Origin of the sequence: Sorangium sp. So ce1504 (assembly GCF_051521635.1) — a bacterium.
GTDB classification, from domain to species: Bacteria; Myxococcota_A; Polyangia; order Polyangiales; family Polyangiaceae; genus Sorangium; species Sorangium cellulosum_B.
In genome coordinates this window covers 11,888,944-11,946,093 of the sequence record NZ_CP150365.1, presented here as the reverse complement: position 1 = coordinate 11,946,093, position 57,150 = coordinate 11,888,944, and the positions used below count along the sequence as shown (strand labels likewise).

Sequence of the window (57,150 nt, the reverse complement as noted above, 5' to 3'; positions counted from 1 at the left end):
ACCATCAGGTACAGCTTGAGTCGATTCATCCCGTGCTGCCGCGCGAGCTCCGCGGCCCGCTGGAGGTGCCTGGGCCGGGCGCGCCGCTCGAGCGTCTCGCGGACCCGCTCGCTCGTGCCGTCCATCGCCGTCGTGAGCGTCTTGTAGCCCGCGAGCCGCAGCGCACCGACGAACTCGTCGGTCAGCCGGTCCGGCCGGAGGCTGCTCAGCCCGACCTCGCAGCCCCTCTCGGCGAGCGTCCGGACCACCTCGACGATCTTCGGATGATCGCTGACCGCGGCGCCGACGAGGCCGACGCGCCTCGCGTCCTCGGGGATGAGCTCGAGGAGGCGCTCCTTCGGGACGATGCGCATGCCGCCGTTGGTCGAGCGGCGCATCACGCAGTAGGTGCACCCGCGCGAGCAGCCCCGCTCCGCCTCGATGAGGAACATGTTCGAGAGCTCGGTCTCCTCGGCGCGGATCGGCGACCAGGCGGGAAGGAGCGCGTTGTCGCACTGCGCGACCGGGGGCATCTCCGCGCCGTGGCGCGCGGGGACGAAGACGTGGGGGAGGGCCGCCAGCGCGTCGAGCGCCGCCTCCCGCGACGAGGCGTCCCGCAGCACGCGGAGCGCCTCCACGGCCAGGGTGTCGGCCTCGCCCATGATGATCGCGTCGGCGAACACCGCGAGCGGCAGCGGGTTCGAGAACGTGAGCGGACCGCCCGCGAGGACGAGCGGATCGCGAAAGGAGCGCTCCTCCCGGAGCGCCGGTATCCCTGCCAGCTCGAGCAGGCGGACGACCCCGGCGAGCTCGAGCTCGTAGGCCACCGAGAGCGCGATGACCGGGAAATCGGAGATGGGGCGGAGCCCCTCGTACGTGATCGGGGGGCCGTCCGCGCCCTGGCCCTCGTCGTCCGGCAGGAAGGCCCGCTCACACGCCATCCCGGGCTCGGCCTGGATGGTCTTGTAGATCTGGAGGAAGCCGAGCGAGCTCATTCCGGCCCGGTACGGCGAGGGGTAAGACAGCGCGACGCGGAAGGGCGCCTGCTTGTCGATACGACCGATCTCGCCCGCCAGGCGGCGGCGGATCGTGGTCGTCATCGCGCTTCGAGACATCGACCCAGCGTCGCTCAGGGGACGTCCAGGCGCAAGGATGGGAGGCCAGCTGACAGCCGTCCGGAGCGGGGATTTTTTCCAGCTCACGGCCCACCGTTCTCCAGGGCATGTCCGGCAGCGGCACCCCCGCCGCGGGGACCGGGGGCCGGGCGCGGCGGCTCGCCCGGGCGGGACCAGAGGACGCGCTCGCCGTCGGTCTCCCAGGTCAGGGCGCCGCCGCGGTCCGTGCGCGCGATCGCGACGCCGCCGGCCGAGAGGCGGGAGAGCACCTCCGGGCTCGGGTGCCCGAAGCGGTTGCGGACGCCCGAGGACACGGCGGCGATCGAGGGGTCGACGGCCGCGAGGAGCGCCGCGCCGGTCGACGTCCGGCTGCCGTGGTGCCCCACCTTGAGCAGATCGGCGTGGAGCGCGGCGCCGTAGCGCGCCACGAGCGCGTCCTCGGCCTCGTGCTCCGCGTCGCCCACGAGCAGCGCGGAGCGCGCCCCGTAACGGATGCGCAGGACGAAGGAGTTGTCGTTGGCGCCCCGGTCGGGGTGGAGCTCCGGGCACGGCGCGAGCACCTCGATCGTCGCCCCCGAGAGGACCCGCGGCCTGCCGCAGAGCGAGTCGGGCCGCACGATGGGCACGCCGCGCCGGCGCAGGTCCGACAGGAGCTTCCGGTAGACCGGGCCCGCGCCCTCGGCCTCGCCCTGGCCGGTGTCCCAGAGCTCGCCGACCTCGACGCCCTCCACCGTGGTCGGCAGGCCGCCGAAGTGATCGGGGTGCGGGTGCGAGAGGACGACGGCGTCGAGGCGCGCGCGGCGGCGCGCCCGCAGGAGCGGCCGGAGCACGCGCGCGCCCGTGTCGACGGGGCTGCCCACGAAGCCGCCCGCGTCGACGAGCATCGCGCCGCCCTCGGGGAGGTCGATCAGGATGGCGTCGCCCTGCCCCACGTCGAGGACGTTGACGCGCAGCACGCCGCGCGGCGCGCCCGCGCGCGTGGCGACGCCCTCGAGCAGCAGCCACGCGCCGGCGCCGGCGGCGAGCGCGGCGAGCCGGCGGCCGCGGCGCTCCGCGGCCCACGCGAGCGCGATCGCGGCGGCGAGCGCGGCCAGCTGGGCGGGCGACGGCTCGGGCAGGCGCAGCACCACGCCGGTCTCCGCCGAGGCGCGGGCCACGGCGCGGACCGCGAGCAGCGCGCCCGACCCGACGAGCGCGCAGCCGCGCTCGACCGGCGGCGCCCACGAGAGCACGGCGTGCGCGAGGCAGAACGGGAGCGCCGCGAGCTCGCCGATCGGCGCGGCGACCACGTTCGCCGCCACGCCGAGCAGCGGGAACGTCTCCCCGTTCATGAGCAGCAGCGGCGCGCACCCGAACATGGCGGCGAGCGTCGTCGCCAGCGGCGCGAGGACCTTGCGCGCGAGCTCCCGCGGCGGCGACGCGCCCGGCCCGCCCTCGGCGCCGCCGTCGCCGCGCTTCCCCTCGCCGGGCACGAGCAGGGCGGCGAGCGGCCGCTGCAGCCAGAGCAGCCCGGCGGTGGCGGCCGCGGACAGGCCGAACGAGAGATCCCACGCGACGAGCGGATCCACGGCGGCGGCGCCCGCGAGCGACAGGGCGAAGCAGCGGACGCCCACCGGACGGAGGCCGAGGAGGCGGGCGCCCATCGCGCAGCTGAGCATCGCCGCGGCGCGCATCGCCGAGCCGCCGCCGCCGGCGAAGTCGGCGTACAGCCACGCGGCCGGCACGCACAGCGCCGCGGTGATCCGGCCCGCGTCCCACCGGGCGGCGATCGGCCCGACGCGGACGAGGATCGCGCGGAGCGCCGCGGCGAAGCCCGCCACCGCGAGCACGAGGTGCGTCCCCGAGACCGCGAGCAGGTGCGCGAGGCCGCTCTCGCGGAACGCCTCCTGGTCCTCGGGCGCGAGGTCGGTCTCGCCGAGCACGAGCGCGCGCCCGAGCGCCACCGCGTCGGGGTGGAACGTCGCCTCGATGCGCCCGCGCACGAACGCCCGCGCGCGATCGACGGCCGCGTCGATCGAGCGCCCCTCCGACGTCCGCCGCGCCTCGACGATCGTCCCGCTCGCGACGATCCCGCTCCGCGCGATCGCGGCGGTCGCGTTCCGGAGCCCCTCGTTCCGGAACAGGTGGATCGGCGCGAGGTCCACGGTGACCTCGAGCCGGTCGCCCCGGGCGAGGTCCAGCGGCGCGCCGTAGAGGCGCGCCCGGAGCGGCCCCTGCAGCGCTCGCCCGCCGCACGTCCCGCCGGAGAGCTCCACGTCGATGCGCGAGGCCGGCGGCTCGTCCTCGCCGCGCTCCGCCGCGGAGCGCCGCTGCGCCGCCCCGACCACGACCGGCGAGCCGACGACGGCGCACGCCACCTCGCAGCGCGCCGGCGGCTGCAGCAGCGCGAGGGCGCCATCGTAGGCGGCGCCCGCGCCGTCGAGCAGCGCGCGGGCGCGGAGGCCGCTCACGATGAGCGCCACCCCGGCGGCGGCGAGCGCGGCGCGGCCGGCCCGGCGGCGGAGCGCCGCCGCGGCGAGCGCGGCGCCGAGCGCCGTGGCCAGCGGAGAGAGGGCGAGCGGCGCGCCCGCGGCGAGCGCGAGGCCGAAGAGCAGGACGGGATCGATCACGGCCCCGCCGCCCCGCAACACCTGGGCCGCGCGCGTTCCCGCGGAATTTCACGGGGGAGCGGCCGCCGCGCCCCTGGCGCCGCCATGGCGGCGCCGGGCGCGGCGGCGCGCCGGCCGATCCTGCAAGAGCTCTCTGTTATGTGGGGGGAGCAACGAGCCGAGTCGGTCATCGTGCCCGGTGCGCGTGCACGACCGCGGCTTCGCCTCTAGAATCTTTGCTCCTTGCGGCACCCCGCGGCGCGCAGACATTGCAGTATCTGGAGGCCTTCGATGTCGTTTTGCTTGCCCAGAGTCACCTGGATTCTCGCCCTGGGACTCGCTGCGACAGCGTGCAGCTCGGCCCTGGAGGCGCCTCCTGACGAGATCGGTGAGGCGCGGGATGCCATTCAGGACGGATATCTCGACGACGGCGACAGGGCTGTCGTGGGCATCTACAACGACGTGATCGGCGCGATCTGCACCGGCAGTTTGATCGCCCCGAACGTGGTGCTGACGGCCCGTCATTGCGTGTCGGACATGGCCAATGAGCTCGACGGCCAGATCACCTGTCGATCGACGAAGTTCACGGACACGCACCTCGCGCGCCGGATCCTCGTGACGCCCGACGCGGAGATCGGCAGGTACGCGCGCTTCTACGGCGGCAGCGAGGTCGTGCTGCTCCCCGGCGAGGGGACGGACGCGTTCTGCGGCAACGATCAGGCGATCCTGATCCTGGACGAGCCGATCCCGGAGAGCGAGGCCGTGCCGCTCGTGCCGCGCGTCGACGTGCCGCTCGTGGAGGGCGAGGAGTACTACGCGGTCGGCTTCGGGGCGACGAACGACGAGAGCACGGGCGCGGGCCTGCGGCGGCGCCGCGACAGGCTGTTCATCGACTGCGTGGCTGACGGCTGCCCGTCGTCGCTGGTGAAGGCGACGGAGTGGGTCGGGGACACCGGCATCTGCGAGGGAGACTCGGGCGGACCCAGCCTCGATCTGATGCACCGCGTGATCGGCGTGACCTCGCGCGGGGCCGCGGGCTGCGAGTATCCGATCTACGGCTATGTGTACGGCTGGGCGGAATGGATTAAAGAGACGACCGTGCGCGCCGCCCGTGCCGGAGGATACAAGGAGCCCCCCTGGGCGACCGGCTACCCCACCGATCCCGCGTACTCGGCGGAGGTCGGCGCCACGTGCGAACAGCCGGAGCAGTGCCCTGCGAACGCGTGCCTCGACGGCACCTGCACGCGGCCCTGCAACGAGGCCGCGGCGTGCCCTGACGGCTACAGCTGCAACGGCGAGCCCGGCTTCTGCGCGAAGGTCCCCGAGCCGCCCGCAGACGACGAGTCGAGCGGGTCCTGCAGCGTGAGCCCGCGGCCTGATCCGACGCAGCCGGTCCCCTGGGTGCTCGGGGCCGCGAGCCTGGGCGCTCTCACGAGCCTGCGGCGGCGGCGCAGCCGGGAGCGGCTTGGCTGACGAGCGGCGCTCCTCCACGCGGAGCGCCGCCGGCGCGGCGCTCCTGCCGGGCGCCGCGAGGCCTGCGCTCCTGCCGGGCGCCGTGCGGGCCTCGCTCCTGCCGGGCGCCGTGCGGGCCTCGCTCCTGCCGGGCGCGCCGGGCCGCGCGCTCTCGCGGCGGGCCGCGCTCGCCGGGCTCGCGGCGCTCGGGCTCGCGGCGTGCGGGCGCACCGCCCCGGCGCGCGCGGCGGGTGCGCGCGTCGTCTCCCTGTCGCCCAGCACCACCGAGGCGGTCTGCGCGATCGGCGCCGGCGCGGCGCTCGTCGGCCGGTCCCGCTACTGCGACCACCCGCCCGAGGTGCTCGGACTGCCGAGCGTCGGCGGCTACGCCGATCCGAGCATCGAGGCGATCATCGCGCTCTCGCCGACCCTCGTCGTCGGCGCCCGCGGCCCCGCGGGGCCCGCGCTCGACGAGTCGCTGCGCGCGCACGGGATCGCGACGTGCTTCCCCGGCACCGAGTCGCTCGCGCAGATCGAGGACATGCTCACGGAGCTCGGGCGGCGGCTCGACGCGGCGCCCGGCGCGGAGCAGGCGATCGGCCGGATCCGCGCCCGGCGCCGCGCGGTCGAGCAGGCCGTCGCCGCAAAAGGCGCCCCGCGCGTCCGCGCCGCCCTGCTGTTCGACACCTCGCCCCTCTTCGTCGCGGGCCCCGGCAGCTTCCCCGATGAGCTCATCCGGCTGGCCGGCGGCGAGAACGTGATCGCCCGCGGCGGCGCCTACCCGTCGATCAGCGTCGAGCAGCTGCTCGCGCTGGATCCCGATGTCCTGCTCGACGGCACGTCGAGCGACGCCGACGCACAGGGCGCCTCCAGGCTGGCGGCGCTCCGGGACGCGCCCGGCTGGAGATCCCTGCGCGCCGTGCGCGAGGGGCGCCTGCGCCCGCTGAACACCGATGTCGCGCTGCGCCCGGGCCCGCGCATCGGCGACGGCCTCGCTTCCGTCGCGCGGGCGCTCCACGGCGACGCGCTGGCGCTCTCCGGCGACGCGGCCGTCCCTCCCTCGCCCGGCGGCGCAGGCCTCGCCGCGCCCGTGCCCAGGACGGACGCGCCATGACCCGCGTGCGCGCCGACGCCCTGCTCGTCGCCCGGAAGCTCGCCGGCTCGCGGACCGAAGCGCAGGCGCTGATCATGGCCGGCAAGGTCACCTCGGGGCCGCGCCGCATCGACAAGCCGGGCACGCTGCTCCCCGAGGACGCCGAGGTCCACGTCGCCTCCGGCCCTCGGTTCGTCTCGCGCGGCGGCGAGAAGCTCGAGCACGCGCTCGCGGCCTTCGCCGCGCACGGCCTCGACGTCGCCGGGAAGACGTGCGTCGACGTGGGCGCCTCGACCGGCGGCTTCACCGACTGCCTGCTCCAGCGCGGCGCGGCGCGGGTCTTCGCCGTCGACGTCGGCTACGGCCAGCTCGCCGCCAAGCTCCGCGCCGATGCGCGCGTCGAGGTGCGCGATCGGGTCAACGCCCGCGAGCTCCAGCGAGAGGACTTCGACGTCCCCATCGATCTCGTCGTCGTCGACGCGTCGTTCATCAGCATCTCCCGCCTCATCGACGCGATCGCCCGCCTGCTCCGCCCCTCGGGGGATCTCGTGGCGCTGATCAAGCCGCAGTTCGAGGCGGGCCGCGAGGCCGCCGCCCGCGGCCGCGGCGTCATCCGCGACGAGGCGACCCGCCTCGCGGCGATCGCCGACGGGCGCCAGGCCATCGAGGCCGCGGGCTTCTCGGTCGTCGGCCAGGTCGACAGCGCGGTGCGCGGGCCGAAGGGGAACGTCGAGCACTTCGTCCATGCGCGCCGCACCGGCTAGCCGCCGCGTTGATCAGCCGCCAGGTGCACCCCGTTGACCAGTCGCCGCGTCGGCTAGCCGCCATGCGCACCGCGTTGGCTGGCCGCGGCGCGCGACGCCGCGCGCCACGACGCCGGGCTCGGTCGCCGGAATCCGTGGAAAGTCGAACACTTAAGATGCTCCACGCCGACCGCATCGCGGCCCGACGGTGCTGACGTGCCGCGTAGACAATGGTAGACGCGGTGAGTACACGCGCTCTGAGCCGCTCCGTGGGCGGCCATGGCCACCGCGGGCGACCCCACGCGAGGCAGCCCGGCGACAGGGAGGACGACGACATGCTCGGACGACGGGGTTTGGTGAAGATGATCGCCGGGGCGCTCGCGCTCAGCGCGATGACGCTCGGTTGCGACAAGAAGAGCGAGGGTTCGGCCGACAACGCCGCCCAGCACGCCAAGGACGACGCCGAGTGGAAGGTCGGCGCTTACTTCAGCCTCTCGGGCGAGGAGACGGCGTTCGGCGTCGACTCGAAGGAGGCTATCGATCTCGCGATCGACGAGATCAACAAGGCCGGTGGGGTCAAGGGCAAGCCGATCCACGTCCTCTACGAGGACAACAAGTCGAAGCCCGAGGAGGCGACCAACAAGGTCCTGCAGCTCATCGATCGGGATCACGTGCTGGCCCTCCTCGGCGAGGTCGCCTCGTCGCGGTCGCGCGCCGGCGGCATCGTCGCCAACAAGAAGAAGGTGCCGATGATCACGCCGTCGTCCACGAACCCGGACGTGACGAAGGTCGGCCCGTTCGTGTTCCGCGCCTGCTTCACGGACGACGTGCAGGGCCAGATGGGCGCGCAGTTCATCGTGAACACGCTCGGCAAGAAGAAGGTGGGGCTCTTCTTCGCCTCCGACGACCTCTACTCGTCGGGCCTCGCCAAGGTTTTCCGCGACGAGGTGAAGCGCCTAGGCGGCGAGATCGTCATGGAGAAGAGCTTCCTCAAGAAGGAGACCAACTTCACGACGTACATCAACGAGCTCAAATCGGCGAACCCGGAGATGATCTACGCGCCGATCTATTACACGAGCATGGCCCCTGTCGCGCGGCAGGCCAAGGCCGCGGGCGTACCAGGGAGCATGTTCGTCGGCAGCGACGGGTGGGACGCGAACGAGCTCCTGCGCGACGCCGCGGAGGAGCTCGACGGCGCGTACTTCACGAACCACTACGCGCCGGACGTCCCCTGGCCCAACTCGCAGGCCTTCGTGAAGAAGTACAAGGAGCGGTACAACCGCACGCCGTCGAGCATCGCGGCGCAGGGCTATGACGCGGCCAGGCTGCTGGCCGACGCGATGGGCCGCGCGAAAGCGATGACGCCGGACGACATCCGGGCGGCCATCCAGGACACCAAGGGGTTCCAGGGCGCGACGGGCGTCATCACCATCGATGCCGAGCGCAATGCGGACAAGCCGGTCGTCATCGTCCGGATCAAGGACAAGCAGTTTACCTACTACGCGACGGTCAACGAGAAGGCTGCGAAGCAGTAGCGGCCGTCCCCGCGCGCTGGCTCGGACGTGAGGAGCGCGCGGAACGTGCGGAACGTGCGTTAAAGAGGTCTCCATGGAGAAGATCGTGAATGCCCTGATCACGGGGCTCGCCCAGGGGTCGATGATCGCGCTGGTCGCCCTCGGCTACACGATGGTTTACGGCATCCTCAAGCTCATCAACTTCGCTCATAGCGAGATCTTCATGATGGGCGCCTTCGCCGGGCTCTTCGGGATCGCGGCGTTCGGCGGCGGCAGCGCGCCGCTGTTCGCGGGCGTGGCCGGCACCCTCTGCGCGATGGCCTTCGCGGGCGTCCTCGGGGTCCTCGTCGAGAAGGTGGCTTACGCGCCGCTGCGCTCGCGAGGGCGGGGCCTCGCGAACACCCGGATCACGCCGCTGGTCACGGCGCTCGGGATGAGCGTGCTCCTCCAGAACCTGGCGCAGCTCCTCTTCACCGCCCGCTACCGCGGCTATCCGCAGCTCCTGCCGATCGAGAACACGCGGCAGGTGATCTTCGTCACCTCGATCCTCGTGATGATCGGCCTGGAGCTGCTCGTGCGGCGCACCTGGACGGGCAAGGCGATGCGCGCGCTCAGCGTGAACGTCGAGGCCGCCCGGTTGATGGGCGTCCGCACGAGCCGCATCATCGCGCTCACCTTCCTCACGGGCTCGATGCTCGCGGCGGTGGGCGCGGTGCTGTACTGCCTCGATCAGTCGCAGGTGTACCCCACGATGGGCGTCGTGATCGGCAACCGCGCGTTCGTGGCGGCGGTCATCGGCGGCATCGGCAACATCACGGGCGCCATGCTCGGGGGCATGCTGATCGGGATCATCGGAGAGATGACGAAGCTCACGCCCTACTCCGGCTTGCAGGACGTCCTTGTGTTCGCGGTGCTGATCGGGGTGCTCCTCGTGAAGCCGACGGGGCTGCTCGGCACGACCGGGACCGAGAAGGTGTAAGGCCGCCCTGGCCCGCCGGCCCACGCGCCGCGCTTCCATCCATCCTCCAGAACAAGCAGGCCACCCTGGCCCGCCGGCCCACGCGCCGCGCGTCCTTGCGGTATGCTCGGCGCATGCGACGCCTCGCTCTCGTCGTACCGCTCTCGCTGCTCGCGGCGTGCGCCGCGACGCCCCCCGCCAACTGGGTGCGCGGCGGCGCGCTGCTCGACATCCCCCGCGCGCGCTGGGCGCTCGCCGACCTCACGATCGACGTCATGCCGGACGGCAAGATCCTCGTGAACGGCGAGCACCAGCTCAGCGTCGATCGCGGCGGGCGCGTGTTCGGCCTGGAGGCCGAGCCGGTGGCGCTGCTCGAGCCGGACGGCCGGGTCACCGGCCCGAACGACGATCCGCTGGGCCAGGTCGGCGTGCTGCACGCCTCGCTGCCGCGCCAGGCGAACGCCTGGATCACGGTCGCCGAGGGCGGCGCGGTGATCCGCTACAGCGAGGAAGGCGAGCGGGAGCCGCTCGGCGCCTGGATGGGGTGCGAGGCGACGGCGCGGGCGCACCAGGCCTGCACGCTGATCACGCACCTCGTCGGGATGCGCATGGGCAAGCTGGCGCGGCCGCGCGCGCCGGACGCGCTGCAGATGGGGCTCGGGAACGGGCTCGGGCTCGGGACGGGGTCGCTGTTTCCTTAGAGGGGGGCGCGCCTACTTCAGCAGCCAGCCGAACAGCATGCGCTTCGTCGTGTCGCGGGAGACGGCCGCGAGCGAGTCGACGAGCGGGATCTCCTTCGGGCACACCTCGACGCAGTTCTGCGACTTGCCGCAATCGGTGATCCCACCCTCGCTCATCACCGACTCGAGGCGCTCGCCCTCGTGCATCGCCCCCGAAGGGTGCATGTTGTAGAGCCGCACCAGGTTGATGGCGAAGGCGCCGACGAACTTCGTCCCGTCGCTGTACTGCGGGCACGCCTCGACGCAGCAGCCGCACGTCATGCAGCGGGAGAGCGGATATCGCTCCTGCTGCCGCTCCGGCGACTCGCGCGGGCCCGGGCCGAGCTCGTGCGTGCCGTCGATGTCAATCCACGCCCGCACGCGCTTCATGTCCTCGAACATCCGGCTCCGGTCGACGAGCAGGTCGCGCACGAGCGGGAACTTGGACATCGGCTCCAGCGTGATCACCTCGCCCTTCGGCGCGAGCTGGTCGATGAGCGCCGAGCAGGCCTGTCGGACTCGACCGTTGATCACCATCGTGCACGAGCCGCACACCTCCTCCAGACACACCGCCTCCCAGACGACAGGAGCCACCTCCTTGCCGTCCACGGTCCGCGGATCCTTCTGGATCTGCTGCAGCGCGCTGATCACGTTCATCTGCGGCAGGTAGGGGACCTTGAACTCCTCCCAGCGCCGCGACTCCGTCCGATCCGCGGTGTCCTGCCGCCGCACGCGCAGGTGCACAAGCCGGCCCTCGCCCTTCGGCTGCGCCGGCGCCGCCGCCCCGTTCGCCTCGTCTCCTCTCGCCTTGGCCATCCTACACGCTCTTCTGCGACAGCTTCCCTGTCGCTTGCGCGCTCGCCGCGCTCGCCGCGCTCGCCGCGCCCGCCTGCTCGTACTTGCGCTCCCGCGGCGTCACGAGCGACGTGTCCACCGCGTCCGTCACGTGGATCGACTGGCCGGCGCACGCGTAGTCGAACTCGCGGACGAACCTCACCGCGCCCTTCTCCTCGTGGCGCGCCAGCGTCGTGCGCATCCACGCGGCGTCGTTCCGCGCCGGGAACTCCGGCTTGTAGTGCGCCCCGCGCGACTCGTCGCGGTTCCTCGCGCCCTGCGCGATGACCCGCGCGAGCACCAGCATGTTCTCGAGATGGCGCACGAACTGCGCCCCCTGGTTCACCCGCGGGGCCGTGTCCGTGCACTTGATCCGCCCCGCCCGCTCCTCGAGCTCGCCGAGCTTCTCGAGCACCCGGTCGAGCGTGGCGTTGTCGCGCTCGATCGTGCAGTCGCGCAGCATCGTCTCACCGAGCTCCTGGTGCAGCCGGTACGCGTTCTCCGGCTGCTTCGCGTCCTGGTTCTGCGTCAGGATGCGCTGGTAGCTCGACTCCGCGCGCTTCTCGGCCTTGTCGAAGATCGAGCGCGGCAGGTCGAGCGCGCTCCGCTTGATGCTCCGCTGATAGGTCGCGACGGCCGGCCCGCACACCATGCCGGCGTAGATGCACGAGAGCAGCGAGTTGGCGCCGAGCCGGTTGGCCCCGTGGTACTGGTAGTCCACCTCGCCCACCGCGTAGAGGCCCGGGATGCTCGTCGCGTGGTTGCGCGGCGACCCGGCCTTGAGCGAGCCCCGCGCGTCCGCCTCGTAGTCGACCCACAGGCCGCCCATCGAATAATGGACCGCCGGGAAGACCTTCATCGGGTTCTTGTACGGATCGGTGCCCGCGAACTTCTCGTAGATCTCGAGGATGCCCGCGAGCTTCGACCGGAGGAACTTCTCGTCCTTGTGGGTCAGGTCGAGGTAGACCTCGTTCTCGTTCCGGCCCGTCGCGGGGCTCCAGATGCCGCGCCCCTCGTGGAAGCACGTCTTGAAGATCGCGCGCGCGGCGATGTCGCGGGGGACGAGGTTGCCGTAGCCGGGGTACATCCGCTCGAGCAGGTAGTCGCGCTCCTTCTCGGGGATGTCCCGCGGGCTCCGCGCGTCGGTCTTGTCCTTCGGCACCCAGACGCGGCCGCCTTCGCCGCGCGCGCTCTCCGAGATGAGCCGCAGCTTGTCGGCGCCCGGGATCGCCGTCGGGTGCACCTGGATGAACTCGCCGTTCGCGTACACCGCGCCCTGCTGGTAGACCGCCGACGCCGCCGTCCCCGTGCAGATGACGCTCAGCGTGGAGCGGCCGAAGACGATGCCGCAGCCGCCCGTCGCGAGCACGACCGCGTCGCCCGTGAAGGCGCGGATCTGCATCGATTTCAGGTCCTGCGCGACGCAGCCCACGCACGTGCCGGAGTCGTCGAGGATCGCCTCGAGGAAGTCCCAGAACTCGAACTTCCGGACCATCTTCTCGCCCGGGATCGCCACGCCGTGCTCGTCGGTCACGTCGGCGAGCTCGTACCGCCGCACCTGCTCGTCGAGCGCGTAGAGCAGCTGCTGCCCCGTCGTGGCGCCGGCGAACGCCGTGCGGTGGTAGAGCGTGCCGCCGAAGCGGCGGAAGTCGAGCAGGCCCTCGGGCGTCCGGTTGAACGGCACGCCCATGCGATCGAGCATGTTCACGATGCCCGGCGCGGCCTCGGCCATCCCCTTGACGGGCGGCTGGTTCGCGAGGAAATCGCCGCCGTACGCCGTCTCCTCGAGGTGCACCTGGGGGCTGTCGCCCTCGCCCTTCGTGTTCACCGAGGCGTTGATGCCGCCCTGCGCGCACACCGAGTGCGAGCGCTTCACCGGCACGAGGGAGATCAGGTCGACAGGGACCTTCGCCTCGCACAGCTTGATCACCGTCATCAGGCCGGCGAGCCCGCCCCCGACGACGATCACGCGCCGAACCTTCCCCCCCTCGCTCCTCGTCGTGCTCTTCGCGGCCATGTTCGATCCCGATGCTCCCGCGCCGCTCCCCGGAAGGGCGCGGCCGATACGATGGTCAGTGCGAGGCCGGCGCGCCCACGTCGGCGCCTGCGCCGGCGCCGACAGACGCGCGCGCGGGCGCGCCGGTGGAACCGGTCGACGACGACGCGATGTCCGCGCAGGTGCGGCCCCCCTCCGCCGACGGGCCCGGCGTCCCGGGGAACGGCGCGCCGGTGGCGAAATAGATCACCGTGTTGGCGCCGAACAGGAAGACCACGAGGCCCACCGCGCCGAAGACCACCGCGGCCATCCGCTGCGCCCGGCGCGACACGGTGATCCCCCACGAGAAGCAGAAGCCCCAGAGGCCGTTGGCGAAGTGGAACACGCTCGCCGCGATGCCGAAGAGGTAGACGAGCGCGATCACCGGGACGCCGCCGACGGTCGACGCCATGTCGGCGCACAGCCGCGGGTAGAACTCCTCGGGCGCCATCCGGCCCAGCCACTTCTGCGCCCAGTACGACCAGAGGTGGAAGCCGATGAACGCGAAGGCGAGCACCCCCGTGACCCGCTGCAGCGTGTACATCCAGTTGCGCGAGAACGTGTAGCTGCCGACGTTCGGCTTGCCCTCGAGCACCAGCTTGACCCCGTAGAGGGCGTGGAACGCGAGCGGCAGCACGACGAGCCCGATCTCGAGCACGGGCAGGTACGGCATGTGCGAGATCTCGCCGACGGCCGCGTCGAACCGCTCCTGCCCCTGGAGCGCCTTCGCGTTCGTCCAGAAGTGGAAGAGCAGGAAACCGCCCACGGGGAGGGCGCCGGTGAGAGAATGCAGCTTGCGCAGGAGAAAGGACCGGCGGCTCTCGTGAAAGAGCGATCTCGCGGGGGTTGCCTCGGACACGCTGACCTCGATGGAAGGCGGGCGCGGCGGGTGTATGGGATGCCCCGGGTGACGTCAAGGTGAACGCAGTCAACAGTTCCGGCCGGTTTTCCGCTGCCTTTGGCGCGTCGAGCGGCGGCGCGGCATCTCGCCCGCGCCGCGGCGCCGCCGGGCAACGTCGGCCACTTCACGCCCGCGCGGCCGCGATCGCGGCGACGGCCCTGCTCGCGCTCGCCGCCGCGACCGCCAGCGCCGGCTGCGGCGCGCAGGAGGGCGGAGCGCCGGTGAGCCCGGCGCTGGCCGGGTCGCCCGCGGCCCAGGCCGAGCTGCGCCCCCTCCTCTCGCGCTTCGCGAACGGCGCGCGCGCGGAGCGCATCGCGCTCGAGCCGGAGCTCCTCGCCTTCCGGGGGCGCCACGCCTCCGACGACCTCGCGCGCGTCGCGACCGTCCACCTCGCGTGGATCGCCCTGGAGCGCGGGGACCTGCGCCGCGCCGGGGCGCTCGCGGCCGAGGTCGAGGCGGCGGGGCGGAGCGCGATCGGAGATCTCGCGCGCGTGATCCGCGGCGCGGCGCTCCGGCGAGCCGGCAAGCCGAGGCCCGCCTTCGGGGTGCTGCGCCCGCTGGTGAGCAAGATGATCGACGCGTACGTGCGCGCGCTCCTCAACGAGGAGGTCACCGCCGCCGCGATGGAGGCGGGCGCGTGGACGCAGGCGATCGAGCTGATGAGCGTCTGGCTGCGCGAGGCCGACGACGACCGGCGCGCCGCCGTCCGGGCGCAGATCGGGGCGCAGCTGCGCGAGGTGCCGATCGATCACCTCGTCCAGGCGCTCCGCGCCGGGCGGGCGACCGGCGAGGTCGTGAGCCCGGAGGTCGACCTGCGCTCGCTGGTCGCCGAGCGCCTCGCGATCGTCGCCCGCGAGCGCCGCGACGTGGCGCTCGCGAAGGAGCTGCTCGATCGGGCCGACGCGGCGCTCGGCACCCAGCGCGACGCGATCTTCGAGCTCGCGGCCGGCGCGGGGGCCGCGCGCGTCGAGCCGCCCACGGTCGGCCTGCTGCTGTCGACGCGCACGGCCGCGTCGCGCCGCCGGGGCGTCGAGATCGCCGCCGGCGTGGCGCACGGGCTCGGGCTGCTCCGGCCGGGCTCGGACGCGCGGCTCGTGAGCCGCGACGACGGCGGCGAGGGCAGCGTGGACGAGGCGCTGAACAGCCTCACCGCCGAGGGCGCCGCGGTGCTCATCGCCGGCTCCGATCGGGAGCAGGCGACCGAGGCGGCGAAGTTCGCGCGGACGCACGCGATCCCGGTGCTGCTCGTCCACCCGCCGGAGCCGGCGGCGCTGGACGGCGCGTTCGTCTTCGTCGTGGGCGAGGAGCCCGCGAGGAGCATCGAGGTGCTCGCCGCCGCGCTCGCGGAGCGGGGAGCGAAGCCGGTGGCGCTCGTGGGCGGCGATGCCGAGGTCCGGAAGGACGCGGCCCCCGCGCCGGCGGGCGCTGCGGGGGCCACGCCGGCGGGCGCTACCGGGGCCGCGACGGCGGGCGCCGCCGGGGCCGCGCCGCTGGCCGAGCGCGGCATCGCGCTGGCGCTGCCCTGCGACGGGACCTTCGACGCGCGCGCTCTCCGGCCCCCGGCCATCCGCGGGATGATCCTCGCCGGCGACGCGCGCTGCGCGGACCAGGCGCTCCGCGCGGCTCCCCGCTCGGTGACGATCGCGCTCGCCTTCGAGGCGGCCGTCGCGCCGCCGCCGGGATCGCTCGTCGCGACGGCGGGGCTCTTCCCGCTCCTCGCGGCGCCCTCCGGCGCGCAGCCTCCGCCGGGCGCGGGCGATCCCAGGGCGACGCCTGACTCGGGAGCGGCGGCCGCGCTCGCGGCGTGGCTCGCCACCCATCCGTCGCCGCCGAGCTTCTGGGCGGCGCTCGGGCGCGACGCCGGCGTGCTCGCCTGGGCCGGCGTGCAGCGGCTGCCGAAGACGGGCACCGAGGACCCGGCGGAGGTGAAGGCGCGGCGCCTCGCTGCCGCGAGCGCCATGAGCACCGCGACGGCGGAGCTCTGGACGACGGCGGCGGACGGCTTCGGCGGGCGGCGCGTGCTGCCGCGGGTGATCGGCCACCGCGAGAGCGGGAAAGCGCGATGAGCGGGGCGAAAGCGCGGTGAATGACGCGGCTCACGTGGCCGGCGCCCGGCCAGCGCGGGGCACGACGCGCGAGGCCGCGCGTGGAGACCGTGCCGGCGCGTCGCCCCGGGGCTGCTCCGGCCTGCCGGCGGGCGTAGCATGGCGCCGCATGATCCGCCGAGCCCTCTCCTGTGCCGCCGCCGCCGCGCTCCTGGCGATCGCCCCTGCCGCGCTCGCCGATCGGGTGGCGTTGCTCCCCACGCGCGGGGGCACCGACGAGGCCGCCCGGAGCGCCGCCCAGGCCGAGGTCGCGCGCGGGCTCGCCGCCCTCGGCCACACCACGGCGCCGGACGGCGCGGTCGCTGCCGCGCTCAAGGACGTCGCCGATGGCGTCGCCGACAGCGCGGACGAGTACCGCGCGGTGGGCGCGCGGACGGGCACGGACTGGGTCCTGACCGGCACCGTCGATCCTGCGGTCACGACCACCCGGATCGAGCTCACCGCGTACCTCGCCTCGACGGGCCGGGTCGAGTCGGTCGCCAGGGAGGTCGACCGGGGTAAAGAGGCCCGGCAGACGCAGGAGATGCTGGCGGTCCTGCTCCGCCCGGAGGGCGTCGGCGCCGGCGAGCTCCCCTGGGAGCGCGCCGCGCGCTCCGCTCCGGCGAGCGCGCCCCCGCCTCCGTCCGCGGGCGGGGCGATCGTGCTGCCCCCCGTGCCGGCGCCGCCGCCCGCGCCGCCCGCGAAGGAGGTGCTGATGGCGTATCCCCTCGGGCCGGAGCGCGGTTGGCCGGCGTACTCGGGCGGGCGCCGGGTCGCCCTCTCCGCGTCGCTCGGGCTGGCCGTCGCGGCGGCGCGCCTCCCGGGCGCGAGCGGCAGCGCGGCCTCGCTGGTCGGGGAGGCGCGCGTGGCCTATGCGCCCGGCGACCGCGGGCTCGAGCTGTTCGCCGGCGGCGGCGGCAACCTGGCCGGCCCCTTCGCCGGCTGGATCGAGGGCGGCGCGCGCCTGCTGCTGACGCCCAGCCTGACGCCGCACGACGGGGCCTGGCGCGCGTTCCCGCTCCACCTCGGCCCGTCGCTCCGCGCGGGCGCGTTCTTCAGGTCCGCCCCCGGCGCCGTGGGCCCCGATCTCACGACGTACCACGGCGACCTCGAGGTCCACCCGGTGCTCGGGGCGTCGCTCGACGTCGCGCTCGCGCTGAGCCCCTCGGTGCAGCTCGAGGCCCAGCTCGGCAACCTCCGGTGGGTTCCCACGGGGGGCGGCTCCCTGTTGCTGGTCGGCGCGACGCTCGGCGCCGGGGCCCGGTTCTGACGCATGCGCATCGAGCTGCCGAGCCGCCGCAGCACCATCCGCCTGGCACGGGCGCTCGCCGCGCGCCTCGCGGGCGGCGATCTGGTCGTCCTCGCCGGCGATCTCGGCGCCGGGAAGACGTTCTTCGCCCGCGCCCTCTGCCGGGCGCTCGGCGTCCCGCCGGCGCTCCCGATCACCAGCCCGACGTTCACGCTCGTCCACGAGCACGAGGGCCGCGTCCCCATCGCGCACGCCGACGCCTACCGCCTCGGGGGCGCGTCCTCCGCGGGGGGCGCGCGCGACGACGCGGCCGCGGAGCTCGCCCAGCTCGGGCTGCGCGAGCGCCGCGCGGAGGGCGCGCTCGTCGTGGTGGAGTGGGGCGAGCCGTTCGTGGAGGCGCTCGGGGGCGACGCGCTCCTGATCCACCTCGCCGCCCCCGAGGACCCGGCCGCGCCCGGCCGCGCCGCCGAGATCAGGGCGACCGGCGCGCGGAGCGGCGAGGTGCTCGCGGCGCTGGAGGGGGAGCGGCCCCTGTAGGCTCCGCTCGCCATGGCGACGTGCCGCAGGCGAGCGGCTCGGTGGAAGCGACTGCTGCGTGAGTCGAAGGCGCGACGCGCGTTCGACAAGGTCGATCCGCATGCGCCGCTTCAGCCGAGCTGCCGGAGCTTCTTTTCCAGGTAGTAGGCAGCAGCCTGGCAGTAGGGCGGCAAGAGACCGGTCCCATCCGGAGTCGATGCAAGCTCCAGCAACTCCTTCACGCGTGCGGCCCGCGGCGCCTTCTTTTGGAATTGAGACCGGAGGGCACCGATCACGTCCCTCCGGTTCCGTCGAAGACGAGCGATGTTGAGGTTCAGACGCTCGATCTGCGCTTCGACGCTGGCGCGCATCGCGGGCTCCAGGCCCTCGGCGGGTCGCATCTCCCCCTGGTTCGTATACGAGAACATCGAACTGACGTCGGGCGGAGACGCCGCCGGGTTCAGCTCGATCCGCTGCTCCTCTCTCGGGAGATGTCCGCGGTAGGTGTCGCAGTGATAGCGCTTGCGGTGCTCTCCTCCGCCCTCGCGGATGCCCACGTCGCCCAAACAGACCCCGAGCAGATTGTCCCAGTCGAAGACCAGCTCCGGCGACAGCGCGCGGGTCTCGAAGTGCTCGATCTTCATGCCCTCGGCGCTCGGCGGTCCCGGCAGCGGGGACATGCAGTACGCGCAGAGCCCATGCTGCTCCTTGAACGCGTGCTCCCGCATCTGCTGCCGCTGTGTTCCATGCACCGAGCTCCAGGCTGCGCCAGGGGTGCCCCGGAGGTCGGCCAGGCACGCGGGCTCGCGGGCCTTCTCAATCCGGCGCATTTCCGGTCTCCGCCATGGAGATCTCCCACCGCGCGGTGACGATCTGAGCGTCGTCCTCGCCGAGGAGGCTCGATAGCTCCGCCAGCAGCGCCTTCGCTGCCTCGAGCTGGCCGTCGTCGATCAACCGCGCGAGCTCGTCGAGCTTGTCCTGCGTCTCCTTCAGGCGCGACGGGGCACCGAGGATGTCCTCCAGGATGGTGTTGGTGTCCTTTCCCGCGATCCTCTCGACCCGGTGCGCCTGGTGATCCGGGTCGAGGAGACGCACCGATCCGCGCGGGGCCGCCGACATCACCTGAGGCGAGTGCGTCGTCACGACGAACTGGATGCCGGGGAACGCGCGAAGAAGATCGTCGAGCACGCGCCATTGCCACGCGGGGTGGAGGTGGAGATCTACCTCGTCGATGAGCACGACGCCCGTGGCCCGCGCCGGTGCTTCGGCGCCGAGCTGCGGGTTGAGCTGCGTCGCGCGCCACGCGATGTCTGCCGCCACCGCGATGAGGTTCCGCTGGCCATCGGAGAGAGCCCCGAAGGGGAGGGAGGAGCCATCCAGGAAGTCGACGCGCAGTTCCTGGTGGTTGGCGCTGTAATAGATCCGGCGAGCTCCCTCGAGGCAAGCGCACGCCGCCGCGCTCACCCCCTCCAGTTCGGGGCTTCGCACCTCGGAGAGCGGGCGCCCTTCCTCCGCGGCCCGCGCGAGGCGCTGGACGCGATCCTCCTCGCGCCAAGCCATCCAGGCCTCGAACCCCTTCTGGTCGGACGCGGCCTCGAGCGAGGCCCGGTAGCCTTGAAGCCTGGACTTCAAGCCCGCCCTCTCGGGGTTCCTGTCCCGCTTGTGGTGCCACAGCCGACCTGTTCCGTAGTAGGCGAGCACCGGGAGCGCGATGGGCTCGGCGCCCGATATCGCATCCTCGATGCCACGAGGCATGAACCGGGTCGCCTCCAGCGGACCTTCCCGACCGGACTTGGTGACGCCCGTCGTCGTGCGGCTGTCTGCGCCGCGAAGCTCCCTCGCCCACGCCACGTGGCCCAGCGGGGTTTCACCGCTCGCTTCGACGCGCACCGGGTAGCACGTCGCCATGCTCGGGACGCCGCCGTGCATCGTGGTAACAAAGCGCGCTGCCGACTTCGCGATCGGGCGGTCGTCCCGGCTCGCGTTGAAGAAGCTCAGCCACGCGCCCAGCGCCACTGCCAGCCCTTCGAGCACGGTCGTCTTGCCCGTCCCGTTGCGGCCGACGAGCACCGTGAGCCGCGGCTCCAGATGCAGCGCGAACCGCTCGAAGGCGCGGAAGTTGATCAACCGGATCTCGTCGATTCGCATCGAGGCTCGATGGGTGATACGCGGTGGAAACCCGGGGAGCTAGCGGTTTTCGCCGGGATCGCTGGGTCCGCTGGCCGCCGCCTTGGGCAAGTTGAGCGCTGAGAGGATCGTGTCCTTCCGCGCCTCTTGCCGGTGCCACGCCTCTACCATGACGCAGCCAGGCACCGCCTCATGGTGCGAAGGCACCACCGCGGCGCAGCCCTACCCCGTGTGGCCTCCCGGAGTCGGCGCAGCGGGCACCTCTCCGGCGGCACCCCCACCTGCCACCGCGAAAGCCCATCAGGCCGTGCGCCCGCCCGCCGGGCGGCCCTCCCCGGCCACGCGCCGGCGCGAAGCGCGCGCCGCGGCGCGGGCGAGCGGGCGCGCGGGGTCGTCGCGAGCCCGGCCCCGTGCGCGGCGGCGTTGCGTGGTACAAGAGCGCACCGTGAAGGAAGGCGCTGAGACCAGCCGCGGCCAGCTGCTCGACAGGGCGCTGGAGCCGGTCCTCGCGTTCCTCGACAACATCGGCAACATCGTCACGCTCACCTTCCAGACGATCGTCTGGCTCGTGCGCCCGCCGTTCCGCCCCGCCCAGTTCCTCGCGGCGATGGACTTCATGGGCGCGCAGTCGGTCTTCATCGTCGGCCTGACCGGCGTCTTCAGCGGCATGGTCGTCACGCTGCAGACGTCCTACGCGCTGCGCGCGTTCAGCGCCGAGGGCCGCGTCGGCGGCCTCGTCGCGGTCTCGCTGGCCCGCGAGCTCGCGCCGGTCTTCTCCGCGATCATGGTCACCGCCCGCGCCGGCAGCGCGATGGCCGCGGAGCTCGGCAACATGCGCGTCACCGAGCAGATCGACGCGATCGCGACGATGGGCGTGAGCCCCGTGCAGTACCTGCTCTCGCCCCGGCTCTTCGCCGCGACGGTGATGCTGCCGCTGCTCTGCATCCTGTACACGAGCGTCGGCATGTGCGGCTCGTACCTCGTCGCCGTGCTCTGGCTCGGCGGCGACGAGGGGGCGTTCTTCCAGAGCATCCGCGACTTCGCCCTCCCCAAGGACATCTCCATGGGGCTCATCAAGGCGTGCGTCTTCGGCTTCATCGTCTCGTCGGTCTCGTGCCGCCACGGCTTCTACGCCTCGGGCGGCGCGCGCGGCGTCGGCGTCGCGACCACGCGCGCGGTCGTCGAGAGCTGCGTCACCGTGCTCGTCACGAACTACATCCTGACGCAGCTCTTGCTCGACATGTGAGCCGCGACGGAGGACCGCTGCCCTCCACGTGCCGCGATGCTGCGGCGCGGCGGCGCGGATGTTACGGTGACCGGCGTGTCGCTCGATCGCGCCTCCGAAGTCGAAAAGTTCGATCACTACGCCCCCACCTACCGCGAGGCGCACCAGCGGAGCGTGCGCCTGAGCGGGGAAGGGCCCGAGTACTTCGCCGAGCACAAGCTCGGGTGCCTGGCGCGGGCCGGCGTGTCCAGCGCGCACAGCGTGCTCGACTACGGCTGCGGCACCGGCAGCCTCACGCGCTTGCTCTGCGGTCGCTTCGCCTTCGTCGGCGCCTTCGATCCGTCGGCGGAGAGCGCCAAGCTTGCGCGCGAGCAGGCTCCGAGCGCGACCGTGTACGGCGAGGAGGCCGCCATCCCGAGCGAGCGGTTCGACGCGGCCGTGCTGTCGGGCGTGTTGCACCACGTTCCGCCGCCCGAGCGCTCCAGGCTGGTGCAGGCGGTTGCGGCCAAGCTCAAGCCGGGTGGGCGCCTGTTCGTCTTCGAGCACAACCCGTACAACCCGCTCACGCGGCGAGCGGTGCGGCTGTGTCCGTTCGACGACGACGCCATCCTGCTTCCGCCACGCGAGGTGCGCGCGCTGCTCGCTGGCGCGCTTGCCTCGGTGCGGCAGGACTACGTGCTGTTCTTCCCGCGGCCGCTCGCGCCCTTGCGGCCGCTCGAGCCCTGGCTCGCGTGGTTCCCGCTCGGCGCGCAGACCATGACGGTCGGCGTGCGTGCCGGCGCTTGAGGCGCCCTCGCCGGGGCCCTGCCGCCCGTCCTCGCCGCTGCTATGGGGGCATGACGCGCCCGGTATCCGCTCTGGATTGCATCGATTGAACCGCTGGTATGCGAGTTCAACTCGCCACCGGCCCCCACACGTCCTCGGCCTACACCTCTTCCGCCGGGTCGGGTTGCACCTTCCGGTGCGGCCCCCGGGCGTCTAGCTTCGCCTCATGAGCACCTCGTCCCTCTCCAACCGCCACTACATCCTGAAGGCGCGCCCCGAGGGCCCGCCGGACCGCAGCCATTTCGAGCTCCGCGAGGCGCCGGTCCGGGAGCCTGGCGACGGCGAAGTCCTCGTCCGCACGCGCTACCTGTCCGTCGATCCGACGAACCGGCTCTGGATGAGCGACATGAAGCAATACATGCCGCCCGTGAACCAGGGCGAGGTGATGCGCGCGCTCGGCGTCGGCGTCGTCGAGCGCTCCCGTCACCCCGACTATGGCGCAGGAGACCTCGTCTCCGGCCTCCTCGGCTGGCAGGACTACAACGTCGCGGCTCCCGGCGACCTCGCCCTCACGCGCTTGCCCGCGCTGGACGTCCCGCTCGGCGCCTTCCTCTGCCCACTTCACGTGGCCGGCGGCTTCACCGCTTATGTCGGCCTCTTCGATATCGCGCAGCCGAGGCCCGGCGAGACCATCGTCGTGTCCGCCGCCGCCGGCTCCGTGGGCTCCCTGGTCGGCCAGATGGGCAAGATCGCGGGCTGTCGCGTGGTGGGCATCGCCGGCAGCGACGCCGGGTGCCGCTATGTGACCGAGGAGCTCGGCTTCGACGCCTGCATCAATTACCGCACCGAGGATGTCGCGGCGGCGCTCGACCGCGCCTGTCCGGACGGTGTCGACATCGATTTCGAGAACGCAGGCGGCGACATCCTGGACACCGTGCTCGACAAGATGAACCTCTTCGGAAGGGTCACGATCTGCGGCCTCATCTCGACGTACAACGACAAGCAGCCCCGCCCGGGCCCTGTGCGCTTCCCGCTGATACTGATGCAGCGGCTCCGGTTGCAAGGCTTCGTCATCCTCGATCATCAAGCGCGCTTCCCCGAGGCCTTCGAGAAGATCCACGGCTGGATCAAGGAGGGCAAGATCACCTGGCGCGAGCGCGTGGTGGAAGGCCTCGAGAACGCCCCGGATGCGCTCGCGATGCTCTTCCAGCCGAACAAGATCGGAAAGCTGCTGATCAAGGTCTCCGAGTGATCAGCCAGGCCGGCGGACGCCCATATCGACAAGGCGGGGCAGGACCTCCTCTCTGAAGTACGGGAGCTCGGCAGCGTAGTCGATGAAGCAGAGGGCCAGGCCGCGGACCCCGACGAGCTCTCTCCCCGGGGCCGGTCAGCTCATCGAGACCTCGAGCTCACCAGGAGACTACCGCAGCCCCCCCGGCGGATCCGGCTCCCGCAGCGCGATCAGCGCCGGCGAGAGCTGCACCGGGTACCTCGCCGGCGCGCGCAGGAGCGCGACCGCGTCCGGCAGCAGCTGGCGCGCCGCCAGGGAGCGCTCGCGCCCGGCGCTCGCCGGCTCCGGCGACTCGAGCGCGCGCCCGCCGCGCATCGCCGCGCGCGCGAGCGGGGCGAGCCTCGCGACCCCGAGCGCGCGCGGCGCAAGCATCCGCTCGTGCGCGAGGTGGATCACGTCGAAGGCCGCGCGCCCCGCCTCGTCGTAGTAGCGCGCCACCATCTTCCGCCCCGCGATCACGTCCCCGCGATCGCTCGTGCCCTGCCGGAGCGCCCACGCCCCCGCCTCCTCGAGCGCCACGAGCTCGCAGCGCGCCACCGGCAGCCCCTCGACGGCCTCCCCGAGCCCCGACGCGACCCAGCCGCCCGCGCTCGTGCGCACGCGCCTCGCCTCGAGGAGCAGCGCCTCCTCGTCATCGCCCCCGAGGTCGACCATCGGATCGGCGTACCAGGGCCAGCGGCCCTCGAGCGGGGACGGCGGCGGCGCGAGCTCGCCGAGGTCGATCCCCGCCTCGCAGCGGAACGGGATGCCGAGCGCCGTGGCCGCGAGCGCGCTCGTCGTCGCCACGGCGCCGCCCACGTGCGCCGCGCGGGCGAGCGCGAGCGCCTCGTCGGCGAACGGCACGCTCGCCGACGACCCGTCGACGATGTCGCCGCCGCCCGCCGCGATGTGGAGCCGCGCTGCCCGCGTCGCCGCGGCCGTGCCGCGGCGGAGCGCCGGAGCGAGCAGCGCGCCCACGAGCAGCGCCTCGACGAACGGCCCCTCGACCGAGGCAACGGGCGTCCCCGGGAAGGCGATCGTCCCGTCGGGCATCGCGTCGATGTCGACCGAGAGCGGCGCGCCGGCGAGCCGCTCCTCGAGCGCGTCGCTCAGGCCGCACGCCGCGCGCGCCGCCGAGACCGCCGCCGCGTCGAAGCGGGCTCCGTCCCCCGCGAGCGCCTCGAGCGCCGCCTCGACCCCCGCGACCACGAGAAAACCCGTGTGGGGCGGCATCGCGGCGAAGGCGAGCTCGAAGCTCGCGCGCCGGTCGGCGACCCCCGCGTGGACGAGGCGATCGGCGTCGAGCAGCGCGCGTCCGTCGCGGAGCAGCGGGCTCGCTCGCAGCAGGGGCGCCGGCATCGGCCTCCGTCAGAGCCGCTCGGCCAGCATCCGCGTGCCGGCGGCCGTCGAGGCCTCGTCGAAGAGGAACGGCAGCATCACGGTGGGCAGGTCGAGATCGCGGCGCAGGCGGGCCAGGCTCTCGCGCTGCACCGACTCGCGCATCGCCCGCCGCGCGCCGGCCACGAAGGCGCTCTCGACGGTGTCCGCGGCGCGCGCCGGCGCCTGGATGTCGAGGCGCGCCGGGTCGACGAGGAGCGCCCGCTGCTCCTCGGGCGAGAACAGCGCCGGCAGCACGCCGTTGATGATCACCCGGTGGACGGGCAGGCCAAGGTCGCCCCGGACCTCCGCCACGAGCTCGACGGTCTCGGTCGCCGGCATCTCCTCCGGGAGCGTCACGACGACGACCCCGCTCCGCGCGGGATCCCTGAACATCGCCCACGCCGCCTCGGCGTCCCGGCGCAGGATGCCCGGCGGCGCCACGTCGAGGATCACCTTCGGCACCCGCAGCATGTCCACCCCGTGCCCCGTCGCGGGCGCGTCGAGCAGGACCACGTCGAAGCGGTTCGAGCCGTCCGGGAGCAGCTCCGTCGTGTGGAACCACGCCTTGCCGAGCATCGCCCACTCGAACAGCCCGGGCACCGCGCGGAAGAAGGTGCGCGTGTACTTGTTGTCGAAGACGAGATCGGCCGCGGCGCGCATCTTCAGGACCATCTCGCCGTACTCCCGGAGGGCCCTGTCCGGCGCGATGTTCACCGCCGACACGCGCTCGGCGACCTGGATGACCTCCGGGCCGATCGGCTTCGAGCCGAGGATGGCGGAGAGCCGCTCCTTCGTGTGGCACATCGCGACGAGGACGCGCTTGCCGCGGGCGGCGAAGGCGAGGGCGAGGGCGCCCGAGATCGTCGTCTTCCCGACCCCTCCCTTGCCGGTCACGAACAGGAAGCGCCGGCGCTCGAGCTCCGGCAGGTCCTGGCCGAGCCCGCCCGCTTTTGAGGCTTGATAGACGCTGGTCATTCCTCGCCAGCGGAGTTACGCGCAAGCTCAGGCGAAGGCAACCCGGATCAAGGAAACGGGCTCTGCTATGCATCGCTCATGCGCATCACCGAGCGACACCTCGAGCCGCTGAACCGACGCTTCCAGGGCGCGTCCCCCGTCGAGCTCCTCCGCTTCGTCCGCGAGTCCTTCGGCCCGCGCGCGGCCATCATGAGCAGCATGCAGCGCGCCGGGACCGCGCTCTGCCACATGGCCGACCGCGCCGGGCTCTCCTTCGACGTGGTCTTCGTCGACACCGGCGTGCTCCACGCCGAGACGCTCGCCACGCGCGACGCGCTCGCGCGGACCCACCCGAACCTGCGCGTCGTCACGCTCTCGCCCGAGCGCAGCTTCGCGCAGCAGACGCGCGAGGAAGGGCTGCTCTACCTCTCGAAGGAGGGCCAGGAGCGCTGCTGCGACCTCCGCAAATCGGCCCCGCTGAGCGCCATCCGGGGCCGCTACGACGCGCTCGTCGCGGCGCTGCGGCGGGGCGAGGGCGGCGCCCGCGCCAAGGTCGCGCCGTTCGGCCTCGACCCCGCGAACAACACGCTCCGCGTCCACCCCTTCGCGTCGCTGACCGGCGAGGAGCTCGACGCGTACTTCGCCGCGCACGAGGACGCGCTCGAGAACCCGCTGCACGGGATGGGCTTCCGCACCATCGGCTGCTTCCCGTGCACGACGCCGGTGCTGCCCGACGAGCCCGAGCGCGCCGGGCGCTGGCGCCACCTGGCGAGCGTCGAGTACTGCGGGATCAACCCGGTGGACCGGGGAGACACCGACGGCGGCGTCGACCTCGACGACCGGTACGAGCGCCTGTTCGCCGCGTGACGGCCCGACGACCTGCACGAGCCCATCGACGCGGCGTGGCACCTCGACGCGGCGTGACGATCGCCTGCGAATACCGGTTCGCGGCAGCTCGATCTTGACTCAAACGGCATGCAGGGAGATTTGCCCCGCATGCCGGCGAGCTACTTCGACGTAGACGGCACCCTGGTCACGACCAACCTCGTGCACCCGACGGTGTTCTACATGCTGAACCAGCCGACGCCGATGCACAGCCTGGCGAAGCTCGGCCGCGCGATCGTGAAGGCGCCCTGGATGGCGATGGCGGAGCTCCAGGATCGGCGCCTCTTCAACGAGCTGCTCTTCAGCTCGTTCGAGGGCGTCTCCGAGGATCGCCTCGTGGCGCTCGCGGAGGAGGCGTTCGCGAAGGTGCTCAAGCCGGCGATCTACGCGAAGGCGCGGGACCTCGTGAAGTGCAGCCTCGACAAGGGGCACGACGTCGTCCTCATCTCCGGCGCGCTGGATTTCCTGATGCAGCTGCTCGCCGATCACCTCGGCGCGACGGGCATCATCGCGAACCGCCTCGAGGTGAAGGATCGGTTCGCGACGGGCAAGCTCCTGCGCCCGGTGGTGGCCGGGCCCGAGAAGGCGCGGCTCATCCGCGAGCACGCCCACGCGCACGGGCACGACCTCGACGAGTGCTTCGCCTACTCGGACAGCTACTCGGATGTCCCGATGCTCTCGGTCGTCGGCTACCCGGCGGCGGTGAACCCGGACCGCAAGCTCAAGATGCTGGCGCAGGCGTACCACTGGCCGATCCTCCACCTCGCCGCATGACCCCTGCCTCCCCCCGCCGGCGGCGGGAGGCCACCACCCAGCCCAACACGTCGCACCCCCTGCTCTGAAGGTCCCATGAGCCATCCTTGCGTCGTCACGCTAGACAGCCGCAGCGCCCCCCGGGTGCTCTTCTCAGGCGACCAGCTGGTCGAGGTCGACCTGCCCACCGGCACCCGGGTGCTCTACGCGAAGCCGCCCATCGAGCCGCTGAAGGACGTCGACGCCGCGATCCGCTACGCGATCAACCACCCGTACAACTCGGAGCCGCTCTACGCGAAGCTCCGCCCGGGGATGAAGGTCACGATCGCGGTGGACGACATCTCGCTGCCGCTGCCGCAGATGAAGCGCCCCGACATCCGCGAGCGGGTGCTCACGATCGTGCTCGATCTGCTCGCCGACTACGGCGTCGACGACGTGGAGATCATCATCGCCACGAGCGTCCACCGGCGGATGAAGGACTGGGAGGTCCGCCACATCGTCGGCGACCGGATCTTCAACGCCTACTGGCCGAAGAGGCTCTACAACCACGACGCCGAGAACGCCGCCAACATGAAGTACGTCGGCACGACCGACGTCGGCGAGGAGGTCGAGCTCAACAAGCGCGCGGTCGACAGCGACCTCGTGATCTACGTGAACCTCAACCTCGTGCCGATGGACGGCGGGCACAAGTCGGTCGCCGTCGGCCTGTGCGGGTACCGGAGCCTGCGCGCGCACCACAACCCGCGGGTGATGCGCGACTGCTACTCGTACATGGATCCGAAGAGCTCCGCGCTGCACACGAGCGTCGAGCGCATGGGCCGGCTGGCCAACAAGAAGCTCAACGTCTTCACGATCGAGACGACGATCAACAACCGCATGTTCGATCGCCCGCTCGAGTTCCTCGCGAAGAACGAGGACGACCTGAGCGCGGGCGAGAAGAGCGCGCTGCGCGCCCTCCGCTTCACGCTCTCCAAGGTGCCGCAGCCCGCGCGCCAGGCGATCTTCCAGCGCGTCCCCTCGCCGTTCGGGGTGACCGGGGTGTTCGCCGGCGAGACCGAGGCCGTCCACGAGCACACGCTGAAGCGCAGCTTCGACCAGTACCTCGTCCCGGTCACGGGCCAGGCCGACATCCTGATCACGGGCATCCCGTACATCAGCCCGTACAACGTGAACTCGTTCCTGAACCCGCTGCTCGTGCAGGTGATGGCGAACGGCTACCTGTTCAACCTCTACCGCGGCGCGCCGATGCTCAAGAAGGGGGGGACGATGATCATCCTCCACCCCTGCACCGACCTGTTCGACAACGAGCACCACGCCCCGTACATCGAGTTCGTGCACCGGCTCCTGCCGGAGACGCGGGACGCGATGGAGCTGCACAAGCGGTACGAGAAGAAGTTCTCCGAGAACCCCGCGTACATCGAGATGTACCGCTTCGGGCACGCGTACCACCCGACCCACCCGTTCTTCATGTGGTACTGGGGCGAGGCGGGGCGGCAGCACATCGGTCGGATGATCGTGGTCGGCGCCGACAACGAGTACATCCCGCAGCTGCTCGGCTGGGAGACGGCGCGCACGATGGACGAGGCGCTGCGGATGGCGAAGCAGTCGGCCCCGCCCGCGCCGGAGATCCTGGCCCTGCACACCCCGCCGATCTTCATGGCCGACGTGACGGCCTAGCGCGCCCGCGGAGGAGCCACCCTGCGGCTGCACCTCATCGACGGCACCTACGAGCTCTTCCGCGCCCACTACTCCAAGCGGCCCGAGCACCGCGCGCCCGGCGGCTGGGACGCGAAGGCGACGGTGGGCGTCGTCGCCTCGCTCCTCGCGCTCCTGCACCACGCAGACGAGGAGGTCACGCACCTCGCCGTCGCGTTCGACAACCCGATCCGCTCGTTCAGGAACGACCTGTTCGCCGGGTACAAGAGCGACGACGGGATGGATCCCGCGCTGCGCCAGCAGTTCGATCCGGTCGAGGAGGCGGTGCGCGCGCTCGGGGTCGTCGTCTGGTCGATGGACGCGTTCGAGGCGGACGACGCGCTCGCGACGGCGGCGGCGCGGTTCCGGGGCGCGGTGGAGCAGGTGCGCATCCTCAGCCCGGACAAGGACTTCGGGCAGTGCCTTGCCGGCGATCGGGTCGTGCAGGTCGACCGCCGGAAGGAGAAGGTCGTCGACGAGGCGGCGATGCGCGCCGCGCGGGGCGTGGCGCCGGCGAGCATCCCGGACTTCCTCGCGCTCACGGGGGACGACGCCGACGGCATCCCTGGCCTGGCAGGCATCGGCGAGCGGACGGCGGCCGCGCTGCTCGGCGCTTACGGCCACATCGAGCAGATCCCGGACGACCCGGCCGCGTGGTCGGTGGCGATGCGCGGCGCGGACCGGATCGCGCGCGCGCTTGTCGAGCAGCGGGAGGACGCGCTGCTCTACCGGACGCTGGCGACGCTCCGGACCGACGTGCCGCTCGCGGAGGGCCTCGACGACCTGCGCTTCCGCGGCGTGCCGCGCGACCGCTTCGAGGTGTGGTGCAACGCGATGGACGTGCGCACGCTGAAGGCGCGGCCGACGCGCTGGGCACCTTGAGCGACGGTCACCCGCTTCGGAGACGGGCCCACCTCGACGTTTTCGGTGCTCAGCGCACCGGAGTGCGCTTGCGCGCCGAAAACGCCGATCTGGGCCCGTCTCCTGTGCGGGAGACCGCCGTTCTGCTCTGGTGCAGAGGCGGGCGGAAACCGCTGTAGAGCGGGGCCTTTATAAAGGCTGCTTCCTCATCGGCGCCCTGAGCTCGGCGAGCACGCGCTCGCGGACGAGCGGCAGCGGCGGCGAGCCGTGCGAGAGGAGCGCGTCGTGGAAGCGGCGCAGCGAGAACGCCGGGCCCAGGGCCGCCTTCGCCTCCTCGCGGAGCTTCAGGATCTGGAGCTTGCCGAGCGTGTAGGCGAAGTAGCCGGGGTCGAACGTCGCGCGCACCGCCTGCTCCCGCGCCGTCGCGCGGTCCTGGAAGCAGTCGTCGACGAAGCGGCGCTCGGCCTCGTCGAGGCTCATGCCCTCCGCATGCACCCCGAGCGACACGACCACCCGGCAGTTGCGCAGCAGCGCGTCCGCGAGCTGGCCGAGGCGACTCTGCGGGTCCTCCTTGCCGAACCCCTGCTCGATCATCATCTGCTCGACGTAGTGGGCCCAGCCCTCCACGAACGAGTAGCTCCCGAACATCTTCTGCGTCTCCGTCGGCGCCCGGTTCCCCCACAGGCCCTGGACGAAGTGCCCCGGGTAGACCTCGTGCACGGTCGTCGAGAGCAGCGTGCCCCGCGGCATCACGTACTCCTCCTGCTCCTTCCGGGGCCACGAGGGGTCCGGCTTCGTGATGTAGTAGAACGCCTCGAGCCCCTTCCGCTCGAACGGCCCCGGCGCGTCGAGGAAGGCGGCGTTCCAGCGCATGTAGGGCGGCGTCTCCTTCACGATCGCCCGCTCGTCGGACGGGAGGCTCACGATCTCCTTGTCGACGAGGAACTTGCGCGCCGACTCCATCATCCGCGTCGCCTCGGCGAGGAGCTGCTCCGCCTTCGGCCGGGAGGTCTTCACCTTCCTGGCGAGCTCCTGGTACGCCGCCTTGTTCGCCGCGAGGTCGTCCTCGCCCATCTTCTTGAACTCGGCGAGCGGCATCGAGAGCCCCTCCTGCGCGAGGAGGAGCTTCCGGTACCGCGCCTCCCCGAGCACATGGCTCGCGTCGCCCTTCGGCAGCTCGACCTTCGCGAGGTGCTCGGCGAGCTTCTCCGCCGCGTCGGCGAGCGCGGCGTTCGTCTTCTCGAAATCGGCCTGGAACGCTGGGTCGCCCACGCCCTTGAGCAGCTTGACGACGTCGCCGCGCAGGTACTCGGCGTAGCCCCGGAAGATCTTCACGGCGACCTCGATCACCGGCTTCGGCATCGGGCTCACGAGGTTCTCGAGGACGCGCGGCGCCTGGGCCAGCGCCGCCTTCTCGTGCTCGAGGAGGCGCCGCGCGCGCTCGGGCAGCGGCGCGTACGCGCGATCGAGGTAGTGGTTCACGCCGAACAGATCGCCGTAGAACTGCGGCCGCCGGCGCCACTCCTCGACGTCCCTCCCAGTGAAGATCTTGAGGTCGATCTGCTGGAGGAGCAGCGCGCGGTCGAGCGCCTCGTCCGGGGAGAGCGCCGCGGCGTCGACGGCGGCGAGCGCCGCGCGGTCGCGCTCGAGGCGCGCGAGCCGCCGCTCTATCGCCGCGGCGGCGTAGTCGGAGACCTTGCCGTCCTGCTCGTGCAGCCCGCGCGAGCGCGCGAAGGCCGGCTCGTCCGCGACCCACTCGCGCAGGATCCGATCGCGCAGCGCGGTGAACGGCTCGCGCGGCGCCTCCGCTGGCCGCGCGGGCTCGGCGCTCGCCACAGCCTGAGGGGGCGCCGCGGCCTGAGGGGGCGCCGCGCCGAGAGAAGGACGCGGCGCCGAGGCGCTCCCGCTGCAGGCGGCGAGCGCCGCGAGCGGCGCGAGCGCCGCGAGCCGGCGCCAGCGCGAGCGGACAGGTGTGGGTGCGGCCATGACGGGGCGAGCCTGTCAAACCGGCCCGCGCAGGTCAACGCCGCAGGTCAGTCGCGGAGCGCGCGATCGATGATCGTGTCCACGTGCGAGAGCGCGTGGTCGAGGTCGAAGCAGCGCGCGATTTCGTCCGGGGCGAGCAGCGCCGCGACGTCGGCGTCGGCGTCGAGGTTGTCGCGGAAGCGCCCCTCGCCCGCGATCGCGCGCATCGCGCAGCGCTGCACCAGCTCGTAGGCCGCCTGCCGCGGCCTGCCCTTCTGGACGAGCGCCAGGAGCACCGCCTCGCTGAAGAAGAGCTCGCCCGTGCTGTCGAGGTTCTGGCGCAGCTTCTCGGGGTAGACGACCAGCCCCTCCACGAGCCCGGCGGCGCGGTCGAGCATGAACCCGAGCGTCGAGGTCGCGTCGGGCGCGATCATCCGCTCGACCGACGAGTGCGAGATGTCGCGCTCGTGCCACAGCGGCACGTTTTCGAGCGCCGGGATCACGGCCGCGCGCACGATGCGCGCGAGGCCGCACAGGTTCTCGCTGAGGATGGGGTTGCGCTTGTGGGGCATCGCGCTCGAGCCCTTCTGGCCCACGGTGAAGCGCTCCTCCGCCTCGCGGACCTCGGTGCGCTGCCAGTGCCGCACGTTGGTCGCGAGCCGCTCGATGCCCGCCGCGATGAGCGAGAGCGCGGTGAAGAGCTCGGCGTGGCGGTCGCGCGCGACGACCTGCGTCGAGACCGTCTCGGGGCGCAGGCCCAGGGCGGCGAGCGCGCGCTCCTCGATGCGCGGCGACAGGTGCGCGTACGTCCCGACCGCGCCAGCGATCTTCCCGACCGCGATCGCCTGGCGCGCCGCGAGCAGGCGCGCCCTGCCGCGCTTCATCTCCGCGAGGTGGCCAGCGAGCGCCAGGCCGAACGTGATCGGCTCGGCGGCGATGCCGTGGCTCCTGCCGATCATCGGGGTGCGCCGGTGCTCGTCCGCGCGCCGCGCGAGCGCGCTGCAGAGCTTGTCGAGCCGCGCCGAGAGCAGGTCCGTCGCGCGGACGAGCAGCACCGCGAGGCTCGTGTCGAGCACGTCGCTCGAGGTCATCCCCCGGTGCAGCCACCGCGCGCCCTCGCCCGCGAGCTCCTCGACGTGCGTCAGGAAGGCGATGACGTCGTGCTTGACCGTGCGCTCGATCGCCTCGATCCGCGCGGGATCGAGCGAGAGCTGCTTCGCGCGGATCCCCTTCGCGATGCCGGCGGGCACGAGCCCTTCGGCCTCCATCGCCTCGCAAGCGGCGAGCTCCACCTCGAGCCAGGTCGAGAATCGGGTGGCGGGCGACCAGAGCTCTTCGAATTCAGCAGGAGTGTAGCGGGGGATCATGGGCGGGACGCTGCGAAGGTCTGGAGGGTGCGTCAAGGATGGAGTGGTCCAGGGAGGTCCGGGCGCGCGGGGGCCGGCTCGCGCTGCTCGCCTGCGCGCGCCGCGCCGCGCCGCGCCGCGCGCGACCCGTACCGTCGGGCGGGGCGCTTGCGGACGCGCGGCGCGCGGCAAACGTTGGCGCGATGCCAACCGAAGCACCGGCGCCTGCGCGCGCCGATCAGGGCAGGTCGTTCGCCCGCACGCCCCACGCGGCGGGCGACGCGCCGCCAGAGACGCTGCCCGCAGGGGCGAGCGAGCCGAACGCCGTCAGCCAGACGCCGCTTCCCCCGCGGGCCGAGCCTGGGCGCCGCGAGCCGGCGGGGCGCGCTGGCGGCGCGGCCGCCGCTGCCAGCGCGCCGGCTGTCGTGAACGAGCCGGCGCCCACGAGCGAGACCCGCGCGAGCGTGCGCGGGGGTCGCCGGGTGAAGCCGTACATCGTGGTGGTCGCGATGGACCTGTCCGAGCCGGGCGGGCGGGCGTGGCGCTTCGCCTTCGATCTGGCGGCGCTCCGCGGCGAGACGGAGATCCACGCGGTGGTCATCGGCCCGCGGCAGGTCGCCCCTGCAGTGCGCGACGTGACGACGCCGGGCGCGTCGTCGCCGCCGTCGCTCCGCGTGCTCCAGCACCGGTTCGCGGACGGCCAGGCCCGGCTGATGGCGATGCACTTCCGCACGGGCCGGCCGGACCGGGCCATCGTCTCGCTCGCCCGAGAGCTCAGCGCCGATCTCATCGTCGTGGCCACGCACCCGCAGTCGCCCCTGCAGCGGCTCTTCGGCGGCTCGACGGCCGATCGGATCGCGCGGAACGCGCCGTGCCCGGTCGTCGTCGTGCGCCCCAAGGAGGACGACGACGCCGACGCGGCCAACTACGACCCCAGGCTGCGCTGACGCGGAGGCGCGCGGCGGACCACCGAGCGCTCGATCTGCGCGCTCGGTGTCGCTCGGGCGCGGGCTACCGCGCGCTCGATGCCCGCGCTCGGGCTACCGCGCGCTCGGTGTCGCCTGCGCGGCGGGCTACCGCGCGCTCGACGGCTGAGCGTCGACCTGCGCCGCCGGGTCGAGCTTGTCCGGCGCGCTGACGCCCTCGGCCTTGCCCCCTTCGCGCGTGTCCGCGTAGCCCCACGCGACGCCGGCCGCGTCGACGAGGAGGTTGTTCGCGTCGCCGATCGGCATCGGGTCCATCACGAGGACGTGCCCTCGCCGCGCGAGGTCGTCGAGGGCGGCCTGCGGCGGAGGCGTCAGCCGCTCGACGCGCACGCGATCCGGCATCCACTGGTGGTGGATGCGCGCGTGGCGGACCGCCTCGTCGATGGTCATCCCGTGATCGACCAGGTTGCGGAGGACCTGCGCGACGGTGTTCGGGATCGTGTCGCCCCCGGGAGATCCGAGGACGAGCGCGACCTTGTCGTCGCGGCTCACGAGGGTGGGCGTCATCGAGCTCGCCATGCGTTTGCCCGGCGCCACCGCGTTGATCCCCGTCTCGGAGAAGGCGCCCATCGCGTTGGCGAGCAGGATGCCCGTGCCGGGGATCACGATCCTCGCGCCGAAGCTCGCCGACAGGGTGGTCGTGCACGAGACCGCGTTGCCCTGCGCGTCGATCACCGAGAAGTGCGTCGTCTGCGGGGACTCCTGCGCGACGGCGCCCAGGGGCGCCGCGATGTCGCCCGCCGGCGTGGCCCGCTCCGGGTCGACGGGCGGCCTGCGGCGCATCAGGTAGGCCCCGTCGAGGAGCTGCGCGAGCAGCTGCGCCGTCTCGGGCGCGACGAAATCGGGGTCGGCGCTCACCTTGCGCCGATCGGCGTACGCCCGCTTCGCCGCCTCGACGAACAGGTGCAGCGACATTCCCGAGTCGGCGGGCGCCTCGTGCGCCTTGAGCCGCTCGAGCGTGAGCATCATCTCCGCGAGCGCGACGCCGCCCATCGAGGGGGGCGGCATCGTGTCCACGGTGAAGCCGCGGTACGAGAACCGGAGGGGCGCGCGCCACTTCGCCTGGTAGGCGCGCAGGTCGCTCTCGCTGATGTGGCCGCCGCGCTCGCGCATCGCGCCGGCGATCTGCCGGGCGATGGCGCCCTCGTAGAACGCGCGCGGCCCCTCCGCGGCGAGCGTCTCGAGGGTGCGGGCGAGATCGAGCTGCCGCACCAGCTCGCCCTGGGCGACCGGCGCCTTGCCCCGCCCCCAGATGGCGCTCGCGGCCCGATCGGCCTTCAGCCGCGGCCACGCCCAGCGCAGCGTCAGCGCCTGCCGCGCGCCGAGGCGGTGCCCCTTGCGCGCGAGGGAGATCGCCGGGGCCAGGAGCTCGGCGAACGGGCGGGTGCCGAACCGCTCGTGGGCCAGGGCGAGGCCGGCGACCGAGCCCGGGACGCCGGCGGACGCATAACCGTACGCGCCGGCGCGCACCATCGCCATGTTCGACTCGGTGGTCACCGACGCGGGCGCGGCCTCGCGGAAGTCGATCGCCTGCGTCTCGCCGTTCGCGAGGCGGACCAGCATGAAGCCGCCGCCGCCGATGTTGCCCGCGCTCGGGTGGGTCACCGCCAGCGCGAACGCCACGGCGACCGCGGCGTCGACCGCGTTGCCGCCGCGCCGCAGCACGTCCGCGCCCGTGCGCGTCGCGTGCTCCTCGACCGAGGTCACGAGCCCGGCGTCGCCGCGCACCGCCCGCGGGCCGCCCGAGGCGAGCGCGATCGGCGGCACCGGCGGCATCGGCTCCGGCGCCGCGGCGTCGGCCGTGGGCGCCGCCGCGGCGCTCGCGGCGCTCGCGGCCGACGCCGCGGCGCCCGCGCTGGCGATGGCCGGCGCGCCCGAGGTCGCGGGCGCCGCCGGGTGCGGCGCGGGCAGCGTGCGGGCCTCGCAGCCTGCGAGCAGCGCGAGGGCGAGCGCCCAGCGCGGCTTCGAACGACGGAGCAAGGTCATCAGGGTGCGCGCGAATCTACTACGGTGCCGCGGAGAGCCGGGCCGGGCCGCGCGGGGCGGCCGGCCTGGGGGATTCGTTCAGGACGCGAGGATGCGCAGCCGGCGCGCGCCGGATCCGCCTCCGGCGCGCGCCGTCAGGAACGCCGGACCTCGCTCAGGACCGCTTGCGGCGGCGCGCGGCGGCCACGCCCACGCCGGCGACGAGCGCGGCGAGCCCCGTGCCCGCGAACGGCGCGGAGGAGGACCCCGGCGCGGCGGCGCAGGAGACGCTGGCCTCGGCCTCGGCGTGGGCGTTCACCTCGATCTCGAGCGTGCTCAGGTAATCGAGGCAGTCCTCCAGGCTCCCAACGACGTCGACATACTGACCGTTGCAGAACAGCGCGCCTTCCGGCTCCGAGCACTTCGTCTTACATCCGCCCTCGAGATCGACCGTGCATTCCGCATTGCAGTCGATGTCGCAGTCGAAGTTCGCCTCGGCCTTGCACTCGCCCTCGCAGCTCGCGTCGCATTTTGCCTGGCAATCCGCGCTCGGTGGTGTCACCTCGCAGCTCGCGCTGCACTCGCCGTCGCAGCTCGCCTTGCAGGCCCCCTCGCACTCCGCCTGCGACTGGCCGGGGCTGGCGCTCGCCGAACACTTGCCGCTGCAATCCGCCGAGCAGCTCGCCGAGCAGCTCGCCCTGCAGTCGAAGCTCCCGGGATTGACATTGCACTTGGCAGAGCAATCCGCGGAGCAGTCGACGTTGCAGTCGGCGGTCGCGCTGGCGTTGCACTCGCCCTCGCATTTCCCGGCGCACGCCGCCGTGAGGTTGACCGGCTTGCAGCTCACCTCGCAGCCGCCCGAGGTGCGAAACTCGCAGTTTGCGCTCGCTGCGAGCTGGATATTTCCACAAGCCTCCGGGCCGGGCGCCGCCGACGCCGACGAGGCGATGGCCAGAGGGATCGCAAAAGTAAACGCACTCACAAAAAGCTGAGCAATGGTCCGTCGCATGCCAATTCTCCTGGGTTCAGAGCGCGGGATCCGCGTGTGGTCTCCGCAGGTGTTGCAATCGGACGACCAGCGCCACCCTTTGAAGCATTTCCCAAGAAAAAAGTCTCGCTGCTCGTGACCGATCGGCCACAGCGTATCTCCGAGTTCACGGTCCCATGATGCGCCATGCCACACGAAGGGCATGTCCGGGCAGGTGAGGACACCTGCGACGTGGTGATCAGCGGCTCACAGTGTCGGCGATTTGCCCTGTTCCGTAGCGCGCCACCACGCCCTTGCGGGCTCTGCCGGGTGTCGGCTGGCTAAGAAAGTCCCCGCCGACCGCCCAGAAGGCCCCTTCCCCGTCGGCCCAGACGGCGTGGAGATCGGCGTAGGGCTCCTCGGTGAACTCATCGATCCAGGCCCCGTCGGCGAGGCGCTGCTTGAGCCCTCCATAACCGACGATCGCGACCTCCCCCGGGCGGCCGCAGGCGACGCCGTTCACGTCGTTGGTGAGCTCTATCTCGAGCCTGCGCCACGACGCGCCGTCCGAGCGGAGCACGTCTCTCCCGCCGACCGCGTATACCTCTTCACGGCTGCAGCCGGCGGCCGTGAACAGGGTGCCCTGCGCGATCGGCGGATCGGATTGCACTTCCCAGGTCGAGCCCGAGCGGTGCCAGATCACGCCGAACTCGCCGACGGCATAGAGATCCTCGGAAGATTCGCCCCATACCTTGTAGAGCGCCCGGCCGGTCGCCGCCGGCAGCGGCTCTCGCGACCATGCGCTGCCGTCCCAGCGGAGGACGATGTCCTTCTCCGCATCCGCGCCGCTGCCGGGCATGCCGCCAACCGCCCAGGCATCGTCGGGTGAAAACGCGATCACCCCCCACAGCGTCGCCTCCGTCCCCGTCGCGTGCTCGGTGAACGTCGCGCCGTCCCACCGCGCGGCGCGACCGCGCTCGCCGACCATCCAGACGTCCTGCGGACCGGAGCCGGCCACCCACCAGAAGGTCGTATCCCCGCCCGCCGGGAGCTCGCGCCACCTCGCCCCGTCGTAGTGCAGCGCGAGCGCCTGGAGGCCCGTGTTGCCGAGCGGCCCCCCGACGGCGAACACGTCGTCGGGCGCCGTCCCCCAGATCGAGAGGACCGCGCGGTCGAGATCGCCCTCGTCGAGCAGCACGCGCCACGCCGGCGGCTCCTGCTCGGGCGGCCTCGCAGGATCGCCGGGGCAGCCGGCGAGGGCGACCGCGCCGAGCGTCGCCAGAGCCATGGAGTGAAAGCAGGTGCGCATGGGAGTGAAGACCCGCCTGGAGAGGTCCTGCCGGCGCGCCGCCATGGAGGGCTCAGTTGCAGAACACGTCGGTCTGCTTCGGATAGTAATAGACGAAGATGTTGCAGTGCTCGTTCTTCTCGACGATCGGCCCGAACGTGTAGCAGCAATCGAGCGACTCTGCGGCGGTCCCGTTCTTGGACACGTCGTAGTCGTCGAGGCCCTTGCACCCAACGGACGGGTCCGGCTGCTGCCACTCGTAGGTGCATCCGTACCAGACGCCGCCGTTCGTCGGGAGCTCCCTGTCGAGCTCCGGCGCGATGAGCATCGGCGGGTCGTCCCACGCGTCCGATGTGTAGAAGCGATCCGAGGCCGGAGGCGTGCCGATGGTCTTGCCGTCCCATGCATACATATCGAACCGCGTGCCTCGGCTGTGGAAATGGCCGTTGGCGCCGATGATCTTCACGGGAGAGGGGCTGTTGATCTGGCACGAGCCCTCGAACGTGGGCGTCGGGTTCGACTGACAGACACGGATCGACTGCTTGGTCGCGAAGACGGTGCCCATCTCGGCCTTGACCTCGGCGGCGGGCAGCGCCCAGAAGTTCACCCGGACGCGGCCGACCGCCTCGGGGGTCTTCTGCGACGTCGCATTCACGTAATGCGTCTGCAGCATCAGCCACTCGTCGGGCGCGAGGACGTTCGCGACGCCCTCGGGGAACTCCCAGTCGACCTGGCCGTTCTGCTGCGAATTCGCGATGAGCGGCCAGTCGGCCCAGTTGGGGCTCTTGAAGCACTCCCCGACCCCGTTCTGGTTCTTCTGGATGAGCCCGCCCTCCGGCCCCAGCCCCTTCACGGTCTTCACGCGGAAGATGTTCATGTGGTGCGAGCCGTCGCGCTGCGCGATCTGCACGCGGTGGAGGTTCACGGGCGCGGTCGGGTCCAGCCCGTTCGACGCGGCGAGCTCGCTGACCTTGAAGAAGTAGCAGTCCTGCTGCTCGACCCCCGCCGGCACCTCGGTCTCCTCGGTCTGCATCTGGAAGCCCTGGCCGACCGGCGGCACATCGAGCAGCGACTCGTCGACCGGCGCGGGCGTCACGCCCCCGCCCCCCTCAACGCAGGCCACGATCCCCAGCACGACAGGAAGCAAACCAAGCGTCAGGCATCGAACAGCCATGAGTCCCTCCGGGCAATCGCGTCGCGATGAGGAGAGATATACACGGCTGCACAATTTCAGGGCGTTCGTGTCGCGCGGCGGGCATGGTTCCGTCGGGCTCCGGGGCGCCGTGGCCGAGCGCTGGCCGGTGCTGCTAGGATGTGGGAGAGGTTCAACCATGGCGGCGCCCAAGAAATGCGGTCCACACACCGAGCTCGCCTCGAACGAGGCGACACGCATCACCCGGTGCGGGTGTGGCACCGTGCACGTGACACTCATCGGCCCTGGCGTGACGTTTCGCATGCCAGCGGACGCGTTCCGGGGCGTCGCCTCCGGGCTCAAGGCAGCGGCCGAGCGGCTTGACGACGACCCCCGTTTCGGCACGACCTCCATCAATTAGCTTGCGCGAGCGCAGCGGAGCGGCCTACCAGTGGCTTCGCCGCTGAGATCTCTCTCCTCGGATGGCCGCTGGTCGAAAGAGGGCGCCTCTCGTGTACGACGACGACGCGGAGCACTGGGTCGGCAAGACGTTCGCCGGGACGTGGTGGATCGAGCGCGTGCTCGGCACCGGCGGCATGGGGAGCGTGCTGCTCGGGCGTGCGGCGGACGGCTCTCAGGTCGCGCTCAAGGTGCTGCACCCGGAGCTCAACGCGATCACGGAGGTGCGGAAGCGCTTCCTGCGCGAGGGGTTCATCGGCAACACGCTCGGCGGGGCGGACGCGGTGCCCGGCGTGGTGCGCGTGCTCGGCTCCGGCGAAACGCAGGAGGGCCTCGCCTACCTGACGATGGAGGCGCTCCAGGGAGAGACGCTCTTCGATCGGATGGCGCGCACCGGGACGATGCCGGCCGGCGAGGTGCTCGCGCTCGCGGACCAGGTGCTCGAGACGCTGGCGATCGCGCACGCGCGCGGCGTCGTGCACCGCGATCTCAAGCCCGAGAACATCCACCTCGGCAACGATGGGCGCGTGCGCATGCTCGACTTCGGCATCGCGCGCGTCGTCGACGGGCTCACCGGCCTGCCCGAGAAGACCGCGACCAAGACGGGCATGATCATGGGCACGGCGACGTACATGGCGCCTGAGCAAGCGACGGGGCTGATCCACGACATCGACGGGCGCACCGATCTCTTCGGGCTCGGAGCGACGATGTTCCGGCTGCTCGCGGGCCGACAGGTGCACGGCGAGGTGACGGAGGCCATGGAGGTCATCGCCGCCGCGACCGAGGCCGCGCCGCCGCTCGCCTCGATCGCGCCCGGGATCTCGCCCGCCGTCGCGGCCGTGGTCGATCGCTCGCTGGCGTTCATCAAGTTCCATCGCTACCCGAACGCCGAGACCATGCGCGCGGACGTCCGCGCTGTACGCGCAGGCGCGCTGCCTCCCTACGCGCAGGCCGTCATCGAGGGGCGGATCCGCGCCGGCCAGCCGATCTCTCAGCCGGCGCCTCCGCTGCATGCCGGCGGTTCGCCGAGCGCGCGCCCGCAGCCGACCGTGGTGGAGCCGGCCGCGGCCCCTCGCCATTCGCACTCGATGAGCCGACCGGAGCGAACGCTCGACGACAACCCGTCAGCGCCCTCCCGCGCTGGCGCGTCGCTCTCGCAGCTCTCGACGGGCAAGCTGCTCCTGCTCGTCGGCGGCGCCTCGCTCGTCACGGGCGTCATCGTGGCGGTGATCGTCGTCCTGCTTGTGTTCAGCCGCTGAGGGCCACGAGCGCGCCGCCAAGGGCGCGCTCGTCAGAGGTGCAGGGGATCGTCGGTGGAAGATGCCGGCGGGGCCGCTGGGCCCCGCTGCGGTCACTCGCGCTCGTCGAGCGGCGTGTAGTCGACGGCGTTCTCGCCGGTGTAGATCTGCCGCGGACGGCCGATCTTGCCGGTCGGGTCGTCGTTCATCTCCTTCCAGTGGGCGATCCAGCCGGGGAGGCGCCCGAGCGCGAACATGACGGTGAACATGTTCGTGGGGAAGCCGAGCGCGCGGTAGATGATGCCGCTGTAGAAGTCGACGTTCGGGTAGAGCTTCCGCTCGACGAAGTACGGATCCTTCAGCGCGGTCTCCTCGAGGCGCTGCGCGATGTCGAGCAACGGATCCTTGATGCCGAGCTTCGCCAGGATCTTGTCGGCCGCCGCCTTGATGAGGACGGCGCGCGGATCGTAGTTCTTGTACACGCGGTGGCCGAAGCCCATCAGGCGGAAGTTCGAGGTCTTGTCCTTCGCGAGCTTGACGAACTTCGAGACGTCGCCGCCGTCCGCGCGGATCGCCTCGAGCATCGTCACGACCTCCTGGTTCGCGCCGCCGTGGAGCGGGCCCCAGAGCGCGCAGATGCCAGCGGCGACCGAGGCGAAGAGGTTCGCCTTCGAGCTCCCGACGAGGCGCACCGTCGACGTCGAGCAGTTCTGCTCGTGATCGGCGTGCAGGATCAGGAGCAGGTTCAGCACCTTCACGATGTCCTCGTCGATCTCGTACGGCTCCGCCGGGACCGAGAACATCATGTTCAGGAAGTTCGCACAGTACGAGAGCGAGTTGTGCGGGTAGACGAACGGCTGGCCGATCGACTTCTTGTACGAGAACGCCGCGATCGTGCGCACCTTGGAGAGCAGCCTCGCGATGGTGATGTCGAGGTGCTCGGTGTTCTTCACGTCGATCGCTTCCGGGTAGTAGCTCGACAGGGAGAGCACCATCGCGGACAGGATCGCCATGGGGTGCGCCGTCGACGGGTAGCCGTCGAAGAAGCGCTTCATGTCCTCGTGGATCAGCGAGTGCCGGGTGAGCAGCGTCGAGAACCGGGACAGCTCGCTCTTGCTCGGCAGCTTGCCGTAGATCAGGAGGTACGAGGTCTCCACGAAGGTCGACTTCTCGCCGAGCTGCTCGATCGGGATGCCGCGGTAGCGGAGGATGCCCTTCTCCCCATCGAGGAACGTGATGGAGCTCGTGGTCGAGGCCGTATTGACGAAGGCCGGGTCGATGCAAACGTACCCGGTCTTCGAACGAAGGGACGCGACGTCGATCGCCTTCTCCCCTTCGGTGCCCGTGATCACAGGCAACTCGATCGTCTGCTCCCCACCGTTCTTCTTCAGCGTTAACTTCGCGGTCTCCTGCACGCCTCCTCCTTCCGCCGCAGCGCGGCGTAAGCTATCACGGGCCGAGGGAAGAATGCTTCCCCGAGAAAATGAGGTGATGCATTTGAGCGAGCCGGTCGTGCGGGGGGAGCTGGCCCACCACCCGGAGGCGCCTCGGTTTGCGGCCGAGGTGCGGCGTGTCCACGGGCGTTACGCCGACGAGGTTGTCGCTCGCTACCGGCTCTGCCCGTTCATGCGCGACGCCGCAACCGGATTCGGACGCTTTTACGTCCTGCTCGATCGCGAGCCCGTCCTGGAGACGGCGCTGGCGGTCATGGAGGAGGCCGACTCCGCGGTGGTGCACCTGGTTTTCCCGTGCATCCATGCTCCGTCGCCCCAGTTCGAGCGCTTCGCGTCGCGCCTGGGTGAACAGCTGCGGCGGCGCCTCAGCCCCGCGCCGGTGCTCGCCGCGTTCCACCCCGAGATGGCGGGGGACGAGACGAACTCGCACCGGCTCGTCGGTCTCCTCCGACACGCGCCAGATCCGTTTGTACAAACGATTCCAGAGGGGCTGAACCATACTGGGACCGTCCTCGCGGGGGCAGGCGTCGAGCCTGCGGTCGACCCCGCCGAGGACAATTACCGACGCCTTGAAGGGGCAGGGATCGCCGCAGTCAAGATGAGGCTCGCGGAGATCATGGCTGATCGGGACTCGAGTTATGCGCCCTTCCTCGCGCAGCTCGGGCTCACCCGCCCCGGCCCGCGCTTCAGCCCGCTCCCAACACCGTAGCGCACGGGGGAAGAGCGCAAATGAAACACCTGCGAAACGCGCGCGAAACGCGTGTTGAGCGTGGTGATGGCCCTCGGCTCAATCCGCAGGCGAGCGGCGCGGCGCCGGGTCCGACCCGTCGGAGCCGGACCCGGCCTTGGCCTCGCGCTGCGCCATCAGCGGCATCAGGTACGGGAAGCCGGCCGCCATCGTATCGAGGTGGGGATCGATCTGGGCGGCCAGCCAGAAGAGGAGCACGCAAGCGCGCTCGACATAGAACCAGTCCTCCGGGTACTCGAACGACCGCATCAGCTCCTGGAGCTCACCGCGCTCCAGCTCGGGGTCCGCGAGCCGCTCCAGCTGCTCGGGGCGGGCGCGCATCAGCGCCGCCGGCGTGCGATCCCGGATCTTGAGCAGCTTCGCGAAGTAGGTCTTCACGGTCCTCTCGAGGAGCGCGTCGTTGCCCCCGGGCGCGACGAAGCCCATCCTCCGGAAGCCGCGCACGACCGCCGCGTCGTCCTGCGCGAAGATGCCCTTCAGGATGTCGAGCAGCCCGTCGATGAGCTCGTCCTGGGCCTCGCAGCTCGCGCCGAAGTCGAGGACGACGAGGCGAAAGCCGCCGCCCTCCTCCGCGCGCCGCGCGGCGACAAGGAAGTTCCCCGGGTGCGGATCGGCGTGGAAGAAGCGATCCGCGAAGAGCATCTTGTAGAAGGCCTGCACGAGCCTGAGCGCGACGTCCGAGGGCTCGACGCCCGCGCTCCGGAGCGCGTCGAGGCGGGTGATCTTGATTCCTTCCATGAAGGTCATCGTGAGCACGTCGCGCGTCGTGAGCTCGTGGATGACCTCCGGGAACGCGACGCCCGCGTCCCCCTCGAAATTCTGCGCCATCCGCTCCATGCACGCGGCCTCGTGCAGGTAGTCGGTCTCCCGGCGGAGCAGATCGACGAGCGACTCGTGCACCCGCTCGATGTGCCCCACCGGGACGAACCGCTTGTAGACGAGGATCGCGAGGCGCAGGACGCGCAGGTCGACGGCGATGATCCCGCGGATGCCGGGGTAGAGGAACTTGACCGCGACCTTGCGGCCGTCGCGGAGGCGCGCGACGTGGACCTGCCCCAGCGACGCGGCCGCGAGCGGCGCGCGCTCGATCGACGCGAACAGCTCGCCCGCAGAGCGGCCGAAGCTCGCGCGCAGCGCGGCCTCGAGATCGCTGAACGGGTGCGGCGGCACCTGGTCCTGGAGCTGCTCGAGCTCCTTGCCATAAGCACGAGGCAAGAAGCCGCCCATGATGGACAGCACCTGGCCGAGCTTGATGAAGACGCCCCGCAGCTGGAGCATGGCGCGCAGCAGGCGCCGGGCGTTGTTCTGATCGACGCGGGCGCGGCGCGCGACGAGCCAGCGAGGCGGCTCACCCGCAGGCGAGCCGCGCCCGAGGCGCCTCGCGAACACCCGCACGAGCCCCAGCTGAATGAGGTAGCTCGTCAGGATGACCGAGAACGCGAGCAGCGCGCGGAAGAGTCGGACGGCGAGCGTCATGTGCGGCAAAGCAGCCGCACCATGCTACCGCAGGGGCCGCGCGGGGCCAGCGGTGCTCGCCCTCGCCCGCCGGCGATGGGTGAATCCCGGCGAGGGGGCCGCCGCGGACCTCCGCCGCGCAGCGGAGCCCTCCGGCGAGCCGGGCAGGCTCAGGACAGCGAGTCCTTGATCGCCTTGATGGGGCGGGCGCGGACCGACTTGCTGGCCGGCTTGGCCGCGAACGTCATCGGCTGCTTCGTGAAGGGGTTGATCCCCTCGCGCGCCTTCGTCGCGGGCTTCTTGACGACGCGGAACTTCGCGAAGCCGGGCATCGTGAAGATGCCGTTCTTCTTGAGCTCCTTGTACGCGATGTCGGTCAGCGACTCGAGGATCGCCTTGACCTGCTTGCGCGAGATCTCGTTCTCGTTGGCCTCGACCACCGCGTTGATCAGCGCGCTCTTGCTGAGCGACGTGCTCTTCTTCCCATCCGCCTTCTTGGCCGCCATGTTCATTCCTCCTGAGGTTTGTGCCCTCTTGCGGGCCAAAGGAACCACAACGGCCGCCGCAGATCCAGTGTCGAATCGTCGATCGGAGCTACAAAAGAAGGGGTTTCATGCCCCGGGGGGCGCGCCGCTCCGCCGGAAGGACGGCCGGGGGGCCCTGGCACGGGCCGTCAAATCCGCGGGAAAACAGCTCAAATCGACCCTTCTTCAGGCCTCGCGCGCCCGCCGCGAGGGAGGTCGCATGCCGGGCGCTCGCCGTAGGAGATCACCCGAACCCCTTCCGTTGAAGGCGATCCTGGTCGCCCGGGCGGGCCTAGCGGCGGCTCACCGCCGAGCCCGCGCCCCACTTCCGCTTGGCGGAGAGGCCCAGGATCGTCAGCGACTGGGGCGCCTGCGTGAACTCGATGACGTCGCCGAAGCCGACGCTGACCGAGTGGATCGGCCCGTCGAAGAAGAGCTTCGCGTCGTGCGTCTTGCTGCGCACGACGAGCGAGGCGCCCGGCTGGATCAGGGCGTGACGGAGGCGGTACTCCTCGCCGTGGGGGGTGTAGGGCTCGCGGACGACGAGCTGGAGCCGCTTCGACGTGAGCGGCAGGACGCGCCCGCCCGCGGAGCGCTGCGCGGCCGTGGACCCGGCCGCAGGACCGATCCAGAAGCCGCTCGACTTCTGCTCCTCCTCGGCCCGGCCGAGCCGGAGCACGTAACGCGACGTGGCCGCGGGGGAGATGTGGCAGAAGAGCGCGTCGTTCAGGACGCGCCCCGTGGCGAGCTTGTCGTTCACCGTGACCTGCATGCGGGTGAGCACGGTGCTGCGGAGCGAGCCGCTCAGCGCCCCCGCGATCGCGTCCGCCGCGTCGCCGCTCGTCGCGCCGCAGAAGAAGCCGACGGAGTGGCCCGGCGCGCTGTTGATGCCGAGGATCGGCACGTCGCCGACGTTGTGGGACGCGCTGAGCAGCGTCCCGTCGCCGCCGACCGTAATCACGAGGTCGAGCTCGCCCGCGTCGAAGGACTGGGCCGCGCTGGCGACGACATCGATCTGGACCCCGAGGTCGTCGAGCGCCGCCTTGACCTCGCGCACGGTCTGCTCGTGCGCCTCGTGCGACGCCTTGAGGCGCGCGACCGCGGAGTCGCCGGCCTCGATGAGCCGCGTGATGCGCGGATCCTTCCGCTCCTCGCGGTAAATCTTCCAGGCGGAGCGCTTCACGACGAGCGCGACGCGGGGCGGACGCCGCGGCGCGGGCGCGGGGGATCGTTCCGCCATCAGAGCTCCGCGAGGCGCCGGAGCGCCACCTCCGTCTTCGCGTCCTCGATCACGCCGCGCCGGGTGAGCTCGATCGCCTCGTCGAGCGGGACCGCCGCGATGGCCGCGAACCGCTCGAGGGGAGAGCCGTCCTCGAGCGGCGTCCCCTGGCGAGCCGGGTCGACCTCGACATGAAAGAAGAAGTGCCGCTCGCCCACCATGCCCGGCGCCGGGAACGTCGACGGGCCGAGCGGGTGGAGGTCCGACGGAGGCACGTCGAAGCCGACCTCCTCGAGCAGCTCACGCGCGGCGGAGCGCTGCAGGCCCTCCGGGCTCCGCTCGTCGAGCTCGACGAGCCCGGCGGGCAGCTCCCAGATCGCGCCGAGCGTCGGCGCCTCCGGGATGGGCCACGCCTCGGGCGGGCGGGTCGCGGCCGGAGGCCGGAACGCCGAGCGGAGGAAGACGTGACGGCGCCCGTCCGCGCCGCGGTAGTGCGGGGCGATCACCACCGCGTCGAGGCGCGCGCGATCGACGCTGTCGTAGGTGAACGGGTCGCTCAGCGAGCCGTCCGGGAACTCGACGCGGAACACCTGGCGTCGCACGTTGAGGAAACCAGGGCCGTCCAGCGAGGGGACCGTCCGGACCAGCTTGAGAGCGAGCTTCGGGAAGGGAGGTAGCCGCATGCGTCGAGGCGCAAAGCATAGCGCCAAACGGCCGCCGATCGCGATGCGCCTCGTCCCCGCGCCCGGCGCGACCTCGCCCCCCGCGCCCGGGGGGCCTCGGGCTCAGCGGAGCACGAGGACCCAGACGTCGTAGAGCGCGTGGGTCCAGACGGCCGGCGCGAAGCCGCGGAAGACGTAGATCGCCGTGAGAACGAGCCCGCACACCATGCGGAACACGAAGGAGGGGAGGTTCCAGGGATCGCCCAGCGACCCGACATAGTGCCAGCCGGAGAAGACGGCGGCGGCCACGACCGCCCAGCCGACCATCAGCACCACCCCCTGGACCCCCCTGCCGAAGAAGAACTTGATCCCGAGCGCGCCGAGCCCGTAGAGGCCGGCGCGGAAGGCGATCTCCTCGTAGAAGCCGGCGCCGAGCGACATCACGACCCCGGTGAAGATGTCGTTCGACGCGGCGGGCGGCCCCAGCCGGAGGGAGCCGACCACATAGGAGCCGGCGAAGCGCATCAGGATGGCGTAGAGCGCGCCCTCGGCGGCGAGCAGCGCGAAGCGCCTCGTCTGGAGGGCGTGGCCGCGGCCGAGGATGGAAAGGACGAGGACGAACGCGGCCCCGACGGCGACGGTGAGGCCCGCGTAGAGCGGGAGGCTGTGCTTGGCCAGCGCGCGGAGCTCGGCGGTGACCGGATCCGCCGCGTTGCGGATGGGGAGGAAGGCGACGCCGAGGTGATACAGGACGAAGATCGGCATCGTCAGCGCGAGATCGGTCAGCGCATCGCTCTTCGCGGTGGGCTTGTCGCCGGCAGGGGCCGCCCCCGGCCGGGCGAGCTCCGGTCCGGCGCCGAGCATCAGGACGGCCTCAGGCGGTACACGATCACCAGCACCTCGGCCGACCACATGACGACGTTCAGCACGAAGGGCGTGTCCCGGAGGATCTCCTGGGTGGGGCTCTCCGACCTCGCGCTGCCGGCCACGAGCTGGAGGAACCGGATCCCGCCGAAGAGCGGGTGGATCGCCGTGAGCCAGAGGTACGGGTTCTGGAAGAACCGCTGCGTGTCGTGGTCGAGCGTGTACGCCAGGTAGGTGGCGAAGGTGGCGAGGCCCGTCACGGCGAGCGCCGCCGTCAGGGCGGAAGGCGAGTAGCCGTCGAGCGCCGCGCGCTGCTTCGAGGCGTTGGCCGAGGCGAGCTCGTGGCGGCGCTTGCCGAAGCCGAGGAAGAGCGCGAGCAGCGCGGTGCAGGCGATCATGAAGCCGGAGAGCGGCGTCCTCGTCGCGAAGCCGCCTGCGAGCACGCGCAGCACGAAGAAGATCGCGATGCAGCCGACGTCGAGGTAGGCGATCTTCTTGAGCCGGAACGAGTAGGCGACGTTGAGGACGTAGTAGCTGGCGGCGACGACCGCGAAGAGCGGCGGGCCGAGCAGGCTCGCGCCGAGCGCGATGACCGCGAGGCCGACCGCCATCGCCTTGGCGACCGGGATCGGCACGCGGCCCGAGGCGATCGGCCGGAAGCGCTTGACCGGGTGGACCCGATCGGCCTCGACGTCGACGATGTCGTTCAGGATGTAGACGGCGCCGGCGAGCAGGCAGAAGATCGCGAAGGCCCCGATCGCGCTCGTGATGATCGAGGGGTGGGTCAGGTGCTTGGCGAACACCACGGGGGCGAGGACGAAGAGGTTCTTCACCCACTGGTGGGGCCGCATTGCGCGGACCATCCCGCGCACACGCCAGAGCAGCGTCCCCTTCGGCGAGTCGGGCAACAGGGGCGGCTGCGCTATCAAGCCGCCCGAGGGGGGCCCGCTCTCCGGCGGACGGGAGCTCGGCACGCCGGCGCTCCGCGGAGGCGACGACGGAGGCTTGCCGGCGAGGACGGAGCTCACCGAAGCGGGCGAGCCGCCCTGCTCGGCAGGCGCCGGCGCGTCCGGCGCGCCCGCATCCGGGCGAGCCTCGGCGCCGGGCGCCTCCTGATCAGGGAAGCCTGCGGCACTGTTGCGAAAAAAGGGCCCCGAGGCGGTCACGGCGCGCGGAGCATACTCGGGCGCCCTGGTCCCGGCCATTCCGCGGCAAGTTAAAAGCACAGGGGGCGCTGGCGCCCGGGACCGACGAAACCGAGCGCCAGCGGCAGCGCCGAAGCCCCTCCACCCCTCCAGGCCACGAACCGGGAAGAACGTGGCGCAGCGCACCCGGTCCTGCGGCCTCGCGGTGAGGTCGCGAATCTGGGTTCGCACCCGCCAGCCCGGCTCGTGGAACGCAAAATGCGCATCCCCGCAGGCGCGCCGTGACCTCGTGCTACCATCGCCCCCGATGACATCAGCGCTCTCGGTCGCGCGTGAAGCTTCGCCTCTTCTCCTGAAGCTTCGCTCTGCCGTGGAGCAGGCCCTCGAAGGGAAGCCAGAGGCGGTCGAGCTGGCGCTCATCGCGCTGCTCGCCCGGGGCCATGTCCTCATCGAGGACGTCCCCGGCGTCGGCAAGACGACGCTGGCCCGAGCGCTGGCCAAGGCCGTTGGGGGCGAGCTCCGTCGCGTTCAGTTCACCAGCGATCTCCTGCCGAGCGACGTCCTCGGGGTCAGCGTCTTCGACCAGCGGCTCGGGCAGTTCGTCTTCCGGCAGGGGCCGATCTTCGCGAACGTGCTGCTCGCCGACGAGATCAACCGGGCGAGCCCCCGGACGCAGTCGGCGCTGCTCGAGGCGATGAACGAGGGGCAGGTGTCCATCGAGGGGACGGCGACGCCGCTGCCGTACCCCTTCTTCGTGCTCGCGACCCAGAACCCGCAGGATTTCGCGGGCACGTTCCCGCTGCCGGAGTCGCAGCTCGACCGGTTCATGGTGCGGATCCGGATCGGGTACCCGCCGCCGCAAGTGGAGATGCGGCTGCTCCTCCAGGGCGGCGAGCCCGACCGGGCGCGGAACGTGCCGCAGATCATCGATCCGGCCCAGCTCGTCGCCCTGCAGCGCGAGGTCGATCGCGTCGAGCTCGACTCGTCGCTCGCGACCTACCTGCAGGCGGTGCTCACGGCCACGCGGTCGAGCCCGACCCTCTCGCTGGGCGCATCGCCGCGCGCCGGCATGAACCTGGCGCGCGCGGCCCGGGGGCGCGCGGTCCTCTACGGACGCTCGTACTGTATCGCGGACGACATCCACAACCTTGCGGTGGCCGTGCTGGCGCACCGGGTCCGGCTCTCGGCCCACGCGGAGGGCTACATGCCGACCCGCGACGAGTGCGAGGCGGCGGTGCGTGACCTCGTGGCGCGGGTGCCGGTCCCCCTCTGAGGGGTGGGCGATGGGCGCAGAGGACAGGGAGCGGGGATCTCTCAGCGGCAGCTCCCGCGGCGCAGAGCGCGCCGGCGCAGCGGCGCGGAGCGCCGTCCGGCCGAGCAAGCCGAGGCGCGACAGGCCGCTTGTCGAGCAGCGCCCGCTGCTGCCCCCGCGCGGGGACAAGGCGTCGTTGTGGACGAGGGTCCTGCTCTTCCTGAGGCCGCCCCGGAAGCTCAAGTTCACCCGGGAAGGAAAGTACTACCTCGGGATCACGCTGGGCGTCGGCTTCGCGGCGATCAACACGGGCAACAACCTCCTCTACCTGCTGCTCGGGATGCTGCTGTCGCTGATCGTCGTCTCCGGCGTGATGAGCGATCTGTCGCTGCAGCACCTCACGGTGACCCGGCGGCTCCCGGCCCGCGCCCAGGTGGGCCGGGCTCACCTCGTCGAGATCGAGGTCTACAACCACAAGAAGCGCGTGCCGTCGTACGCGATCGAGGTCGAGGATCTGCGCGCCGGCCAGCCGGCCGACAAGCGCTGCTTCTTCCTGAAGATCAGCCCCTCCAGCGCGCAGGTGGCCGCGTACCGGCGGACGCCGGCGAGGCGCGGCCGCGACCGGCACACCGGGTTCCGCATCGCGACCCGCTTTCCCTTCGGGCTGTTCGAGAAATCGAGGGAGGTCGAGGCCGAGGGCGACCTCATCATCTACCCCGCGGTCGATCCGGTCCGGCTCCCCGTCGAGGACGCGGGCCGGCGCGAGGGCGGCGCGAGCCTCAGCGGGCGCGGGGGCGGCGACGAGACGTTCGGCCTCCGGCCGATGCGCGAGGGGGACGATCCGCGCGACATCTACTGGAAGAAGAGCACGATGCGCGACCAGCTGGTGCTGCGCGAGCGCACCCGCGAGACGCGACCGGACGTGCAGATCGTCGTCGACACGGTGCGCCCCGCCGGGGAGGGCGACGCGTTCGCGCCGACCTTCGAGCGCAGGATCCGCGAGGCGGCGTCGCGCGCCGTCGCCCACGTCAAGCGCGGCGACGCCGTGGTCGTCGCGACGACGCTGGGCGAGCGGGTGCGCGGCGATCGCAACATCGGCTCCGACGCGATCCTCCGCTTCCTGGCGCTGCTCGATGCGGTCGACGACGGCCGGGCGCCCGAGCGCAACGCCCGCGCGCCGCTGCGCCAGGGATCGAGCCCGAGCCCGAGCAGCGGTGAGCGCCGCGCCGGCGCGCCGAGGAGCGCGTCGTGAGGTTCGGGATGGTGCACCGGGTCATGACCGACGCGCTCGCGGCGCTCGGCGTCATCGCCCTCGTCGCGAGCGGGCAGTTCAACCGCTACGTGAGCTGGGCGATCCTCATCTGCCTCGGGCTCGCGCTCGTCGTGCGCGAGTCGTGGCAGCGGCACCCGGCGCTCCGCCACCTCGACACGGGCATCCTGCTGGCCGTCATCGCCGTCCAGGTGGTCCGCATCGTCGCCACCGACGCGAGCGTGCTCGACGTGCTCGTGGAGTTCGCCGCCGCGCTGCAGATCATCCGGCTCGCGACGCGCAAAGGGGCGGCGCACGACCAGCAGGTCATCGTGCTCGCGCTGCTGCACCTCATCGCCGGGACCGTCCTCGGCGGCGGCATGGGCTACGGGCTGTGCTTCCTGGGGGTGCTCGTCGTCGCGCCGGGCGCGCTCGTGCTCAGCCACCTGCGGCGCGAGGTCGAGGGCAACTACCGGCAGGGGGCGCGCGACCGGACGGGGCTGCCCGTGGACGTGCCGCGCATCCTGCGCTCGAGGCGGGTCGTCGGGCGCTCGTTCCTGGCCGTCACCTGCCTGCTCTCGGTCCCGATCTTCGCCTTCACCGCGCTCCTGTTCGTGATCTTCCCGCGCGTCGGCCTCTCGCTGCTCCTGCTCAACCGCGGCCACACCGGGCGGATGATCGGCTTCTCGGGCAAGGTCGACCTCGGCGCGGTCGGCGTGCTGCGCAGCGACCCCAAGCTGGCGATGCGGGTCGAGATCCCCGAGCTCCCGGAGCCGCCGCCCCCGCGCCTCACCATGCACCTGCGCGGCACCGCGCTCGACGCGTACGACGGCCGCACCTGGACCCAGAGCGAGATGTTCAAGCGCCCCGCGGAGAGCGACGGGGGGCTCGTGCCGATCGAGCGGTACCCGGACCCGGCGGTCGACCCGGTGATGCGCATCGATCTCGAGCCCATCGATCCGCCCGTGATCTTCCTCCCGCCGAACGCGACGGGGCTCCGGCTCAAGCACCGCGGGCAGCTCGGGGTCGACGCAGGCACGATGGCCTACCGCGGGCCGGAGGGGGAGCTCAGGTACCAGCCTACGGACGATCGCGGGCTGGTCTACGACGTCTTCCTGTCGCGGAAGCGGGCGCCGACCTTCCAGCGCCTCCCCGGCGCCGAGCGGAGGCGCTACCTGGAGCTCCCGAGGGATCTGCCGTCGCGCGTCGTCGATCTCGCGCAACAGTGGACGCAAGGCGTGGATCGTCCGGCCGATCGGGCGCGGGCGATCCAGGAGCACCTGCGCACGGAGTACCGGTACGACCTTGCGTCGCCGTCGGGCGCGGACCCGCAGCCGCTCGATCATTTCCTGTTCGAGTCGAAGCGCGGGCACTGCGAGTTCTACTCGACCGCGATGGCCATCCTGCTGCGCGCGGTGGACGTCCCGACGCGCAACGTGACCGGCTTCGTCGGCGGCACCTACAACCGCTTCGGCCGGTTCTATGCGGTGCGCCAGGGCGACGCCCACTCGTGGGTCGAGGTGTACCTCGACGGCGAGGGGTGGATGACGTTCGACCCGACGCCGCCGGCCGACGCGGCGCCGAAGAGCGAGCTGGTCGGGGCCTGGGCGTACCTCCGCGATTTCATCGAGGCGACGAGCCAGCGCTGGGACAGGCACGTCGTCGGCTACGACCTGAACCAGCAGGTGGGCCTGCTCCAGACGCTGACGTCGCGCTACCGGAGGTCCGGATCGAGCAGCGATCTTTCGCTGTCGCGCCCGCGGATCCTCGCCGTCGCCGCCGTCGCGCTCGCGCTGGGCGGCGGCGTGCTCTACTGGCGCCTCCGCCGCACGCGCCGCGGGCGCGAGGAGCGCCGCGCGGACGCCGGGCGCACCCCGAGCGCGATCCTGGCGACGGCGCTCTACGAGAGCCTGGAGGCCGCCATGCTCGTCCAGGGCGTGCCGCGCCCGCCCAGCCTGCCGCCGCTGCGCCACGCCGAGGCGCTGGAGCTCGCGGAGCACCCGCTGGCGCGCGAGATCCTGACGCTCACGCAGGTCTACCTGCACGCCCGCTTCGGCGGGGCGACGCTCTCGGAGGACGACAGCCGCGACTTCGAGCGGCGGGTCAAGGCGCTGCGCGGGGCGGAGCGGCGAGCGCGCTCTGCGAGCGAGAGCGGGCTCGCCGCGTCGACCTGATCGCGGCCGAGGAGACGCGCGGCGCGCCCGGAGCCGCGGCGCGCGGGCCACGCGGGTTGCGCCGCGCGCGCTGCTCCAGCCGCGCGGACCGCATCAACGGCGGCGCAAAGGTCGCTTCGCGATGAACGCCTGCCGGATACCGGCGACGGCGCGGCGGCTCGGGCCGCCGGAGATGAACGGATCCTCGGGCGCGAGCTCACCCAGCCGGTCGAGGAACGACTGCGCCACGACGCGCTCGCCGAGGAGGCTCACGACGTCCGACTGGCTTCGCATCGTGGACGCGAGGACGGCCGCCGTCGACGTGTCCGGCACCGCGGCGATCGAGAGCGACTCGAGCACGCGCCTGAGCGGCACGATCGACTGCGCCGTCGCCAGCTTGCGATCCGAGGCGCCGAGCGGCTGCGGGGCGTACTCGAGCCAGATGCCGGCGACGTTCAGGTGGCCGAGCAGCTTCTTGGACCAGCGCGGATCGAGCTCCACGTGGAGCGGCCGGACGTCGGCCAGCGTGGAGAGGGCGAACTCGCCGGGCTCGCCCGCGAGCGCGAAGTCGCGCAGGAGCGGCGCGAGCTTGCGCTCGTCGGCGAGCAGGCTCGCGGCGACGTGGCCGCGATCGAGCAGCGGGATCGGGACCACGAGGACATCCGGCCGCTCGCCGCGCGTGATCCGCGCCGCCCACACCCGCCACGTGATCGCCGGGGATCGCACGAGGATCGCGGACCCGGGATCGAGGCTCCCGTACGCCTCGTCCGTCCAGACCTCGGCGGCCGTCTGCTCGCTCCGATCGGCGGCGAAGCCTGCCTCTTCGCTCGTCAGCGCGACCAGCGTCAGCTGGAAGACGACGAGCAGCGCCGCGCCGCTCCGCGAGAACGGCACGCGCGTGTGGAGCAGCGCCCGCACCGCGGCGTGCGCCCCGAGCGCCGAGCCGACGGCGATCGCCGCGACCGCGAGCGAGCGCAGGGGGGTGAGCGGATCCGCGGAGAGCACGCCGGCAGCCCGCGCGGGCAGGAGGGTGTCGAGCGCGAGCAGGACGAGGAAGGGCGCGACGAGCCACCGCGCGCGCGGGCGCAGGAGCGAGAGCGAGAGCCCGGCCGCGGCGACGAGCAGGGAGACGACGCCGATCTCGCGGCTCCACGCGGCGAGCGCCGTGGTGCGGGCGCTCGCGACGTCGAGGGCGGCGAGGCTGCCGGCCGTGAGCGCGCGGCCGATGTCGGCCCAGGCGCGCGGCGCGAGCGGCCTGAGCACGAGCGGCGCGAGCAGGAGCGCGGCCGTGAGCGCCCCCGCGCCGGCGGCGGCGCCCAGCATGCGCCGGGGCGGGCCGCCGGCCGTGGCCTCGGCGGGGCCCCCGCCCGCGCGCTGGGCGCCGCCGCGCGCGAGGAACATCGCGTACGACGCCGCAAAAGCGGCGAGGCCTGCGGGGGGGCTCTCGGCGAACGTGGCCCCGAGGAGCGCGCCGAGCGCGATCCACGCGCGCCCGGCGTGCCGCGCCTGCTCGGCGCACGTCGACGCGAGCGCGAGCGTCACGAGCGCGCAGCAGGTGCCGATCATGGCGCCGCCGCCGACCGTCGCCTCGCGCTGCCAGGTCGGCGACAGGGCCGCCGTGAGCACGGCGATCGCGGAGAGCACCGAGGCGAGCCGCGGGCTCACGGCGCCGCCGAGCGTGTCCGGCGCGGCGGGCGTGGATCGCGCGCCGGCGGGGGTCGGCTCGGCTGCGCCGCCGCGGAGCTTGCGCCAGAGCGAGAGCCCCGGGAGGGGCGCCGGCCGCGCGGACTCCAGGAGGAGGCGGCGGACCATCCCGTAGAGCAGGCGCGACGCGAGCGCGAGCGCGAGCGCCGATCCGAGGGCGGTGCGGAAGGTGCGGGAGCCCAGCGGGAGCAGGCTCAGCGCCTGCGAGAGCGCCGTCGACAGGCCGCCGCCCACGCCGACCGCGACGAGGCCGAGATCCCGGACGGCCGTGAGATCTTCCCGCCATTGCCCGGAAGAGGCGGCGCGGCCCAGCGACAGCCCGAAGGGCAGCGCGGCCGACAGCAAGGCGAGCGACCGATCGAGCCAGCAGCGTTTCTCTCCGGAGCCCACCGAGCGGCCATGCCAGATCGGTCGCGGCCGGGCCAAGTTCCGGCGCACCCCGGCGCCGCGCGCGGTTCGGCGGCGGCGCGGCGCGCGCGGGGCCGATCCGCGCGCGCAGGGCGCGGAGGATACGGAGAGGCGGTGAGCGGCGACCTGGGCTAGAGTCGCCCCTTCCACGGAAAATCGGAGGTCGGCTCGTGTCCCGTTTCATCGATGAGCTCAAGAGGACGCACCGCTGCGGCGATCTGCGCGAGGCGGACATTGGCAAGCAGGTCGTGCTGTTCGGCTGGGTCGCGCGGCGCCGCGATCACGGCGGTTGCATCTTCATCGACCTCCGCGACCGCACCGGCGTGACGCAGATCGTCTTCGATCGCAGCTACCTCGAGGCGATCCGGAAGCACGGCCTGAAGGTGGAGGAGAAGGACCTCGTCGACGCGCACGCCGCCGCCGAGCGGGCCCGATCCGAGTGGGTCATCGGCGTCCGGGGCGTCGTGGTCAGCCGAGAAGGCAACGTGAACGACAAGATCGACACGGGGGCGATCGAGGTCTGGGTCGCCGAGGCGACGATCTTCAACAGGGCGGAGACGCCGCCGTTCGAGATCGCGGACGAGATCGAGACGCGCGAGGAGATCCGCCTGCAGCACCGGTACCTCGACCTGCGCCGCGCCCCGCTCCAGCGGGCGCTGCGGATGCGCCACGAGATCAACCGGACGACGCGCAATTACCTGTCGGACAACGGCTGCCTCGAGCTCGAGACGCCCTTCCTCGTGAAGTACACGCCGGGCGGGGCGCGCAACTTCCTCGTCCCCTCGCGGATCTCGGCCGGGAAGTTCTACGCGCTCGCCGAGAGCCCGCAGCTCTACAAGCAGCTCTTCATGGTCGCGGGCTTCGACCGCTACTTCCAGATCGTGAAGTGCTTCCGGGACGAGGACCTGCGCATCGACCGGCAGCCGGAGTTCACCCAGATCGACGTCGAGCTGTCGTTCGTGAACCAGGACGACGTCTTCGGGCTGATGGAGGGGCTCGTCTTCGCGGTGTTCAAGGCCGCCCTCGGCAAGGACCTCACCGAGCTCTACCCGACCGGCCGCTTCCCGCGCATGCCGTACGCCGAGTCGATGCGCCGCTTCGGCAACGACAAGCCCGACCTCCGCTTCGGGATCGAGCACACCGACCTCACGGACCTCATCATCGAGCACAACGGCGGCGGGGTGCCGTTCTGGGTCGAGCTCGCCGAGAAGTTCAAGTCGGGCAAGCTGCGGCGCGACCTGCCCGCCGAGATCGTGAAGGGGCTCGTGATCC

The 57,150-nt window shown here is 72.3% G+C and carries 47 protein-coding genes (2 of these 47 cut by a window edge); 24 read left to right on the top strand and 23 right to left on the bottom strand.

Features of this window, described 5'->3' with window-relative positions; translation table 11 throughout:
* Both WMF39_RS44980 and WMF39_RS44975 read right to left on the bottom strand, forming a co-directional pair.
* On the bottom strand, window positions 1–1,079 hold the 5' portion of the coding sequence (locus tag WMF39_RS44980) for a B12-binding domain-containing radical SAM protein (RefSeq protein WP_437742577.1). It extends 397 nt beyond the left edge of the window; the window shows 1,079 of its 1,476 coding nt (coding positions 1–1,079); it begins with the start codon at window positions 1,077–1,079; its stop codon lies beyond the left edge, outside the window.
* A gap of 98 nt (window positions 1,080–1,177) precedes the next feature.
* Window positions 1,178–3,703, bottom strand: a complete 2,526-nt coding sequence (locus WMF39_RS44975) for a DNA internalization-related competence protein ComEC/Rec2 (RefSeq protein ID WP_437742576.1) — start codon at window positions 3,701–3,703, stop codon at window positions 1,178–1,180.
* A 270-nt stretch (window positions 3,704–3,973) separates the two neighbouring features.
* Here WMF39_RS44975 and WMF39_RS44970 point away from each other — a divergent pair, with 270 nt between their 5' ends.
* From WMF39_RS44970 to WMF39_RS44945, 6 genes are all read left to right on the top strand, one after another.
* A complete protein-coding gene (locus WMF39_RS44970; RefSeq protein ID WP_437742575.1) occupies window positions 3,974–5,155 on the top strand; it encodes a trypsin-like serine peptidase in 1,182 nt (393 codons plus the stop codon).
* On the top strand, window positions 5,148–6,248 hold the full coding sequence (locus tag WMF39_RS44965) for an ABC transporter substrate-binding protein (RefSeq protein ID WP_437742574.1): 1,101 nt from the start codon (window positions 5,148–5,150) through the stop codon (window positions 6,246–6,248). The genes WMF39_RS44970 and WMF39_RS44965 overlap by 8 nt, the downstream gene beginning before the upstream one ends.
* On the top strand, window positions 6,245–6,991 hold the full coding sequence (locus tag WMF39_RS44960) for a TlyA family RNA methyltransferase (RefSeq protein ID WP_437742573.1): 747 nt from the start codon (window positions 6,245–6,247) through the stop codon (window positions 6,989–6,991). Before WMF39_RS44965 ends, WMF39_RS44960 begins: the two co-directional genes overlap by 4 nt.
* A 314-nt stretch (window positions 6,992–7,305) precedes the next feature.
* Entirely contained in the window at window positions 7,306–8,505 is a 1,200-nt protein-coding gene (locus tag WMF39_RS44955; protein WP_437742572.1) for an ABC transporter substrate-binding protein, read from the top strand.
* A 73-nt stretch (window positions 8,506–8,578) separates the two neighbouring features.
* Window positions 8,579–9,463 (top strand): branched-chain amino acid ABC transporter permease, encoded by an 885-nt coding sequence (locus WMF39_RS44950; RefSeq protein ID WP_437742571.1) that lies wholly within the window; start codon window positions 8,579–8,581, stop codon window positions 9,461–9,463.
* Window positions 9,464–9,576: 113 nt separating this feature from the next.
* Window positions 9,577–10,143, top strand: coding sequence for a hypothetical protein (locus tag WMF39_RS44945; protein WP_437742570.1), 567 nt, complete (start codon window positions 9,577–9,579; stop codon window positions 10,141–10,143).
* A gap of 12 nt (window positions 10,144–10,155) precedes the next feature.
* Here the strand turns inward: WMF39_RS44945 and sdhB are convergent, their stop codons facing one another.
* The 3 genes from sdhB to WMF39_RS44930 are packed head-to-tail and all read right to left on the bottom strand — an operon-like array spanning window position 10,156 to window position 13,889.
* Window positions 10,156–10,977, bottom strand: coding sequence for a succinate dehydrogenase iron-sulfur subunit (sdhB, locus tag WMF39_RS44940; protein ID WP_437742569.1), 822 nt, complete (start codon window positions 10,975–10,977; stop codon window positions 10,156–10,158).
* A 1-nt stretch (window position 10,978) separates the two neighbouring features.
* A complete protein-coding gene (sdhA, locus tag WMF39_RS44935) occupies window positions 10,979–13,012 on the bottom strand; it encodes a succinate dehydrogenase flavoprotein subunit (protein WP_437742568.1) in 2,034 nt (677 codons plus the stop codon).
* Window positions 13,013–13,067: 55 nt separating this feature from the next.
* Window positions 13,068–13,889: a succinate dehydrogenase gene (locus tag WMF39_RS44930; RefSeq protein ID WP_437742567.1), complete on the bottom strand. Its 822-nt coding sequence runs from the start codon at window positions 13,887–13,889 to the stop codon at window positions 13,068–13,070.
* A 263-nt stretch (window positions 13,890–14,152) separates the two neighbouring features.
* Here WMF39_RS44930 and WMF39_RS44925 point away from each other — a divergent pair, with 263 nt between their 5' ends.
* From WMF39_RS44925 to tsaE, 3 genes are all read left to right on the top strand, one after another.
* Window positions 14,153–15,997, top strand: a complete 1,845-nt coding sequence (locus WMF39_RS44925; RefSeq protein WP_437742566.1) for a hypothetical protein — start codon at window positions 14,153–14,155, stop codon at window positions 15,995–15,997.
* A gap of 148 nt (window positions 15,998–16,145) precedes the next feature.
* The gene (locus tag WMF39_RS44920; RefSeq protein WP_437742565.1) at window positions 16,146–17,285 is read left to right on the top strand and encodes a hypothetical protein; all 1,140 of its coding nucleotides are present in this window, start codon (window positions 16,146–16,148) and stop codon (window positions 17,283–17,285) included.
* Window positions 17,286–17,288: 3 nt separating this feature from the next.
* Window positions 17,289–17,801, top strand: coding sequence for a tRNA (adenosine(37)-N6)-threonylcarbamoyltransferase complex ATPase subunit type 1 TsaE (tsaE, locus tag WMF39_RS44915; protein ID WP_437742564.1), 513 nt, complete (start codon window positions 17,289–17,291; stop codon window positions 17,799–17,801).
* A gap of 110 nt (window positions 17,802–17,911) precedes the next feature.
* Here the strand turns inward: tsaE and WMF39_RS44910 are convergent, their stop codons facing one another.
* On the bottom strand, window positions 17,912–18,610 hold the full coding sequence (locus WMF39_RS44910) for a retron system putative HNH endonuclease (RefSeq protein WP_437742563.1): 699 nt from the start codon (window positions 18,608–18,610) through the stop codon (window positions 17,912–17,914).
* Complete coding sequence (locus tag WMF39_RS44905; protein WP_437742562.1) at window positions 18,597–19,928, bottom strand: AAA family ATPase; 1,332 nt, start codon at window positions 19,926–19,928, stop codon at window positions 18,597–18,599. Before WMF39_RS44905 ends, WMF39_RS44910 begins: the two co-directional genes overlap by 14 nt.
* A 424-nt stretch (window positions 19,929–20,352) precedes the next feature.
* Between WMF39_RS44905 and WMF39_RS44900 the strand changes: the two genes are divergently transcribed.
* The 3 genes from WMF39_RS44900 to WMF39_RS44890 all read left to right on the top strand — a co-directional run bounded on the left by WMF39_RS44900 (window position 20,353) and on the right by WMF39_RS44890 (window position 23,149).
* Window positions 20,353–21,153: an MlaE family ABC transporter permease gene (locus WMF39_RS44900; protein WP_437296096.1), complete on the top strand. Its 801-nt coding sequence runs from the start codon at window positions 20,353–20,355 to the stop codon at window positions 21,151–21,153.
* Window positions 21,154–21,219: 66 nt separating this feature from the next.
* Window positions 21,220–21,918: a class I SAM-dependent methyltransferase gene (locus WMF39_RS44895; RefSeq protein ID WP_437742561.1), complete on the top strand. Its 699-nt coding sequence runs from the start codon at window positions 21,220–21,222 to the stop codon at window positions 21,916–21,918.
* A gap of 205 nt (window positions 21,919–22,123) precedes the next feature.
* Entirely contained in the window at window positions 22,124–23,149 is a 1,026-nt protein-coding gene (locus tag WMF39_RS44890) for an NADP-dependent oxidoreductase (RefSeq protein ID WP_437742560.1), read from the top strand.
* Window positions 23,150–23,317: 168 nt separating this feature from the next.
* Here WMF39_RS44890 and WMF39_RS44885 read toward each other — a convergent pair whose 3' ends face one another.
* Together WMF39_RS44885 and WMF39_RS44880 are read right to left on the bottom strand one after the other, a co-directional pair.
* Window positions 23,318–24,526, bottom strand: a complete 1,209-nt coding sequence (locus tag WMF39_RS44885; protein WP_437742559.1) for a hypothetical protein — start codon at window positions 24,524–24,526, stop codon at window positions 23,318–23,320.
* A 9-nt stretch (window positions 24,527–24,535) separates the two neighbouring features.
* A complete protein-coding gene (locus tag WMF39_RS44880) occupies window positions 24,536–25,522 on the bottom strand; it encodes an ArsA family ATPase (RefSeq protein ID WP_437742558.1) in 987 nt (328 codons plus the stop codon).
* 78 nt (window positions 25,523–25,600) lie between these two features.
* On the opposite strand from WMF39_RS44880, the gene WMF39_RS44875 reads away from it, so the two are divergent.
* From WMF39_RS44875 to WMF39_RS44860, 4 genes are all read left to right on the top strand, one after another.
* A complete protein-coding gene (locus tag WMF39_RS44875; protein WP_437742557.1) occupies window positions 25,601–26,368 on the top strand; it encodes a phosphoadenylyl-sulfate reductase in 768 nt (255 codons plus the stop codon).
* Between the two features lie 129 nt (window positions 26,369–26,497).
* Entirely contained in the window at window positions 26,498–27,160 is a 663-nt protein-coding gene (locus WMF39_RS44870; RefSeq protein WP_437742556.1) for an HAD family hydrolase, read from the top strand.
* Between the two features lie 75 nt (window positions 27,161–27,235).
* Window positions 27,236–28,816: a lactate racemase domain-containing protein gene (locus WMF39_RS44865; RefSeq protein WP_437528366.1), complete on the top strand. Its 1,581-nt coding sequence runs from the start codon at window positions 27,236–27,238 to the stop codon at window positions 28,814–28,816.
* Between the two features lie 21 nt (window positions 28,817–28,837).
* Window positions 28,838–29,716, top strand: coding sequence for a 5'-3' exonuclease (locus WMF39_RS44860; protein ID WP_437748114.1), 879 nt, complete (start codon window positions 28,838–28,840; stop codon window positions 29,714–29,716).
* A 168-nt stretch (window positions 29,717–29,884) separates the two neighbouring features.
* On the opposite strand, the gene WMF39_RS44855 is transcribed toward WMF39_RS44860, so the two are convergent.
* Together WMF39_RS44855 and purB are read right to left on the bottom strand one after the other, a co-directional pair.
* Entirely contained in the window at window positions 29,885–31,681 is a 1,797-nt protein-coding gene (locus WMF39_RS44855; protein WP_437742555.1) for a DUF885 domain-containing protein, read from the bottom strand.
* A 47-nt stretch (window positions 31,682–31,728) separates the two neighbouring features.
* Complete coding sequence (gene purB, locus WMF39_RS44850) at window positions 31,729–33,027, bottom strand: adenylosuccinate lyase (RefSeq protein WP_437742554.1); 1,299 nt, start codon at window positions 33,025–33,027, stop codon at window positions 31,729–31,731.
* Between the two features lie 182 nt (window positions 33,028–33,209).
* Here purB and WMF39_RS44845 point away from each other — a divergent pair, with 182 nt between their 5' ends.
* Window positions 33,210–33,953 carry a universal stress protein gene (locus tag WMF39_RS44845; protein WP_437742553.1) on the top strand — a complete coding sequence of 248 codons (744 nt, stop codon included), beginning with the start codon at window positions 33,210–33,212 and terminating at the stop codon, window positions 33,951–33,953.
* Between the two features lie 126 nt (window positions 33,954–34,079).
* On the opposite strand, the gene ggt is transcribed toward WMF39_RS44845, so the two are convergent.
* The 4 genes from ggt to WMF39_RS44825 all read right to left on the bottom strand — a co-directional run bounded on the left by ggt (window position 34,080) and on the right by WMF39_RS44825 (window position 39,386).
* Window positions 34,080–35,978, bottom strand: coding sequence for a gamma-glutamyltransferase (gene ggt / locus WMF39_RS44840; RefSeq protein ID WP_437742552.1), 1,899 nt, complete (start codon window positions 35,976–35,978; stop codon window positions 34,080–34,082).
* 154 nt (window positions 35,979–36,132) lie between these two features.
* Entirely contained in the window at window positions 36,133–36,966 is an 834-nt protein-coding gene (locus WMF39_RS44835) for a hypothetical protein (RefSeq protein WP_437742551.1), read from the bottom strand.
* Between the two features lie 217 nt (window positions 36,967–37,183).
* A complete protein-coding gene (locus WMF39_RS44830; protein ID WP_437742550.1) occupies window positions 37,184–38,212 on the bottom strand; it encodes a WD40/YVTN/BNR-like repeat-containing protein in 1,029 nt (342 codons plus the stop codon).
* Between the two features lie 73 nt (window positions 38,213–38,285).
* The gene (locus WMF39_RS44825; RefSeq protein ID WP_437742549.1) at window positions 38,286–39,386 is read right to left on the bottom strand and encodes a hypothetical protein; all 1,101 of its coding nucleotides are present in this window, start codon (window positions 39,384–39,386) and stop codon (window positions 38,286–38,288) included.
* A gap of 157 nt (window positions 39,387–39,543) precedes the next feature.
* On the opposite strand from WMF39_RS44825, the gene WMF39_RS44820 reads away from it, so the two are divergent.
* Both WMF39_RS44820 and WMF39_RS44815 read left to right on the top strand, forming a co-directional pair.
* Window positions 39,544–39,765 (top strand): hypothetical protein, encoded by a 222-nt coding sequence (locus WMF39_RS44820; protein ID WP_437296083.1) that lies wholly within the window; start codon window positions 39,544–39,546, stop codon window positions 39,763–39,765.
* A gap of 91 nt (window positions 39,766–39,856) precedes the next feature.
* Window positions 39,857–41,062, top strand: a complete 1,206-nt coding sequence (locus WMF39_RS44815) for a protein kinase domain-containing protein (RefSeq protein ID WP_437742548.1) — start codon at window positions 39,857–39,859, stop codon at window positions 41,060–41,062.
* A gap of 92 nt (window positions 41,063–41,154) precedes the next feature.
* Here the strand turns inward: WMF39_RS44815 and WMF39_RS44810 are convergent, their stop codons facing one another.
* Window positions 41,155–42,456, bottom strand: a complete 1,302-nt coding sequence (locus WMF39_RS44810) for a citrate synthase (RefSeq protein ID WP_437296081.1) — start codon at window positions 42,454–42,456, stop codon at window positions 41,155–41,157.
* 76 nt (window positions 42,457–42,532) lie between these two features.
* Between WMF39_RS44810 and WMF39_RS44805 the strand changes: the two genes are divergently transcribed.
* A complete protein-coding gene (locus tag WMF39_RS44805; protein WP_437742547.1) occupies window positions 42,533–43,204 on the top strand; it encodes a hypothetical protein in 672 nt (223 codons plus the stop codon).
* A gap of 78 nt (window positions 43,205–43,282) precedes the next feature.
* On the opposite strand, the gene WMF39_RS44800 is transcribed toward WMF39_RS44805, so the two are convergent.
* From WMF39_RS44800 to WMF39_RS44775, 6 genes are all read right to left on the bottom strand, one after another.
* Window positions 43,283–44,719, bottom strand: coding sequence for an ABC1 kinase family protein (locus WMF39_RS44800; RefSeq protein ID WP_437742546.1), 1,437 nt, complete (start codon window positions 44,717–44,719; stop codon window positions 43,283–43,285).
* A 149-nt stretch (window positions 44,720–44,868) separates the two neighbouring features.
* A complete protein-coding gene (locus WMF39_RS44795) occupies window positions 44,869–45,204 on the bottom strand; it encodes an HU family DNA-binding protein (protein WP_012240887.1) in 336 nt (111 codons plus the stop codon).
* 310 nt (window positions 45,205–45,514) lie between these two features.
* The gene (locus WMF39_RS44790) at window positions 45,515–46,462 is read right to left on the bottom strand and encodes an NAD(+)/NADH kinase (RefSeq protein WP_437742545.1); all 948 of its coding nucleotides are present in this window, start codon (window positions 46,460–46,462) and stop codon (window positions 45,515–45,517) included.
* Window positions 46,462–47,124 (bottom strand): NUDIX hydrolase, encoded by a 663-nt coding sequence (locus WMF39_RS44785; RefSeq protein WP_437742544.1) that lies wholly within the window; start codon window positions 47,122–47,124, stop codon window positions 46,462–46,464. The genes WMF39_RS44790 and WMF39_RS44785 overlap by 1 nt, the downstream gene beginning before the upstream one ends.
* A 102-nt stretch (window positions 47,125–47,226) precedes the next feature.
* Window positions 47,227–47,967: a CPBP family glutamic-type intramembrane protease gene (locus WMF39_RS44780; protein WP_437742543.1), complete on the bottom strand. Its 741-nt coding sequence runs from the start codon at window positions 47,965–47,967 to the stop codon at window positions 47,227–47,229.
* Entirely contained in the window at window positions 47,967–48,941 is a 975-nt protein-coding gene (locus WMF39_RS44775; protein WP_437742542.1) for a decaprenyl-phosphate phosphoribosyltransferase, read from the bottom strand. The genes WMF39_RS44780 and WMF39_RS44775 overlap by 1 nt, the downstream gene beginning before the upstream one ends.
* Before the next feature lie 478 nt (window positions 48,942–49,419).
* On the opposite strand from WMF39_RS44775, the gene WMF39_RS44770 reads away from it, so the two are divergent.
* From WMF39_RS44770 to WMF39_RS44760, 3 genes are read left to right on the top strand one after another with little or no spacing between them, the layout of a single operon-like run.
* Window positions 49,420–50,385: an AAA family ATPase gene (locus tag WMF39_RS44770; RefSeq protein WP_044967114.1), complete on the top strand. Its 966-nt coding sequence runs from the start codon at window positions 49,420–49,422 to the stop codon at window positions 50,383–50,385.
* Between the two features lie 10 nt (window positions 50,386–50,395).
* Window positions 50,396–51,616 (top strand): DUF58 domain-containing protein, encoded by a 1,221-nt coding sequence (locus WMF39_RS44765; protein WP_437742541.1) that lies wholly within the window; start codon window positions 50,396–50,398, stop codon window positions 51,614–51,616.
* A complete protein-coding gene (locus tag WMF39_RS44760) occupies window positions 51,613–53,787 on the top strand; it encodes a transglutaminaseTgpA domain-containing protein (protein WP_437742540.1) in 2,175 nt (724 codons plus the stop codon). The genes WMF39_RS44765 and WMF39_RS44760 overlap by 4 nt, the downstream gene beginning before the upstream one ends.
* Before the next feature lie 93 nt (window positions 53,788–53,880).
* On the opposite strand, the gene WMF39_RS44755 is transcribed toward WMF39_RS44760, so the two are convergent.
* Complete coding sequence (locus WMF39_RS44755; protein ID WP_437742539.1) at window positions 53,881–55,860, bottom strand: hypothetical protein; 1,980 nt, start codon at window positions 55,858–55,860, stop codon at window positions 53,881–53,883.
* 188 nt (window positions 55,861–56,048) lie between these two features.
* Here WMF39_RS44755 and aspS point away from each other — a divergent pair, with 188 nt between their 5' ends.
* Window positions 56,049–57,150 carry the 5' portion of an aspartate--tRNA ligase gene (aspS, locus tag WMF39_RS44750; RefSeq protein WP_437742538.1) on the top strand. 848 nt of this gene lie beyond the right edge of the window, so 1,102 of the gene's 1,950 nt are visible here — the first part of the coding sequence; the start codon lies at window positions 56,049–56,051; the stop codon falls past the right edge of the window.

Excerpts from the sequence above, each read along its gene's own strand:
- WMF39_RS44970 (WP_437742575.1), top strand. The coding sequence starts at position 3,974 with ATGTCGTTTTGCTTGCCCAGAGTCACCTGGATTCTCGCCCTGGGACTC.
- WMF39_RS44960 (WP_437742573.1), top strand. The coding sequence starts at position 6,245 with ATGACCCGCGTGCGCGCCGACGCCCTGCTCGTCGCCCGGAAGCTCGCC.
- WMF39_RS44955 (WP_437742572.1), top strand. The coding sequence starts at position 7,306 with ATGCTCGGACGACGGGGTTTGGTGAAGATGATCGCCGGGGCGCTCGCG.
- WMF39_RS44950 (WP_437742571.1), top strand. The coding sequence starts at position 8,579 with ATGGAGAAGATCGTGAATGCCCTGATCACGGGGCTCGCCCAGGGGTCG.
- WMF39_RS44945 (WP_437742570.1), top strand. The coding sequence starts at position 9,577 with ATGCGACGCCTCGCTCTCGTCGTACCGCTCTCGCTGCTCGCGGCGTGC.
- sdhB (WP_437742569.1), bottom strand. The coding sequence starts at position 10,977 with ATGGCCAAGGCGAGAGGAGACGAGGCGAACGGGGCGGCGGCGCCGGCG.
- sdhA (WP_437742568.1), bottom strand. The coding sequence starts at position 13,012 with ATGGCCGCGAAGAGCACGACGAGGAGCGAGGGGGGGAAGGTTCGGCGC.
- WMF39_RS44920 (WP_437742565.1), top strand. The coding sequence starts at position 16,146 with ATGATCCGCCGAGCCCTCTCCTGTGCCGCCGCCGCCGCGCTCCTGGCG.
- tsaE (WP_437742564.1), top strand. The coding sequence starts at position 17,289 with ATGCGCATCGAGCTGCCGAGCCGCCGCAGCACCATCCGCCTGGCACGG.
- WMF39_RS44910 (WP_437742563.1), bottom strand. The coding sequence starts at position 18,610 with ATGCGCCGGATTGAGAAGGCCCGCGAGCCCGCGTGCCTGGCCGACCTC.
- WMF39_RS44905 (WP_437742562.1), bottom strand. The coding sequence starts at position 19,928 with ATGCGAATCGACGAGATCCGGTTGATCAACTTCCGCGCCTTCGAGCGG.
- WMF39_RS44890 (WP_437742560.1), top strand. The coding sequence starts at position 22,124 with ATGAGCACCTCGTCCCTCTCCAACCGCCACTACATCCTGAAGGCGCGC.
- WMF39_RS44885 (WP_437742559.1), bottom strand. The coding sequence starts at position 24,526 with ATGCCGGCGCCCCTGCTGCGAGCGAGCCCGCTGCTCCGCGACGGACGC.
- WMF39_RS44880 (WP_437742558.1), bottom strand. The coding sequence starts at position 25,522 with ATGACCAGCGTCTATCAAGCCTCAAAAGCGGGCGGGCTCGGCCAGGAC.
- WMF39_RS44875 (WP_437742557.1), top strand. The coding sequence starts at position 25,601 with ATGCGCATCACCGAGCGACACCTCGAGCCGCTGAACCGACGCTTCCAG.
- WMF39_RS44870 (WP_437742556.1), top strand. The coding sequence starts at position 26,498 with ATGCCGGCGAGCTACTTCGACGTAGACGGCACCCTGGTCACGACCAAC.
- WMF39_RS44865 (WP_437528366.1), top strand. The coding sequence starts at position 27,236 with ATGAGCCATCCTTGCGTCGTCACGCTAGACAGCCGCAGCGCCCCCCGG.
- WMF39_RS44855 (WP_437742555.1), bottom strand. The coding sequence starts at position 31,681 with ATGGCCGCACCCACACCTGTCCGCTCGCGCTGGCGCCGGCTCGCGGCG.
- purB (WP_437742554.1), bottom strand. The coding sequence starts at position 33,027 with ATGATCCCCCGCTACACTCCTGCTGAATTCGAAGAGCTCTGGTCGCCC.
- WMF39_RS44845 (WP_437742553.1), top strand. The coding sequence starts at position 33,210 with ATGCCAACCGAAGCACCGGCGCCTGCGCGCGCCGATCAGGGCAGGTCG.
- ggt (WP_437742552.1), bottom strand. The coding sequence starts at position 35,978 with ATGACCTTGCTCCGTCGTTCGAAGCCGCGCTGGGCGCTCGCCCTCGCG.
- WMF39_RS44835 (WP_437742551.1), bottom strand. The coding sequence starts at position 36,966 with ATGCGACGGACCATTGCTCAGCTTTTTGTGAGTGCGTTTACTTTTGCG.
- WMF39_RS44830 (WP_437742550.1), bottom strand. The coding sequence starts at position 38,212 with ATGGCTCTGGCGACGCTCGGCGCGGTCGCCCTCGCCGGCTGCCCCGGC.
- WMF39_RS44825 (WP_437742549.1), bottom strand. The coding sequence starts at position 39,386 with ATGGCTGTTCGATGCCTGACGCTTGGTTTGCTTCCTGTCGTGCTGGGG.
- WMF39_RS44820 (WP_437296083.1), top strand. The coding sequence starts at position 39,544 with ATGGCGGCGCCCAAGAAATGCGGTCCACACACCGAGCTCGCCTCGAAC.
- WMF39_RS44805 (WP_437742547.1), top strand. The coding sequence starts at position 42,533 with ATGCATTTGAGCGAGCCGGTCGTGCGGGGGGAGCTGGCCCACCACCCG.
- WMF39_RS44800 (WP_437742546.1), bottom strand. The coding sequence starts at position 44,719 with ATGACGCTCGCCGTCCGACTCTTCCGCGCGCTGCTCGCGTTCTCGGTC.
- WMF39_RS44795 (WP_012240887.1), bottom strand. The coding sequence starts at position 45,204 with ATGGCGGCCAAGAAGGCGGATGGGAAGAAGAGCACGTCGCTCAGCAAG.
- WMF39_RS44790 (WP_437742545.1), bottom strand. The coding sequence starts at position 46,462 with ATGGCGGAACGATCCCCCGCGCCCGCGCCGCGGCGTCCGCCCCGCGTC.
- WMF39_RS44785 (WP_437742544.1), bottom strand. The coding sequence starts at position 47,124 with ATGCGGCTACCTCCCTTCCCGAAGCTCGCTCTCAAGCTGGTCCGGACG.
- WMF39_RS44780 (WP_437742543.1), bottom strand. The coding sequence starts at position 47,967 with ATGCTCGGCGCCGGACCGGAGCTCGCCCGGCCGGGGGCGGCCCCTGCC.
- WMF39_RS44770 (WP_044967114.1), top strand. The coding sequence starts at position 49,420 with ATGACATCAGCGCTCTCGGTCGCGCGTGAAGCTTCGCCTCTTCTCCTG.
- WMF39_RS44765 (WP_437742541.1), top strand. The coding sequence starts at position 50,396 with ATGGGCGCAGAGGACAGGGAGCGGGGATCTCTCAGCGGCAGCTCCCGC.